At 62.3% G+C, this 53,091-nt stretch carries 38 protein-coding genes and 1 pseudogene; 17 read left to right on the forward strand and 22 right to left on the reverse strand.

Annotation, left to right across the window (positions count from 1 at the left end):
• Together M6D32_RS00005 and M6D32_RS00010 are read right to left on the reverse strand one after the other, a co-directional pair.
• A pseudogene (locus M6D32_RS00005) lies at window positions 1–234 on the reverse strand (allantoinase); the annotation flags it as partial.
• Window positions 235–648 carry a DUF3830 family protein gene (locus tag M6D32_RS00010; RefSeq protein ID WP_298252088.1) on the reverse strand — a complete coding sequence of 138 codons (414 nt, stop codon included), beginning with the start codon at window positions 646–648 and terminating at the stop codon, window positions 235–237.
• 452 nt (window positions 649–1,100) lie between these two features.
• On the opposite strand from M6D32_RS00010, the gene M6D32_RS00015 reads away from it, so the two are divergent.
• Window positions 1,101–1,574, forward strand: a complete 474-nt coding sequence (locus tag M6D32_RS00015; protein ID WP_298252090.1) for a tripartite tricarboxylate transporter TctB family protein — start codon at window positions 1,101–1,103, stop codon at window positions 1,572–1,574.
• A complete protein-coding gene (locus M6D32_RS00020) occupies window positions 1,571–3,127 on the forward strand; it encodes a tripartite tricarboxylate transporter permease (protein ID WP_298252092.1) in 1,557 nt (518 codons plus the stop codon). The genes M6D32_RS00015 and M6D32_RS00020 overlap by 4 nt, the downstream gene beginning before the upstream one ends.
• Here M6D32_RS00020 and M6D32_RS00025 read toward each other — a convergent pair.
• Window positions 3,106–3,291: a hypothetical protein gene (locus M6D32_RS00025; protein WP_298252094.1), complete on the reverse strand. Its 186-nt coding sequence runs from the start codon at window positions 3,289–3,291 to the stop codon at window positions 3,106–3,108. The two genes, M6D32_RS00020 and M6D32_RS00025, sit on opposite strands and share 22 nt — an antisense overlap.
• A 148-nt stretch (window positions 3,292–3,439) precedes the next feature.
• Here M6D32_RS00025 and M6D32_RS00030 point away from each other — a divergent pair, with 148 nt between their 5' ends.
• The 8 genes from M6D32_RS00030 (at window position 3,440) to upp (ending at window position 16,797) form a co-directional block, all read left to right on the forward strand.
• Window positions 3,440–3,661, forward strand: coding sequence for a hypothetical protein (locus tag M6D32_RS00030; protein WP_298252096.1), 222 nt, complete (start codon window positions 3,440–3,442; stop codon window positions 3,659–3,661).
• Between the two features lie 348 nt (window positions 3,662–4,009).
• Window positions 4,010–5,314 carry an MdtA/MuxA family multidrug efflux RND transporter periplasmic adaptor subunit gene (locus tag M6D32_RS00035; protein ID WP_298252098.1) on the forward strand — a complete coding sequence of 435 codons (1,305 nt, stop codon included), beginning with the start codon at window positions 4,010–4,012 and terminating at the stop codon, window positions 5,312–5,314.
• Entirely contained in the window at window positions 5,311–8,412 is a 3,102-nt protein-coding gene (locus tag M6D32_RS00040; RefSeq protein WP_298252100.1) for an MdtB/MuxB family multidrug efflux RND transporter permease subunit, read from the forward strand. The genes M6D32_RS00035 and M6D32_RS00040 overlap by 4 nt, the downstream gene beginning before the upstream one ends.
• Window positions 8,413–8,421: 9 nt before the next feature.
• A complete protein-coding gene (locus M6D32_RS00045; RefSeq protein ID WP_298252102.1) occupies window positions 8,422–11,709 on the forward strand; it encodes an efflux RND transporter permease subunit in 3,288 nt (1,095 codons plus the stop codon).
• 179 nt (window positions 11,710–11,888) lie between these two features.
• Entirely contained in the window at window positions 11,889–13,388 is a 1,500-nt protein-coding gene (locus M6D32_RS00050; RefSeq protein ID WP_298252104.1) for an efflux transporter outer membrane subunit, read from the forward strand.
• Between the two features lie 252 nt (window positions 13,389–13,640).
• The gene (locus tag M6D32_RS00055) at window positions 13,641–14,897 is read left to right on the forward strand and encodes a GTP cyclohydrolase II (protein ID WP_298252106.1); all 1,257 of its coding nucleotides are present in this window, start codon (window positions 13,641–13,643) and stop codon (window positions 14,895–14,897) included.
• Between the two features lie 46 nt (window positions 14,898–14,943).
• Window positions 14,944–16,155, forward strand: coding sequence for a URC4/urg3 family protein (locus M6D32_RS00060; protein ID WP_298252157.1), 1,212 nt, complete (start codon window positions 14,944–14,946; stop codon window positions 16,153–16,155).
• 12 nt (window positions 16,156–16,167) lie between these two features.
• Entirely contained in the window at window positions 16,168–16,797 is a 630-nt protein-coding gene (gene upp / locus M6D32_RS00065) for a uracil phosphoribosyltransferase (RefSeq protein WP_298252108.1), read from the forward strand.
• 69 nt (window positions 16,798–16,866) lie between these two features.
• Here upp and M6D32_RS00070 read toward each other — a convergent pair whose 3' ends face one another.
• The 5 genes from M6D32_RS00070 to M6D32_RS00090 all read right to left on the reverse strand — a co-directional run bounded on the left by M6D32_RS00070 (window position 16,867) and on the right by M6D32_RS00090 (window position 23,586).
• Window positions 16,867–17,697 carry an aspartate dehydrogenase gene (locus M6D32_RS00070; protein WP_298252110.1) on the reverse strand — a complete coding sequence of 277 codons (831 nt, stop codon included), beginning with the start codon at window positions 17,695–17,697 and terminating at the stop codon, window positions 16,867–16,869.
• Between the two features lie 170 nt (window positions 17,698–17,867).
• The gene (locus tag M6D32_RS00075) at window positions 17,868–19,100 is read right to left on the reverse strand and encodes an amidohydrolase family protein (protein ID WP_298252112.1); all 1,233 of its coding nucleotides are present in this window, start codon (window positions 19,098–19,100) and stop codon (window positions 17,868–17,870) included.
• Window positions 19,101–19,108: 8 nt separating this feature from the next.
• On the reverse strand, window positions 19,109–21,532 hold the full coding sequence (locus M6D32_RS00080) for a branched-chain amino acid ABC transporter ATP-binding protein/permease (RefSeq protein WP_298252114.1): 2,424 nt from the start codon (window positions 21,530–21,532) through the stop codon (window positions 19,109–19,111).
• Entirely contained in the window at window positions 21,529–22,398 is an 870-nt protein-coding gene (locus tag M6D32_RS00085) for a branched-chain amino acid ABC transporter permease (RefSeq protein ID WP_298252116.1), read from the reverse strand. The genes M6D32_RS00080 and M6D32_RS00085 overlap by 4 nt, the downstream gene beginning before the upstream one ends.
• A 3-nt stretch (window positions 22,399–22,401) precedes the next feature.
• Window positions 22,402–23,586 (reverse strand): ABC transporter substrate-binding protein, encoded by a 1,185-nt coding sequence (locus tag M6D32_RS00090; RefSeq protein ID WP_298252118.1) that lies wholly within the window; start codon window positions 23,584–23,586, stop codon window positions 22,402–22,404.
• A gap of 880 nt (window positions 23,587–24,466) precedes the next feature.
• Here M6D32_RS00090 and M6D32_RS00095 point away from each other — a divergent pair.
• The gene (locus M6D32_RS00095; protein WP_298252120.1) at window positions 24,467–25,666 is read left to right on the forward strand and encodes an amidohydrolase family protein; all 1,200 of its coding nucleotides are present in this window, start codon (window positions 24,467–24,469) and stop codon (window positions 25,664–25,666) included.
• 286 nt (window positions 25,667–25,952) lie between these two features.
• On the opposite strand, the gene M6D32_RS00100 is transcribed toward M6D32_RS00095, so the two are convergent.
• From M6D32_RS00100 to M6D32_RS00125, 6 genes are all read right to left on the reverse strand, one after another.
• Window positions 25,953–29,006, reverse strand: coding sequence for an efflux RND transporter permease subunit (locus tag M6D32_RS00100; protein WP_298252122.1), 3,054 nt, complete (start codon window positions 29,004–29,006; stop codon window positions 25,953–25,955).
• Window positions 29,003–30,067: an efflux RND transporter periplasmic adaptor subunit gene (locus tag M6D32_RS00105; RefSeq protein WP_366145799.1), complete on the reverse strand. Its 1,065-nt coding sequence runs from the start codon at window positions 30,065–30,067 to the stop codon at window positions 29,003–29,005. Before M6D32_RS00105 ends, M6D32_RS00100 begins: the two co-directional genes overlap by 4 nt.
• A gap of 259 nt (window positions 30,068–30,326) precedes the next feature.
• Window positions 30,327–31,661, reverse strand: coding sequence for a TolC family protein (locus M6D32_RS00110; protein ID WP_298252124.1), 1,335 nt, complete (start codon window positions 31,659–31,661; stop codon window positions 30,327–30,329).
• Between the two features lie 532 nt (window positions 31,662–32,193).
• A complete protein-coding gene (locus M6D32_RS00115) occupies window positions 32,194–33,081 on the reverse strand; it encodes a DUF1259 domain-containing protein (RefSeq protein ID WP_298252160.1) in 888 nt (295 codons plus the stop codon).
• Between the two features lie 158 nt (window positions 33,082–33,239).
• Window positions 33,240–34,052: a hypothetical protein gene (locus M6D32_RS00120; RefSeq protein WP_298252125.1), complete on the reverse strand. Its 813-nt coding sequence runs from the start codon at window positions 34,050–34,052 to the stop codon at window positions 33,240–33,242.
• Window positions 34,049–35,737 (reverse strand): c-type cytochrome, encoded by a 1,689-nt coding sequence (locus M6D32_RS00125; protein ID WP_298252127.1) that lies wholly within the window; start codon window positions 35,735–35,737, stop codon window positions 34,049–34,051. The genes M6D32_RS00120 and M6D32_RS00125 overlap by 4 nt, the downstream gene beginning before the upstream one ends.
• 311 nt (window positions 35,738–36,048) lie before the next feature.
• Between M6D32_RS00125 and M6D32_RS00130 the strand changes: the two genes are divergently transcribed.
• Window positions 36,049–36,870, forward strand: coding sequence for a sulfurtransferase/chromate resistance protein (locus tag M6D32_RS00130; protein ID WP_298252129.1), 822 nt, complete (start codon window positions 36,049–36,051; stop codon window positions 36,868–36,870).
• 38 nt (window positions 36,871–36,908) lie between these two features.
• Here the strand turns inward: M6D32_RS00130 and M6D32_RS00135 are convergent, their stop codons facing one another.
• From M6D32_RS00135 to M6D32_RS00170, 8 genes are all read right to left on the reverse strand, one after another.
• Window positions 36,909–37,364, reverse strand: a complete 456-nt coding sequence (locus M6D32_RS00135; RefSeq protein ID WP_298252132.1) for a MarR family winged helix-turn-helix transcriptional regulator — start codon at window positions 37,362–37,364, stop codon at window positions 36,909–36,911.
• A 16-nt stretch (window positions 37,365–37,380) separates the two neighbouring features.
• Window positions 37,381–38,085: an ABC transporter ATP-binding protein gene (locus tag M6D32_RS00140; RefSeq protein ID WP_298252134.1), complete on the reverse strand. Its 705-nt coding sequence runs from the start codon at window positions 38,083–38,085 to the stop codon at window positions 37,381–37,383.
• On the reverse strand, window positions 38,082–38,870 hold the full coding sequence (locus tag M6D32_RS00145) for an ABC transporter ATP-binding protein (RefSeq protein ID WP_298252136.1): 789 nt from the start codon (window positions 38,868–38,870) through the stop codon (window positions 38,082–38,084). Before M6D32_RS00145 ends, M6D32_RS00140 begins: the two co-directional genes overlap by 4 nt.
• Entirely contained in the window at window positions 38,867–40,750 is a 1,884-nt protein-coding gene (locus M6D32_RS00150) for an ABC transporter permease (protein WP_298252138.1), read from the reverse strand. The genes M6D32_RS00145 and M6D32_RS00150 overlap by 4 nt, the downstream gene beginning before the upstream one ends.
• A 155-nt stretch (window positions 40,751–40,905) precedes the next feature.
• A complete protein-coding gene (locus tag M6D32_RS00155) occupies window positions 40,906–42,114 on the reverse strand; it encodes an ABC transporter substrate-binding protein (protein WP_298252140.1) in 1,209 nt (402 codons plus the stop codon).
• Window positions 42,115–42,142: 28 nt separating this feature from the next.
• Entirely contained in the window at window positions 42,143–42,727 is a 585-nt protein-coding gene (locus M6D32_RS00160) for an amino acid synthesis family protein (protein ID WP_298252142.1), read from the reverse strand.
• A 45-nt stretch (window positions 42,728–42,772) separates the two neighbouring features.
• Window positions 42,773–43,681 carry a UPF0280 family protein gene (locus M6D32_RS00165; protein WP_298252144.1) on the reverse strand — a complete coding sequence of 303 codons (909 nt, stop codon included), beginning with the start codon at window positions 43,679–43,681 and terminating at the stop codon, window positions 42,773–42,775.
• Complete coding sequence (locus M6D32_RS00170) at window positions 43,681–45,126, reverse strand: 6-hydroxynicotinate reductase (RefSeq protein WP_298252146.1); 1,446 nt, start codon at window positions 45,124–45,126, stop codon at window positions 43,681–43,683. The genes M6D32_RS00165 and M6D32_RS00170 overlap by 1 nt, the downstream gene beginning before the upstream one ends.
• Window positions 45,127–45,328: 202 nt before the next feature.
• Here M6D32_RS00170 and M6D32_RS00175 point away from each other — a divergent pair, with 202 nt between their 5' ends.
• The 5 genes from M6D32_RS00175 to M6D32_RS00195 are packed head-to-tail and all read left to right on the forward strand — an operon-like array spanning window position 45,329 to window position 52,814.
• Entirely contained in the window at window positions 45,329–45,802 is a 474-nt protein-coding gene (locus tag M6D32_RS00175) for a (2Fe-2S)-binding protein (RefSeq protein WP_298252148.1), read from the forward strand.
• Window positions 45,802–49,344, forward strand: a complete 3,543-nt coding sequence (locus tag M6D32_RS00180; protein ID WP_298252150.1) for a molybdopterin cofactor-binding domain-containing protein — start codon at window positions 45,802–45,804, stop codon at window positions 49,342–49,344. The genes M6D32_RS00175 and M6D32_RS00180 overlap by 1 nt, the downstream gene beginning before the upstream one ends.
• 42 nt (window positions 49,345–49,386) lie before the next feature.
• The gene (gene pncB, locus M6D32_RS00185; RefSeq protein WP_298252152.1) at window positions 49,387–50,691 is read left to right on the forward strand and encodes a nicotinate phosphoribosyltransferase; all 1,305 of its coding nucleotides are present in this window, start codon (window positions 49,387–49,389) and stop codon (window positions 50,689–50,691) included.
• Between the two features lie 38 nt (window positions 50,692–50,729).
• Window positions 50,730–52,025, forward strand: a complete 1,296-nt coding sequence (locus tag M6D32_RS00190; protein ID WP_298252154.1) for an O-acetylhomoserine aminocarboxypropyltransferase — start codon at window positions 50,730–50,732, stop codon at window positions 52,023–52,025.
• Between the two features lie 6 nt (window positions 52,026–52,031).
• Window positions 52,032–52,814 carry an alpha/beta hydrolase gene (locus tag M6D32_RS00195; protein WP_298252156.1) on the forward strand — a complete coding sequence of 261 codons (783 nt, stop codon included), beginning with the start codon at window positions 52,032–52,034 and terminating at the stop codon, window positions 52,812–52,814.
• The last annotated feature ends 277 nt before the right edge of the window (window positions 52,815–53,091 follow it).

A 53,091-nucleotide genomic window follows, 5' to 3' on the forward strand; every position in this document is an offset into this window, starting at 1 on the left:
ATACTCAAACATCGATTCGATATTGGCGTGACGCTGTCCGGGCCAGGGTTGCGCACGGAGCACGTCCGACAGGAACGCTTCCGAGGCGCGGTCGCCGTGCAGAATGTTATTCTCGCCGCCTTCCTCGAAATTCACCACGAACTGCACGGCGATACGAGCGTCGCCGGGCCAGCGCGGATGGGGCGGATTTCGTCCGTAGCCGCGGAGATCCCTCGGATATCCCGACCCCGCCATTTACATTTCCTCGAAACGGACCTTCTGCGCCCCATGCCACAGCACGGTCTTGCCGAGCGCGGCCAAGTTCTCGAGGCCCGACGTCAACGTGATGAAATGATTGCCCGCGAGCTGGCCCACCTTGCTGGCAAAATGCACCCCGCCATAGGCAAGGAGAATCTCGGTCTCGCTGATCCCGCCGGGATAAAGAATGATCTGGCCGGGCGCCGGATAGCTCGTGTGATTTTCAAAGCCGACGCCAAAATCCAGATCGCCCAGCGGCATCCAGACCCCCTCGCCGCTCCAGCGCACATGGATGAATTGGCTGTCGAACGGCATGGCCCGGCGGAAGGCCGCACAGGTTTTGGGCGCCAACTGCTCTTCAAAGCGGGCGTGAAACGTGAAGTCGCCGGCATGGACAATGAGTTGGCTCATCAAAATACCCGTCATGACATCTCGAGGGGTTGCTAGTGTCCCGGTTCTGACATTCGTATCATGTCGCGGCGGGTTCATTTACGAATGTCAGAACCAAAGGGACACTAGTAAATATATGATTCTAGTGAAGCTTTGACTCTGACGTTCCTTGAAGAGATCGCTGCGAAACTGAAGGAACGTCAGAGTCGCTTCACTAGCCCCATCGATAATCGAATTCGGCGACGTTTGCTACCTCCACAAAGCCCGCCCAGCGATATGCCGCGCCGCGACATCAGGGGCGACCATCGGCCGTGCTGCGATATTTTGTCGTTTTTATCGGTCGATAAACTGGGTTAGCCTGTTCGGCCAATGCCGGTTCCTCCTGCCTTCAAAAGAGAGATGCGGCCATATCGACAGGCATGGCCGCGACAGGTAGGGTCGCGGCCGAAAAAAAGGGTTCGGGAGAGACGCGGTTGTCGGGGAAGTTTGTCTGGAAGCGGGACTATTATGCCGGCGGCCTGATGGTGCTGCTCGGCGTGGGAGCCGCGGTGACGGGCTCTGGCTACAAGTTCGGCAGCCTCGCCAGGATGGGCCCGGGCTTCATGCCCGTCGCACTCGGCATCGTCCTTGCCTTTCTCGGCGTGCTGATCGCCGGCACCGCTCTCGGTTCGTCCGAGCCCGACGACAAGAAGTTCATGCCGGACAATCCGCAATGGTTCGGCTGGTTCTGCCTCCTCGCAGGGCCGGTCCTGTTCATCGTCCTCGGCGAATATGGCGGGATGATTCCGGCAGTGTTTGCCTGCGTGTTCGTTTCCGCCCTTGGCGACAAGACGGGGACGTATAAATCGTCGTTCATTCTGGCCTGTGGCGTCACCGTGTTCGGCGTGTTGCTGTTCCACTACTTCCTGAACATTCCTTTTCCGCTGCTGCGCGGGGTGAATCTGTGATTTCGACCGCGCTTACCGATCTGTGGTCCGGCTTCGGCGTCGCGCTCGAGCCGCACAACCTGATGTATTGCTTCCTCGGGGTGCTGGTCGGCAACCTCGTCGGCGTGCTGCCCGGCATGGGGCCGGTGGCCACGATCTCGATCCTGCTGCCGCTGACCTTCGGCATGCATCCGGTCCCCGCGATCCTGATGCTTTCAGGCGTCTATTACGGTTCCCAGTATGGCGGGGCGATCTGCTCGATCCTGCTCAACCTGCCCTGCCATCCGCCGCACGCGGTAACGTGTCTAGACGGTTTTCCGTTGACCAAGCAGGGCAAGGGAGGAACGGCGCTCGGCATCACCGTCATCGCAGCTTTCGTTGGCGCCTCCTGGGGCATCACGGAAATGATTTTTCTTGCGCCGTTCCTGGTGAAGATGGCGCTCGAGTTCGGTCCTACCGAAGTGTGCTCGCTGATGCTGGTGGGCCTGATCGCGGGCTCGACGCTCGCCAAGGGCTCGCCGCTCAAGGGCATCGCCATGACGGTGTTCGGGCTTCTGCTCGGGATTGTCGGGTCCGACATCGAGACCGGCCAGCCGCGCTTTACGTTCGGCATCACCGAGCTCTTCGATGGCATTGAAATCGTTGCACTGGCGCTCGGCATGTTCGGCATCGCCGAATTCATGAACAGCATCAACAATACCGAAGCCGTCGACATGAAATACGCCAATGTCGGCATTTCCGACATGTTCCCATCGGCGGCCGACCTCAAGAAATCGTTCCCGCCGATGATCCGCGGCACCATTCTCGGCAGCCTCTGCGCCCTGATCCCGGGCACCGGTCCGACCATCGCCTCGTTCGTGTCCTATGCGACCGAAAAGAAGATCTCGAAAACGCCGGAGCGCTTCGGCCACGGCGCCATCGAAGGCGTCGCCTGCCCCGAGGCGTCGACGCACTCCTCGGTGCAGGGTGACTTCATCCCCACCATGAGCCTCGGCATTCCTGGCGATACCGTGATGGCGCTGCTGCTGGGTGCGCTGATCATCCACGGCATCGTGCCGGGCCCGCAGCTCATCAGCCAGCACGCCGATATTTTCTGGGGCCTGATCGCAAGCTTCTGGATCGGCAATATCCTTCTCGTCATTCTCAACGTGCCGATGATCGGCCTGTGGGTGAAGCTGCTCAGCATTCCCTACCGCTACCTCTACCCGAGCGCGATGTTCTTCGTCTGCATCGGCGTCTATGCCGCGGGCAATGACATGTTCCAGGTCGGCGAAACGCTGGTGATCGGCGTTGTCGGCTACATCCTGCTGCGTCTGGATTTCCACCCGGCGCCGATCCTGCTCGGCTTCGTGCTTGGGCCGCGCTTCGAGGAAAATTTCCGCCGCAGCCTTCTCATCTCCCGCGGCGACCTGATGACGTTCATCGAACGCCCGATCAGTGCGTTTTTCCTCTTCATCTGCGTGGTGCTGATCGGCGCCCAGATCTATGTCTGGCTGCGCCCGAAAGCCGCGAAGGACGAAAAGCCGATCGAGGCGCAGATCCCGGCGACGTCCTATTCCGGCTTGGCGGAGTAAGGCGACGCCAGTCCGTCCGTCGAACGGACGACGCATTCGCCGAGTTCGAAAACGCCGATCACGATTTGCAGCAGCAGCACCAGCGGGCCCGAAGGAAGCCGGAGCGGCCAGCGGTTGGTGTTGCGCGGTGTCGACGACCGTGCTTTGGCACGCAGATGTGACAACCGCGTTACCAAACATTTCCGGCCTGGACCGATTCAAGAAAAGTTGCGCGCAAAAGCCAATTGCAGACGCAATGCGGTCGCACCGGCTTCACGCTTCTTCCCTAAGAGAGCGGCGCGAGTGGACCTAGGCCACGATCAATGAGGCAGCATGAACGACGAGAGCGACTTCGATCTCAAACCCGATCAATGGGAAGCATTGAAGGCGCTGCGAGCACCCTTTGCTCGCCCGTCGGCAGCAACCCGCTCCGCACTCGGAGACCTCGTTGCGCTTGGCCTCGTAACCATCAGCGACCGCATTCCCGCCATCACGGAAAAGGGACGCCGGGCGCTGATCCGGGGTTCTTTCCGCCTGCTGGATGGGGCCGCCTGAGGCCGGCATGCCCGACGGCGGCAGCCCGTGTCCTTCCGTCTGTCCCGGTTCTCTCGGGTGGCATGGCCTTGTGGCGCCCCCTGCTCTGATTAAAAATATGTTAAAGGTACATCGTTTGGGCTGACCGCTCGTGCCGTTCTCCGAACCGCGCGGACGGCGAGACGACACCTTGATTGTTGCCCCGCGGTCGCGGTCCGAACCAAAAGTGCAATTCTTTCCGAATGTTAATGCGACAACCACTGGCGGGGACGTTCAAATAAGGTCGCCCGCGGCCCCCTGGAGGCGGTTCCTGCGGCCATTGTGGCAAGCAGCCGCAAGCACCCACACTTCTCATCCGATGGCAGGTTTATGAACCAACCGATCAAGAATCTCCAGGAAGCCCCCACAGTTGGTCCGGCACAGGCCGCCAAGCCGCGGTCCCGCGGCCGGTTTATCCTGACATCCATCCTCATCTTGCTGGTGGTCGGCGGCATCGTCTGGTGGACCGGGCATGGCACGGCACCCAAGACGGACAGCAAAGGCCGCAACTCCGGGCCGATGTCGATCGTCCCGGAAGCCGTCGGCAAGGGCGACATCGGCGTCAACATCAACGCGCTGGGCACCGTGACTTCGCTTGCAACCGTGACGGTTCGCACGCAGATCTCTGGCTACCTGATGAAGATCGATTTTACCGAAGGCAACGAAGTCAAGAAGGGCGATCTGCTCGCGGAAATCGATCCACGACCTTACGAGGCAACGCTGGCGCAGGCCAAGGGGCAACTGGCCCGCGATGAAGCCATGCTCAAGGGCGCCCAAGTCGACCTGACGCGATATCAGGGATTGGCGGCGCAGAACGCCGTCCCGCATCAGACACTCGATACGCAAGTGGCGCTCGTGGCCCAGGATCAAGGCACGGTCGAAGCCGACAAGGCGTCGGTGAAGTCCGCCGAAGTCAACCTCGCCTACACACGGATCGTATCGCCGCTCGACGGCCGCGTCGGTCTGCGTCTCGTCGACCAGGGCAACTACGTGACCCCCGGCGACGCCAACGGCCTTGTCGTCATCACGCAGCTGCAACCGATCAGCGTGCTATTCACGGTCCCTGAAGACAATCTGCAAGCCATCGCCAAACGTACGCAGGCCGGCGCCGTGCTGCCCGTCACCGCCCTCGATCGCACCGGCGTCACTAAGATCGCCGACGGCTCGATGACAAGCTTCGACAGCCAGATCGATCCGACCACCGGCACGATCAAGCTTCGGGCCCTGTTCCCCAACCAGGATCGCCTGCTCTATCCGAACCAGTTCGTGAACATCCGCCTGCTGCTTGATACGCACAAGGACGTCACGACGATCTCGGCCGCGGGCATCGAGCGCGGCGCGCCCGGTACGTTCGTCTATCTCGTCAACGCCGACAGCACCGTATCGGTGCGGCCGGTGAAGCTTGGCGTAACCGACGGCGATCGCGTGGAGATTCTTTCCGGCCTCTCGCCCGGCGAGCGTATCGTCATCGACGGTGCCGACAAGCTTCGGGACGGCGCCAAGATCGTCATCCGCTCGGAGAACAACCCAACCCCGACCAACAACCCGGCCCCGGCCCAGCCCGATAAAGCGAGTGGCGGCAAGCGGCGGCGTTCCGACGGCGGCCAGAAGCAGGACGGCGGACAAAAACAATGAGTCCCTCGCAGCCGTTCATTCTACGGCCGGTCGCAACGACACTCCTGATGATCGCCATCATGCTATCAGGCATGCTGGCGTTTCGCTTCCTGCCGATCGCGGCCCTGCCTGAGGTCGACTATCCGACCATTCAGGTCCAGACCTTCTATCCCGGCGCCAGTCCCGACGTGATGACCTCCTCGGTCACGGCGCCGCTGGAGGTGCAGTTCGGGCAAATGCCGAACCTCAACCAGATGAGCTCGATCAGTTCGGCGGGCTCGTCCGTCATCACGCTGCAGTTCGGATTGACCATCTCCCTGGACGTGGCCGAACAGGAGGTTCAGGCCGCCATCAATGCTGCCGGCAATCTGCTTCCCGCCGACCTTCCCGCGCCGCCGATCTACGCCAAGGTCAACCCGGCCGACGCACCGATCCTCACCCTCGGCCTGACATCGAAGACAATGCAGCTGACGGACGTCGAGGATTTCGTCGACACGCGCCTTGCGCAGAAAATCTCGCAGCTTCCCGGCGTCGGTCTCGTCAGCCTGAGCGGCGGTCAGCGGCCGGCCGTGCGCATTCAAGCCGATATCCGCAAGCTGGCCGCCTACGGCCTCAACATCGACGACCTGCGGACCACGCTTGGCAATGCCAACGTCAATACCCCGAAGGGAAATTTCGACGGCGCGATGCGCGCCTACACCATCAACGCCAACGACCAGATCCGCAACGCAAGCGACTACAAATCGCTGATCATCGCCTACAAGAACGGCTCGCCAGTCCGCCTCAGCGACGTCGGCGACGTCGTCGACGGCGCGCAAAACGACAAGCTCGGCGCGTGGATGAACGAAACGCCGGCGATCATTATGAATATCCAGCGCCAGCCGGGCGCCAACGTCATCGCGGTGGTCGAGGGTATCAAGGCGCTGCTTCCGCAATTGCAGGCGTCGCTCCCGGCTGCCATCGACCTCAACATCCTGACCGACCGCACCACGACTATCCGCGCTTCCGTCCAGGACGTGGAGTTCGAACTGACACTCGCTGTCATCCTCGTGGTGTTGGTGATTTTCGTTTTCCTGCGTAACGCCCGCGCAACCCTGATCCCGAGCCTGTCAGTGCCGTTGTCGCTGGTCGGCACGTTAGGGGCCATGTACCTGTTTGGTTTCAGCCTCAATAACCTGTCGCTGATGGCGCTGACGATTGCCACCGGCTTTGTGGTCGACGACGCCATCGTCGTGATCGAGAACATCTCCCGCTATCTCGAGGAAGGCGACAGTCCCCTACAGGCCGCGCTGAAGGGTTCCGAGCAGATCGGCTTTACCATCATCTCGCTCACGGTATCGCTGATCGCGGTGCTGATCCCGTTGTTGTTCATGGGCGATGTGGTCGGCCGCCTGTTCCGCGAATTCGCCATCACACTCTCTGTCACGATTCTCATCTCGGCGGTGGTCTCGCTGACGCTGGTGCCGATGGCCTGCGCCAAGCTGCTCAAGCCGGAATCGCACGATCAGGAAAACGCCTTCCAGCGCTACAGCCGCGAGGGCTTCGACCGGATCATCGAGATGTATGGCCACGCACTCACCTGGGTGCTCGACCACCAGCCGCTTACCCTGCTCGTCGCGCTCGGCACCTTCGCGTTGACCGGGTGGCTCTACGTCGCAATCCCGAAAGGTTTTTTCCCGCTTCAGGACACCGGCGTGATTCAGGCGATTTCCGAAGCGCCGCAGTCGGTGTCGTACGCGGCGATGGCCGAACGGCAGCAGCAGCTCGCCTCGATCATCCTGAAGGATCCCGATGTCGTCAGTCTTTCGTCCTTTATCGGCGTGGATGGAACCAACACCACGCTCAATAGCGGACGTCTTCTGATCAATCTCAAGCCTTATGACGAGCGCAAATCCGACATCTCGACCATCATGCGGCGGATCCAGAGCAACATCGCTCCGCTGACCGGCATCACATTATATATGCAGCCAGTGCAGGATCTGACGATCGAGGGCACGGTCAGCAAGACGCAATACCAATTCATCTTGCAGGACGCCGACCCGGCGCAGCTGTCGGAATGGACTCCCAAGCTCGTCGACAAGCTGAGGACGCTGCCGGAGCTTGGCGATGTTGCGAGCAACATTTCCGATCGGGGCCTGTCGGTCTATGTCGAGATCGATCGCGACCAGGCGGCGCGCTTCGGCATTACGCCGGCAACGGTCGACAACGCGCTCTACGACTCCTACGGCCAGCGCATCGTTTCGACGATCTTCACCAACTCCAACCAATACCGCGTCATCCTCGAGGCCGACCCGCATCTGCAAACATCCCTGCAATCGCTGTCGGACATCTATCTGCCCTCTTCGGTCAGCTCGACACCGGTGCCGCTTGCGACACTGGCGAAATTCCGGCAGGAAACCGCGCCGCTCCAGGTATCGCATCTCGGACAGTTTCCGGCTGCAACGGTCTCGTTCAACCTGGCCAAGGGCGCTTCGCTCGGCGAGGCGGTGAACGCGATCAAGCAGGCAGAGCGCGATATCGCGATGCCGGCCAGCGTGATCACGAGCTTCCAGGGCGCAGCGCTGGCGTTTCAATCGTCGCTTTCCAATCAGCTTTTCCTGATTCTGGCGGCGATCGTCACCGTCTACATCGTGCTCGGCGTTCTCTATGAGAGCTTCATCCATCCGGTCACGATTCTCTCCACGCTGCCGTCGGCCGGCATCGGCGCGCTGCTGGCTCTGATGATCGCCGGAGACGACCTCACCATCGTTGCCATCATCGGCATCATCCTTCTGATCGGCATCGTGAAGAAGAACGCGATCATGATGATCGACTTCGCACTTGAAGCCGAACGTAACGAAGGAAAGTCGCCGCGCGACGCGATCTATCAGGCCTGCCTTTTGCGCTTCCGTCCGATCTTGATGACGACGATGGCCGCCGTCCTCGGCGCGTTGCCCTTGATGCTCGGTACCGGCGCCGGTTCCGAACTGCGTCATCCGCTCGGTATCTCCATCGTCGGCGGTCTTCTGGTCAGTCAAATGCTGACGCTGTTCACGACGCCGGTGATCTATCTCTGGTTCGACCGCCTGGCGATCCGCTTCTCCGGACGTTCGGGCGAAGCTGCCCAGCCGGCGGAATGAGGGCTCGTCATGGGGCCCTCAACACCGTTCATTCGACGACCGATTGGAACGACGCTGCTTACCTTCGGCCTTGCGGCGGCCGGCGTGGTGGCTTTCTTCAAATTGCCGGTCTCGCCGCTGCCGCAGGTCGATTTCCCCACCATTTCCGTTCGGGCAACGCTGCCGGGCGGCAGCCCGCAGGACGTGGCAACGACGGTCGCAAGCCCGCTGGAGCGTCATCTCGGGCAGATTGCCGACGTCACCGAAATGACCTCGTCGAGCACGGTGGGCTCGGTCCGCATCACCCTTCAGTTTGGCCTCAATCGCGACATCAATGGCGCCGCACGCGACGTGCAGGCTGCGATCAATGCCGCCCGTGCCGACCTGCCGACCAACCTGCGGTCAAACCCGACCTATAAAAAATCCAATCCGGCCGATGCGCCGATCCTGATCCTCGCCCTGACGTCGGATACCCAGACCCGCGGCGACCTCTATGACGCCGCGTCAACCGTACTGGCGCAGAAATTGTCGCAGGTCGACGGCATTGGCGAGGTGGTTGTCGGCGGCAGTTCGCTGCCGGCGGTTCGCGCCGAGCTCATTCCGCAGGCGCTCTACAAATATGGCGTCGGCCTCGAAGATGTGCGGGCCGCGCTTTCCAGCGCCAACGCACATAGTCCGAAAGGCGGCATCGACGTCGGCGACCAGCGCTACCAGGTCTATGCCAACGACCGGGCCACCAAAGCCGACGACTACAAAGGCCTGATCGTCGCCTATCGTAAAGGCGCCCCGGTTCGTCTCTCGGACGTGGGTGAAGTCACCGACTCGGTCGAAAATTTGCGTAATGCCGGACTTGCCAACGGCAAACCTGCGGTCCTGATCATTCTCTACCGGGCGCCGGGCGCCAATATCATCAGCACCGTCGACCTGGTGAAGTCGCTGCTGCCCCAGCTCAGGGCCACGGTTTCTCCGGCCATCGACCTTGGGATTGCCCTCGATCGTTCGATCACGATTCGCACCTCGTTACATGATGTCGAACGCACACTCGTCCTTGCGGTGCTGCTCGTGATCCTCGTGGTATTCGCGTTCTTGCGCAGCCTTCGCGCCACGCTGATCCCGGTCGTGGCAGTCTCGGTGTCCCTGATCGCGACCTTCGCTGCCATGTATTTGCTCGGCTACAGCCTCGACAATCTTTCGCTGATGGCGCTCACGGTGGCAACCGGCTTCGTCGTCGACGATGCCATCGTCGTGCTCGAAAATATCACCCGTCACATCGAAGAAGGCATGAGCCCGATGGAGGCCGCGCTGAAGGGCGCCGGCGAGGTCGGATTTACCGTGCTCTCGATGAGCATCTCGCTCATCGCCGTCTTCATTCCGATCCTCATGATGGGCGGCATCATTGGCCGGCTATTCCGCGAATTCGCGGTGGTGATCTCGATCTCGATCATGATTTCGCTGGTAATCTCGCTGGCGACAACGCCGATGATGTGTGCGGTTCTGCTGCGTCACGAAACCGGCGAGCATGGGCGGCTTTATCGTCTCACCGAACGCGTTTTCGATGCCATGCTGGGCTTTTACCGCAGGACTTTGACCGCGGCGCTGCGCCATCCGCTGAGCATCATGCTGGTTTTCTTCACAACGATCGGACTCACCGGTTATCTTTACTACGTCATTCCCAAGGGCTTCTTCCCGCAGCAGGACACCGGCCGGCTGGTCGGCTCGATCCAGGCCGATCAAAGTATTTCCTTCCAGTTGATGCAGAAGAAACTGACGCGGTTCATCACCATTATCAAAAGCGACGCTGCCGTCGAAACCGCCGTTGGCTTTACCGGCGGCGGCCCGACCAATTCCGGTTTCGTTTTCGTCTCGCTGAAACCGCTCAGTGAGCGCAAGATTTCGGCAGACGGCGTTATTGGCCGGCTGCGGAAGGAAATGGCGGTGATACCGGGCGCCACTCTCTTCCTGCAAGCGGTGCAGGATATTCGCATCGGCGGCCGCGCCAGCAGCGCGCAATATCAGTTTACCCTGCAGGGGCTGACATTCGAGGAGCTCAACGAGTGGACGCCGAAAATCGCGGCCGCACTGCAAGGCGACCACAACCTGACCGACGTCAATAGCGATCAGCAGAACAAGGGGCTTGAATCCAATCTGGTGATCGATCGCGATGCGGCGGCGCAACTCGGTATCACCGTCAGCCAGGTCGACAACACCCTTTACGACGCGTTCGGCCAGCGGCAGGTGTCGACCATCTATGTCGCCCGCAACCAGTACCACGTGATCATGGAAGTCGCGCCACAGTACTGGCAAAATCCGGAAACGCTGAAGGACGTCTGGATCTCTACCTCGGGCGCTTCGGTCGGTGGATCGCAATCGACCAATGCGGTTGCCGGAACCGTTGCCGCCAGCACCAACGCTGCGAACTCCACCACCTCGGCCAACACGCAGGCGGCCCGAAACCTCGCCAACAATTCGATCGGCACCACCGGCAGGGGTGTGGCCTCGACCGGTTCGGCGGTCTCAACCGGCGCCGAGACCATGATTCCGCTGTCGGCAGTCGCGCATTTCGTTCAAGGCGCGACGCCGCTCGCTGTGAACCATCAGGGCCTTCTGGTCGCCAACACCATTTCCTTCAACCTGCCGCCGGGCGGCTCGCTCAGTTCGGCCGTCACCTCGATCGATGCGGCCATGAACCGGATCGGCGTGCCCGCTACCATCCGCGGTACCTTCCAGGGTACGGCAAAGGCCTTTCAGGATTCGCTGAAAAACCAGCCATATCTGGTCATGGCCGCGCTGGTCACGATCTACATCGTCCTTGGCGTGCTCTATGAGAGCTATGTCCATCCGCTGACCATTCTTTCGACGCTGCCGTCGGCGGGCGTCGGTGCCCTGCTCGCCTTGATGGCCTTCAAGACCGAATTCAGCATCATGGCCTTCATTGGCGTCATCCTGTTGATCGGAATTGTGAAGAAGAATGCGATCATGATGATCGATTTTGCGCTCGAGACTGAGCGCAGCCGCGGCTTGAGTTCGGTTGACGCGATTTATGAAGCATGCCTGCTGCGCTTCCGGCCGATCATGATGACGACGATGGCCGCGCTGCTGGGCGCCCTGCCGCTGGCCATTGGTTTCGGCGAGGGTGGCGAGTTGCGGCGGCCGCTCGGCATCGCAATTGTCGGGGGACTGATCCTGAGTCAGGCCCTGACGCTCTATTCAACGCCGGTAATCTACCTTTATATGGACCGATTCCGGCTTTGGAGCCAACGTCTCAGGGGTGGGGACGCACCGCTCGCGCCCGAGACCAGGCTGCAACCCGGCGAGTAGGTGTTGGCATTCCGATGATCGGCAACGTATCACGACGGCCCTCGCTAGCGCCCACTTTCCGAAGTTCGTGCACCACCTCAGCGCGCACCTTTCGCGAACTTCGGAAAGTTATGGGCACTAGCAAACCTAGGACTCTAGTGCCGCTTTTCCATTTGAAGTTCCTGGACGGAATTTGCCGCTTGTGGTGCAGGAACTTCAAATGGACGGCACCAGGCCGCAACAAGGCGGCGCTTGCTATTTCCGCCTTGCTGGTGGGCCCTGCCCTGTCCGGCTGTATCCTTGGAAGCGAACGGCCCGATCTCAACCTCGATGTGCCGGCGGCCTATCGCGATGGCGGCCATACGGCACCCGACGCCCATGTTCCGGCGGTCGACTGGTGGCGCGGCTTCAAGTCCAGCGAGCTGACCTCGTTGATGGACGCGGCGCAGCTCTACAATCTCGATATTGCGGTAGCCATTGCGCAGATCGCTCAGGCCGACGCACAGGTCGGAATCAACGGTGCGCCGCTGTTGCCGTCGTTGACGGGAACTGGAAGCGCTGAACAGATTCGCAGTGCGAGCGGCGCCAGCCAGGGCGCGAACGGCTTCTCGCAATCGGCAACCTTCCCGCAATATAGCCTCGGGCTCACGGCGAGCTACATGCTCGATTTCTGGGGCAAGAACCGCGCCACCCTCCATGCTGCCGAAGAAAGCGCGACTGCATCGCGCTACAACCGCGATGTCGTCACACTCACCGCCATCGTCACGGTCGCCAATACCTATTTCCAGGTTCTCGCCGCGCAGGACGAACTGCGCGTCGCGCGGCGTAACCTCGCCGCCGCCGAACGTATTCTCACGCTGATCAGGCAGCAATTCGCGGGTGGCACGGCGTCGCAGCTCGACTTGTCGCAGCAGGAAACGCAGGTCGCGACCGAACGCGCCGCGATCCCGCCGCTCGAGATCACGCTGCGTCAGAATATCGCCGCGCTCGCCGTGCTGGTCGGCCGCGCGCCGGCGAATTTCACGGTGAAGGGCGGGACGATGACGCAGATCGCGGTCCCGCGGGTGACGCCGGGCCTGCCGTCGGAGTTGCTCAACCAGCGGCCCGACATCCGTCAGGCCGAAGCGCAGCTGGCGTCGTCGAACTTCAGCGTGGAGTCGGCGCGGGCCGCCTTCTTTCCGCAAATCCAGCTGACCGCGCAAACCGGCGTACAGAGCGCGGCGCTGGCCTCGCTGTTTGGGCCTGGCGCCTGGTTTTACACGCTATCGGCCGGGCTGACGCAGCCACTGTTCGATGGCTTCCTGCTGGAGAGCCAGTTGAAACAGGCCAAGGGCGTGCAACTGCAAGACTTGCAGGCCTACCGCAAGGTCGTGCTGTCGGCCTTCTCCGACGTCGAGAAGGCGCTGGTCGCCCTGCAGCAATCGACCTTGCAGGAGCGCCTCGAGGTTGAGGCAGTTGCCTCGGCCCGCAAGGCGTTCGAAGTGTCCGAGACCCAGCTGCGCGCCGGCACGGTCAACCTCATCACTGTGCTGCAAACCCAGCAAACCCTGCTCACCAATGAAAACGCGCTGGCGCAGGCCCGGCTGAACAAGCTTTTGGCCGCCAGCAGCCTGTTCCAGGCGCTTGGCGGCGGCTGGACGCCGGCCGGGCAGTTGTCTTCGCTGCAACCGCAGGATGGCGTGGCGCCGGCGGCGCATTGAATCGATGTCGAGCTGCCGCATCGCAACAGGCGCGGCAGCGGGTTTTGCTAGCTAAAATCTTCATAAATTATAGGTATTTAGTCGCCGTTGTAATCACCGGCCGGTTCGCTATATTTCATGCTTCGGCTAACGCCGTATTGTAGCTTTCATGGTCGGTGACGAGGCCCGTCTGTTCAGGCGGGCCGTCGCCATTTGAGGCTATAGTTTGGAGCCGAGAAGCTTAGGCGAATCATGTCTGAAGGATAGACGGCGATGGCCCCTTCCAACCGAGTTGACCATATCCGGATCACCTCGCATCCGGCGCCGGGAGGCAAGCTCAATTTCCCGATCCAGTGGGGTGCGGCCAGCGCGCGTGAACGCGGTCCGATCATCGGCACGGTATCCCGCCCGCACGACCGCAACGTCATCGGCTCCCACGGCGGCTCCTATTCGGTCTATCGCGCGCTCGCGGTCTCCTCCGGCGCGCTCGACCCGATCCGGCGCCCCGATCTCACCAACACGCACCCGGCCGCGACCATCGGTCCCTTCCCGCAATGGAGCGACCCGCAGCGCATCGTCTCGCTCGATCCCTGGGGTCATCTGGTGGCGGAAAACTTCGCCGCGGAAATCGCCGAAGGCATCGATGTCAGGCCGAGCATCGCGATCACCCGTGCCCGCCTCGATCTCCCGGAGCTCAAGGCCGCAATCGACGCCGGGCGGCTGAAGCACGACGGCGAATTCGTTCACAAGAACGGCAGCGTTTCCGTGGTCAAGATCGCGATCGACCCTGTTTGGTATCTACCGGGTCTGGCGCAGCGGTTTGCGACCACCGAAAACAATTTGCGCCGGCAACTGTTCGAACAGACCGCAGGCATGTTTCCGGAGCTGGTGACACGGCCGGACTTGCAGGTGTTCCTGCCGCCGATCGGCGGCATGACCGCCTATCTGTTCGGCGACGTCACCAAATTGCCGGACCACCGTACCAAGATCACTTGCCGCGTGCACGACGAGTGCAATGGCTCGGACGTGTTCGGCTCGGACATCTGCACCTGCCGCCCCTATCTGTTGCACGGCATCGAGGAGTGTGCGCGTGCCGGCCAGGAAGGCGGGCTTGGCATCATCGTTTACAATCGCAAGGAAGGCCGCGCGCTCGGCGAGGTCACGAAATTCCTGGTCTACAACGCGCGCAAGCGTCAGGAGGGCGGCGACGCGGCCGCGCAATATTTCGAGCGCACCGAGTGCGTGGCCGGCGTGCAGGATGCACGCTTTCAGCAATTGATGCCGGACGTCATCCATTGGCTCGGCCTCAAGCGCATCGACCGTTTCGTTTCCATGAGCGACATGAAACACGATGCGCTGACCGGCCAGGGCATCGAGATCGTCGAACGCGTTCCGATCCCGGACGAACTGGTCCCGCCGGATGCGCATGTCGAGATCGCGGCGAAAAAGGCCGCCGGCTATTACAGCGCCGAGCCGGCGCCGCCGGACGAACTCCTCAACTCGGTCGGCCGCCCGCTTGAAAAATACTGAAGCAAGGACGGCCGTATCGCCGGCAGGCTCCGATGCGTCGGCTGCGCTGACGCTGCTGAGCGCCGCGGCGGTGCGCGAGCGTGCGCATCGGATGCTGGCGCTGGCACTGGACGACAAGCTTCCAAACTTCCGTATCCATCCGGACAAAATGGATGGCGTCATTGATCTCGTGCTACAAACCACGCGCGAGACCTATCCTGCGTTGGACGTGCCGTTTCATTCGCGCTGGCGGCATTTTGTCTTGAACGGCGAGGATCGCTGGGTTGCTGCCGCGAACCAGGTTCGATGGCCCAATTCGGCAGGCCGTGCTCGCTCGGAATTTGACCTCGCGATGGTGAGTGTCTTCCTCGACGCCGGCGCGGGTCCCACCTGGCGCTATCGCGATCCCAAAAGCCGCCTCGCCATCGGCCGGTCGGAAGGCCTTGGACTGGCGAGCCAGGCCATGTTCGAAGCCGGAACCTTCTCGGCCAGTGCGCGCGATCCGCTGCGCGCCGACGGCGCTGCTCTCGCCAAGCTTTCGGTGACCGATGTCGCAGGCGGCTTGCAGGCTTCCGACATCAATCCGCTTGTCGGACTTGAAGGCCGCGTCGAACTCCTGCGCAATTTGGGTAAGCTCGTCGCGTCAAGACCAGACATTTTTGGTCGCCACGACACGCCACGACCCGGCGGACTGTTCGATCATCTGGCGGCACGCGCCGAAAACGGCCGCCTTCCCGCTCCCGTCATCCTCTCCGAACTGTTGCAGCAACTTGGACCGATCTGGCCGTCGCGGCTGTCACTTGGCGGCATCACGCTTGGCGATTGCTGGAAACATCCGGTACTGACCACGGACGACGCGACGAATGGCTTGGTACCGTTGCACAAACTCTCGCAATGGCTCGCCTACTCCCTGATCGAGCCTCTGCAAACGGCCGGCGTCGAGGTCACCGATATCGACGGCTTGACCGGACTCGCGGAATACCGCAACGGCGGGCTCTTTATCGATTCCGGCGTGCTGGCGTTTCGTGATTCCGATGATGCGCCGCGCGAGCATGAGGTCGCCTCGCCGCTGGTCGTCGAATGGCGCGCCTTGACGGTAGCGCTGCTCGATCGCCTCGCCGACGGTATGAGAAAGCAGCTCGGGCTTGATGCCGTATCGCTGCCGCTCGCCAAGATCCTGCAGGGCGGTTCGTGGGCCGCGGGTCGAAAGCTGGCACGCGAGCGCAGAAGCGACGCATCGCCGCCGGTCAAGGTCATCAGCGACGGCACTGTATTTTAGAGAGGACACAATATGGAAGGCGTTACCATCGTCAGCCATCCGCTGGTGCAGCACAAGCTGACGCTGCTGCGCGAAAAGGAGGCCTCGACCAAATCATTCCGCGAGCTTCTCAAGGAAATCGGGATGCTCCTGTGCTACGAGGTCACCCGCGATCTGCCGCTCGCCAATGTCGATATCGAAACGCCGCTCGCCCATATGAAGTCGCCGCAGATCGCCGGCAAGAAGCTGGTCTTTGCGCCGGTGCTCCGTGCCGGAATGACATTCGCCGAAGGCATGCTCGATCTGGTGCCGAGCGCGCGGGTCGCCCATATCGGGCTCTACCGCGAGCCGGAGACATTTGTCGCCGTCGAGTATTACTTCAAGGCGCCGGTCGACCTGCCCGAGCGCCAGGTCATCGTGATCTCGCCGGTGCTCGCAACCGCCAACACGGCTGTGGCTGCCGTCGACCGCCTGAAGGAACGCGGCGCCAACGATATTCGCCTGGTGTGTTTGATTGCAGCGCCGGAAGGCATTGAGCGGATGCGCGGCATTCATCCCGATGTGCCGATCTGGCTCGCCGCCATCGACGAGGGGCTGGATGAACAGGGCTTCATCCTGCCCGGCCTGGGTGACGCCGGCGACCGCGCCTACGGCACCAAATAGCGGTCTCTTGTTTTGACGCGTTTTCTTCACACGAACCGGTGGCCACTTCGCTTGAAAACGCTATGGCTCTCAGGTACCCACGCGCAGTGCCGCACGCTGCTTTCGAAGTAGCGCGATGACAGATTGCGCGGTGATGCGTCCCGTCTTCGGATTTTCGGAGGGAATGCCCTCGATCGACATCGAGAAACGCGCCGCGTCGGAATCGACCTCGATCCGGTGCGTGTTGCGCGTCAGTGCCGGGTCGGCCCAGATCTCGAGCCGGGTCCGGTCCGGGCCGATGCCCGCAAGCGACAGCGCCACCGCGACGTTCAGGTTGGCCGGAAAACCTTTCGCAGCCTCCCGCGCCGTGCCTTCGAAGATTTTCAGCGGCTCCCTGATCGATTCAATGTCGATATTGTTCTCGACCAGAAACGGCGCACCGACGAGACCCCGAACCGGCTTGCGGGTCACCATTCGCACCGAATGAATGTCGCCGACGGCGGCCGCCGTCACCGCATCAAGGCCGATCAACGCCCCCGTCGGTACCACGAGCTGCCCGCCGTTTTTCCTGGCCACATCGATCAGGTCTTCATTTTCCAGCAGGGCACCGGCACTGAGCACGATCGCGGTCTTTCCCTTCGCCACGAAGGGCGCCACGATCGATCGCAGAAGCTTTGCGGGCGCGCATTCGATCGCGATGTCCGCGACGTCAGATAGCTGCTCGATCGGCAAGACCGCCGGCTTCGTCGTCAAGCCGCCGAGCCAGTTGTGGTGCTTGTCGGGATTCTGCGCCGACACCGCTGTCAACGCGAGACCGTCGATCCCCTGATCGAGCGCCTCGGCGACTTTTTTCCCGATCGCTCCCAATCCCGCAATCGCGACCCGGAGCTTGCCGTGAGAGCTTTTCGACGAAGTTGCCATTGGCTGGCTTCTCCTTTTTTGTGGGCGCTCGCCCAGAAGCGGCCTTGCCTCGCAAATCGGCGCCGTCGGAGCCACCCCGTTTCCGGCAACAGCCATAGCCGGTTGGGCCGCCGCCCTCAAGTCGATCACCGAACCGCCTCAAAGCAGTCGAATAAATTTCGCTCCCGCTTTTAGTGAACGTGGCGATGAAGCTCGACGCGCCGCCGTGTGAATGACTTGCGTCCTCGTTTGAAACCCCATAGCGGCTGCGCCAGAGTTGCGACCGCATCCGTCGGATTGTTCGCATCAATACAGACGAGATCGGCCGGCGCACTGACCTTGAAGCCGTAATTATCCAGCCGTAGCAGCCGCGCCGCTGAGCTTGTGACCATGTCGAGGCAGCCGGCGAGGTCTGCCGGACGGGAGACGTGGCAGACATTGGCATAAAGGTTTGCCATCCGGATCAGCGATCCGTCGCCATAGGGCGTGAATGGATTGAGTACGTTGTTGGTCGAAATCGAACAGGTGACGCCCGCTTTTCGCAGCGGCTCGGCCGGCACGACGCCACGCGGCACTGCGTGATCGTGGCTGCGTCCCATCAGATGCAGGTCGGTCGAAGGCAGGATCGTCACGGCAACGCCGGCATTGGCCAATCGCGCCGCGATTTCGTTGAAGCGCGCCGGCGGCAGCAGTGACATCTGCGTGACGTGGCCAACCGCCACGCGTCCACCGCGGCCGAACTCCTCGGTCTTGCGGCAAACATATTCGACCTGCATGTTCTGCGTGGTCTCGGCGAGATCGAGATGCATGTCGATCTCGGCGTCGAATTCGCGCGCGATTTCAAAGATGCGATCAATCTGCTTGCGCGGATCGGTGTCGAAATACGGCACCGCCCCGATGGTGCGCGCGCCGCGCCGCAAGCCCTCGATCAGCAATTCTTCCGTGCCGGGATAGTTGGTCATGCCTTCTTGCGGAAACACGCATATTTCCACGTCGATCGCCCAGGCATAGTCACGCACGAGTTGCTCGACCGCCTCAAGCCCGACCAACCCGATACCGGGATCGAGTTCGACGTGGGTGCGCATCCGCATCGTGCCGTGCGAGATGCAGCGCTCCAGCGTTTTCTTTCCGCGCGCATAGGTATCTTCGACGGTAAAGCTGCGCTTTGCCGCGGCGGTTTCGCGAACGGCCTCGGAAACGGTGCCTTCTTCAATGTGGCAACGATCGAGGATGCAGGTCTTGTCGAGATGAATATGCGTTTCGATCAGACCGGGAACGACGAGACAGCCTTCGGCCCTCAGCTCGGGCCCCTCGGCCGCCAATGCAGGCGCGACAGCCGCGATCGTCTCGCCTTGCACAGCGATATCGACGTTAACGAGTTCGCCATCTCGCAGGATGCGCGCATCCCGGACAATCAGATCCATTCATCACCTCAAGAAGCAGAACCAAGGTAGGCGTCGTCGAGCATGGCGCCGCGCAACTCTGACGGACTTCCCTGCGCGACCACGCGGCCGCCACCGAGCACGTAGCCGCGGTCGGCGATCGCGAGCGCATAATCGGCCATCTGGTCGACGACCAGCAACGTCATGCCCTCGTCCCGCAGCCGCGCGAATTGCTCGAACAGTTCCGACACGACAGCCGGCGCCAGACCGAGCGACGGTTCGTCGAGCATCAGGACCTCGGGCTTTGCCAGAAGCCCGCGCGCCACCGCCAGCATCTGCTGTTCTCCGCCCGAAAGCAGACCGGCGGCCGTATGCAGGCGCGGACGCAGCCGGGGAAAACGCTCGAGCATGCTCTCGATTTCGCTTACCGAAAAATCGCTGCGGCGCGTGGCGCCGAGACGAAGATTTTCGGCAACCGTCAACTGCGGAAAGACCTGCCGTCCCTCCGGCACCAGGATCAGGCCGGAGCTCGCAACCTGCGGCGCCGGGAGTGAACCGATATCTTTGCCGTCCAGCGTGATGCTCCCGTTGACGGGACGGATCAGGCCGCTCAGCGCTTTCATCAGGGTCGACTTGCCAGCGCCGTTCGGACCAAACAGCGCAATCACCTCGCCGCGCCCGATTTTGAGGCTGACATTGTCGAGCACGGCCAACGCGCCGTAGCCCGCACTCAGTCCATCGACTTCGAGCAAGGGTGCGCCGGCGGTGCGTGTGACGGCCGGTCCGGCCGTCATTGCCGCACCGAGATAGGCAGCTTTGACGGACGGATCATTGCGTACGACCGCGGGCGTACCGATGGCGATGCGACGGCCGGCATCGAGCACCACGATCTCGTCGGAAATCGACATCACCAGCGACATGTCATGCTCGACGAGGACGACGGCGAGGCCGGCGCGCGCGAGCCGCTGAAGCAAGCCGCCGAGCTTGGCTGTATCTGCTTCGTTGAGACCGGCGGCCGGTTCATCCAGCAACAACACCGCAGGCGCCGTAGCCAGCGCTCTCGCGATCTCGACCAGTCGGCGATCGACATGCGGCAGCGCGCCCGCCAACCGTGTATTCGATCCGATATAGCCGACCAACGCCAGCAGCGCGCGCGCCAGATCCGAATCCGCGCGCCCGCGCCACGCGCCGCGCAGCAGCCCGAGGCGGACGTTGTCGAGCACGCTTAGATTCACAAAAGGCTGCGCGGTCTGAAAGGTTCGGGCCAGACTCGCTCGCGCCATGTCATGAGCGGAAAATCCGGTGATGTCCTGCTTGCCGATCCGCACAGTCCCCGCATCCGGACGCTGGAATCCGCTCATCAGATTGAGCAGCGTGGTCTTGCCGGCTCCATTGGGGCCAATCACGCTGGTGATGCGGCCGGGCGAAGCAATCATGTCGACGCCCGCGACCGCAACGACGCCGCCAAACGCCACCCGCACGCCTTCCGCGGCAAGGCTGCCGCGCGCGCCGGTGATATGCGCCAGCGCCCGATCGAGATCAGGCTTTGCCTCGGTGAGAGATTTTCGGGGTCGCAAGAGCTGCGCGAGCGCGCCTGCAATCCCGCCCGGCGCAGCCCACAGCACGATCAGAAGTGCCGCTCCGAATATCAGAAGGCGATATTCGGCGAGGCTCGCCAGCGCCTCGGGCAGGAAAACAACGATCGCCGATCCAATCAGCGGCCCAAGAGTCCAGCCGGCGCCACCGATAACCACCACCAGCAAGAGCAGGATCGATTGCGAGAACGGGAAAGAACTCGGCGCGATGAATCCGGTCAGCGCCGCTTGCAAACCTCCCGCCAGTCCGGCAGCGGCCGCTGCCAGAACGAAGGCCGCCGTCCGCACCGCCACGGGACTGGTTCCGACGCTCCGCGCCGCGGCCGGCGCCGAGGCGAAAGCCTGCATCGCAAGACCGCTGGGGCTGCGCGCCAGATAGTAGAACAGGACCAGCCCCGCCAGGCAAAAAACGCATGTCAGCAAAGCCGTGCCACCGGTGCCAAACGGCGCCGGAATTCCGGCAAGTCCGCTGGAGCCTCCGGTCAGATCGGGCCATTCGATCGAGACGGATTCGACGATGAAGCCGAAGGCAATCGTCACCATAGCAAGGTAAGGCCCGGTGACGCGAAGGGCCGGAATCGAAAGCGCCGCCGATATCGCGGCTACCACGAGCACCGCGAGCGGCAGCGCTTCCCAGAAATTCAATCCCGCCTTGGTGGTGAGAATGCCGACCCCATAGGCGCCGAGCGCGACAAAGCCGCCCTGCCCCAGCGATACTTCGCCGGCGAGGCCAAGCAGCACGTTCAACCCGATACCCGCGAGCGCCGTGGTCGCGAGCATCCCCAGGAGATACGCATAGTAACCGGGCGTCAGCAGACAGACCGCGGCGACGGCGATGCAAGCGAACACCGCAACAATGACGGCTGCGGCGGTCCTCATACGCGCACCTTGGTTCGTCCACCAAACAGGCCCGACGGTGCCAGTACCAGCGCCGCGATGACGACTGAAAAGGTCACGATCTGTGTGCTGCTCGAACCTAGCCAGGTGGTAGCGCAGGCTTCGACCAGCCCGTAACCCAGGCCAGCAATCACCACGCCCCAGGGATTGGTCAGGCCGCCAAGAATGGCAACGGCAAACGCCTTGATGCCGAACAACGTCCCCATGTCGTAGGCGACGTTGTAAAGCGGTGCGATCAGGATGCCGCCGATTCCGGCGAGCAGCGCTGCGGCTGCATAGGTGAATGCGATGAGCATGGTCACGTCGATGCTCATCAGCCGCGCCGCATCCGGATTTTCGACCGCGGCGCGCAGCTTCAGGCCGAGTCCCGTGCGGTGCATGCCGAGGTGAACGGCAAGCGCCAGCGCGAGCCCGACAATGGGAACGACGACCTGCAGCGGAAAAATGCCGACCGTGCCGATGACCCAGGGATCGTCGGCCAGCGACGACGGCAGCGCGCGGGGCTCCTTGCCGAATACCACCATCACGACGTTGTCGAGCACAATGCCGAGCGCGACGGTCGCGATCAGCCATGCATTGCTGCCACGCGCAACAAAGGGCCGGACTGCAATGCGCTCGACGATCAGGCCCCAGATCGCGCACCCCACCAGCGCAAGCGGCACCGCGATCAGCATCGGCCAATGCAGTCCCATTGCAAGTGCGTAGCAAATCACGGCCCCCAGCATCACCGAAGAGCCCTGCGCGAAGTTCACGGTGCCGGAGACCGCAAAAGTCAGCGTGAAGCCCAGCGCGATGAGGCCGTAAATACTCCCGAGGCTCAGCCCCGAGACAAGTGCAGTTGCGAGCATAGGTTAGCCGGTGACAGGCTCGATCTTATCCCCGTTATAACGCACCATGACGTAATCGTTCTCGTTCAGGGCATCGTGGTTTTCGTCCGTGAAGGGCTTTGCATAGTTCTTGATCAGGCCCTGATAGTTGTCGATCGCCAGAAAGCCCTCGCGCATTTTAGGCCCCTCGGTCGAGCCCGCTTTTGCGATCGCAAGCGCGGTCAACTGCATGGCGTCGTAGGCATTGGCCACACCGACCGGCGGCGTGACGTCGCCGGGTCCCTTGACGTCGGAATACTTTGCCATCATCGCGGCGAGCACGCGCTTGCCGACCTCGTTCTGCGGTCCGAAGAAGCTGTAGGTCTGGATGAAATGCACTTTTCCGGCCCAGGAGCCGGCAAGCTCGGGAAAACGTCCGCCCGAAATGCCCCAATGCGAGACCACCGGCACCACCCAGGCCGACTTCTGCAACGACTTCATCACCTGTGCCCCCGGCGCGGCATTGGCGACCAGCAATATGCTGTCGGCCCCGGCTTCCCGCAGCCGCTGCAATTGCGGCGTCATATCGGGATCCTTGTCGTCGAATTTTTCCGCGCCTGCGAGCTTGACGCCCGCAGTCTCTGCGGCCGCCGTCAGCCCCTTAAGATTGGATTCGCCCCAGCCATTATTGACCAGCATCAGGCCGGGCTTCTTGGCGCCAAATTTGGTCGTGGCGTATTTGATCAACGCACGGTCGACGAGAGCGTCCACGGCGGAGACGCGGAAGACGTAGTTCGGGTTGGCGCCGTTGCGCGTAATGTTGGTCGCCGCCGCCCACACGCCCATCAAGGGCACCTTTGCCGAATTCACCAACGGCACGATCGCCAGGGATACTGGACTGTCGATGCCGCCGAAAAGGATCACCGCCCCTTCCTTGTCGATCAGTTCGCGGGCCGCGGTCTGCCCCTTGGCGGGGTTCGACTCGTCATCGCGGCGAACGAGCTCCAGCATCCGGCCACCGAGCAGGCCGCCCTTGGCGTTGATTTCATCGATGGCGATCGCAAGTCCGCGGGTAATCCCCTCGCCGGATTTCGCCGAAGGCCCGGAAAGCGCCGCGACCAGGCCGATCTTGATCGGCTCAGCGGCCAGGGCCGAACGGCCAATGAGGCTTCCCGCGGCGATGCCGGCAGGCAAAACAAGGGCTTGACGGCGTGTCAGACTGGTCGGCATGAGCAACTCCCCTTGAAAATTCGTTTCGCTTTTTGCCCTCGGCTGCGGTTGTGGGCCGCGCGCATGCCGCAAGCCGGGCGTTTTCTTGCATCCGAAATCAAGCAAACGGTATGCCACAACCCTGAAAACCACAACCTGCCGGGACGGCAATTGCGCCGTCACATGCCCCAGAGGTTGCTCCATCAGGGCGAAGACGGTTGCGACCCGCGCGTCGATATCTCTACTGCGATGCGAGATAAGCCCACGCCATCTCACGCAGTCAAAGCTGTCGGGAATTTCGAGGCCGCCTTCGCGCAATCCAGCCGACTCGCTTACTTCCGCGGCCGGCCCCGCTTGGCAAACACAGGCCCGTGTGCGTCGGCGGAGCATCGCAGCAAACTGGCGCGCTTGAGCGCTTCGTTCCGCTCAGGACCCGGTGGCAGCAGGCGTGCGCGCTCCAGCGCATCCGCTGCAAGAATCTCCTGATTGATCTGGTCTCGCGCCCGTTGCGATTCTTTCATCATCGCTAGCCACGCATCCATGCTACGCAAAAGCCAGCAAAATGCCGGCCTCATACAGACTCACGGACGAGCAACGTTATTCCCCATTGGCCGATGCTGTTATGACATTGCCCGCCGTCAAAGCCGGCCGTCCAGAACGAGCAGCCGAACGCGTCCTTCTGGCTGGTCTGGGGATAGTACTACGAACTCACAAAACCACGCCGACCAATGTTCTCCATGGTCTTCTCCTCCAAGAGCTATGTTTGTATTATTTTCAACAGGCGGTGGGTTGACGTCATTACCTGCCAGCCCCGATACCACGTCAAGGGGACGGAAGGGTCGAACTCAGGCGAAGCTGCTATGGGCCTGACGACAGAGCGCCCCACAAAAAGGAAAACACAATGGCTCACGACGCGCCACAGGCAACCGGCCCAACCAAACTCGTCATCCGCAACATCGGCCTCATGCTCTCGGGTGCGCTGGAAAAACCCATTCTGGACGCCGACACGATCGTGGCCGAGAACGGCAAGATCACCGGCATCGGCCGCTTCAAGGATCTCGACATCGCGGGCGCCACTACAACCGTCGACGCCAATGGCACCACGGTCGCGCCCGGCCTGATCGACAGCCACGTTCATCCTGTTGCCGGCGACTGGACACCGCGGCAAAACCAGATCGGCTGGATCGACAGTTTTCTCAATGGCGGCGTCACCACCATGATCTCGGCGGGCGAAGTGCACATGCCCGGCCGGCCGCGCGACGTCGTCGGGCTGAAGGCAATGGCGATCTTCGCACAACGCGCGTTCTGGACCCTGCGGCCGGGCGGCGTGAAGGTTCATGCCGGCGCGCCTGTGATCGAATGCGAAATGGTCGAGGACGACTTCAAGGAGTTGGCGGCGGCCGGCGTCAAGCTGCTCGGCGAGGTCGGGCTTGGCGGCGTCAAGGACGGGCCGACCGCACGCAAGATGGTCGGCTGGGCACGCAAATACGGCATCCAGAGCACGATCCACACCGGCGGCCCATCGATCCCGGGTTCGGGCCTGATCGACAAGGACGTCGTGCTCGAGGCCGACACCGACGTGATCGGACACATCAATGGCGGCCATACCGCGCTTCCCGATGACCAGATCCGCTGCATCTGCGAGGGCTGCAAGCGCGGGCTGGAGCTCGTCCACAACGGCAACGAACGCTCGGCGCTATTCACACTGCGCACCGCGCGCGAGATGAACGAACTCGGTCGCGTCATCCTCGGCACCGATTCTCCGGCGGGCTCCGGCGTGCAACCGCTCGGCATCTTGCGCATGGTCTCGTTGCTGTCCTCGCTGGGCGAGGTGCCGGCCGAGATCGCCTTCTGCTTTGCCACCGGCAACACCGCGCGGATGCGCGCGCTCGATTGCGGCCTGATCGAGGTCGGCCGCGCTGCGGATTTCGTCATCATGGACAAGGCGCAGCATTCGCCCGGCAAGACCCTTCTCGACAGTGTCCGGCTCGGCGACCTGCCGGGCATTGGCATGACCATCATCGACGGCATTGTCCGGACCCAGCGCAGCCGCAACACGCCGCCTGCAACGAAAGTGCCGGAGATTGTCAGCGGGCATTGATTGCGCCGGATGATGCGTCTTGGGCCTCATGGTTCGAGACGGCGCTTTCTTATGTTTGCACCGTTCGCGACGGCCTCGCTAAGCTCGCCTGCTCGGGTGCCGGCGCCTCCTCACCATGAGGGTTTGCATAGTCGCACCGTCTCACGCTTCTCACCGCTTGCTGGAACCTCATCCCGAGGAGCGGCCGTGAGGCCGGTGCTAGAGTGGACTTTCCATCGGCAATGTCCGGTCTCCAGATGAGCCACGCCGGACTGCCGCGGCACCGGGCTGAGCGCGTTAACAACAACTATCGCCGAGTCGTCAGGCCAATTATCACCGGCAGCGCGAGCAGAACGAGAGGTAGTTGAACAATCACGCCGGCAATTATCGCCGTCGCGAGCGGCTGAAGCATTTGGTCTCCAGACCCGCTAATGGCCGCACCAAGTGGCAATAGGGCAAGGATCATCGCAAGAGTGCTCATCACGATCGGCCGCATTCGATTGAGCGCCGCTTCGCGCAGGGCTTCGAGCGGCCGCATCTCTCTCGCAAGCGCCTCGTATTCGGAGACCAGAAAAATTGCCATCTCCGTGGCGATACCAACGATCATAACCATGCCCATCATCGCGGTGATGTTCAGTTCGACATCCGTCAACCATAGACCGACAAAGACTGCGCTGGTGGAGATGAGTGAGCTGACAATAATGATGATCGGAATCAGGAACTGCTCGTAGAGGAAAAGGAGCAGGATGATCTCTCCGATCAAGGCAGCAGCAAAGACCCTTATCATGCCGTGTACGGCCAATTGCTGCTGCTTGTAAGCGCCGCCAGCTTGATAGTAGACCCCTGCGGGAAGAAAACCCGGCTGATCGAGAATCGCCTTGACCGCGGCAGCGGTAGAACCAAGGTCGTATCCACCGCCGATTTGCGCGGTTACCGCGACCACCTGCGCAAGATTGTTCCGCGTGATCTCCGGCTGGCCGGCGATAAACTTCACGCGTGCGACGGTGTCGAGCGGGAAGATTTGCCCATTTGGTGCTCGGATGGTCAGGTTGGTGAGCTGACCTTTGGAGAGGCGTTCTTGCGATGGATCGAGCCTCAACCTGACCCCAACCGGTTGCTCGGCGCCGAGATAAGTCGTGACTACGGCGCCGAACAGATAATGATAAAGCTGGGTCTCGATTTCAGCGGGAGTGACGCCGGCCATCGCCGCAGCCGCTGGATCGACGTGAATGTCGAGTGCGTCGCCGGCGGGCACGACTCCGTTGTTAATCGAGGCCGGTTCGATACCAGGCACTTTGGCGATTGCTTGTGCAACCTTGTCAGCGATCGCTGGCAGCACGGTTGGATCGTTGGCGCTCAGCTCAACCACGATGGGCTGCGGCCGGCCGACCATGTCGCCGATCATGTCGTTGAGCAATTGGTGAGTATCAAACCTGATTCCGGGTACGAGCTCGGTGATCTTGCTGGTGATGTCATCCATCACTGTCCAGCTTGGCGGCCGCTTGGAAGAATCGGTCAGCCGGACGAAAAAATCCCCCTGATAGCTCTCCTTGAGGTCTCCACCGAGGCCGGCTCCGGTGCGGCGGGAAAAGGTATAGACGTGCGGGTCCTTTTTGAGGATGGACTCGACCTGCTCCAGTTCGCGATTCGTTTCCGTCAGCGAGGTGCCGGGAGCCGTCTGATAGTCGAGTACAAATCCGCCCTCGTCCATTTTCGGCAGAAAGCCCGTTCCGACCCGGCCATAGGCAAGATATCCCGCTCCCGCCAGGACGGCCACAACAAGCACGATCAGCCAGGGGCGCGCGAAAAGTCCGTCCAATAATCGCCCGTGCATTCGCCGCAGCCACGTCTCGCGGCCATGCTGCGGGTCCTCCCATGCGGCAAAATCAATAATGGCGCGCGCCAAGAGCGGCACGGTAAAGGTCGTCAGTAGATATGAGATGATCAAGGCCATCGCCATCGTCAGCGCCAGGAACTTGAAAAACGCGCCTGTCAGTCCGGAAAGGAACGCCAGCGGCAGGAAAATGACGATCGTGGCAAGGCTCGACCCAAGGAGTGGCGCAAAGAACTCCCGTGCCGCGAGCAGCACCGTCGTCTGCGGCTGGGCCAGACCGGGCGCGCCGGCTCGCCGTGCGATCTGCTCGATCATCACGATAACATCATCGATCAAGAGGCCAATCGCAGCGGCAATGCCACCGAGCGTCATGATGTTGAAGCTCATTCCGGTGACGGCAAGCAGCAGAATCGTGATGAGCAGCGACAATGGCACCACCATCATTGCCACCAGCGTAACCCTCCAGTTGCGCAGAAAGCCGAACACCACCGCCGCCGCGAACACCAGGCCAATGCCAATCGCTTCCGCGACCGCGCCGATGGACGAGCGGACGAGTTCCGTCTGGTCGTACCATTTATAGAAATGGATAGATTGCGGCTGAGTCTTCATGAATTCGTCGAGCCGCTGTTGCACTTCCTTTTCAAGCGTCAGCGAATCAGCGCTGTCCTGCTGGTAGACGTCGACGGTAACCGCCGGCTGGCCATTCTCGTCGACCATCAGCCATTGCGGCACCGATCCCATGGAAACGCTGGCAATATCGCCGAGGCGAACGATGCCGCCATTGGCGTTGCGCAATTTGAGGTTGGCGACTGCGGCAACCGAGTCGAATGCATTGTTGCTGACAGCCAAATAGAGGAGATTGTTGTCTTCAAGACGGCCAACGGCCTTGAGGGTGTTACCTGCGGATATTGCGTTGGTCACGTCGGCGAGCGTCAGGTGAAGTGCTTCAAGCCGGGGCGGGTCGATTGCGACCTGTACCTCCGGAGTTTGCCCACCCAGGATGCCAACCCGCCTGACACCCGCAATTCCGGTCAGCAGCGGCACGATCTGGTATTTTGCGAGGCGACGTAATTCGGCCGGCGACACCTCGTTTGAGATCAGTGCGTAAGAGACGAACGGCATGATCGCGTTCGGGCTCATCTGCAGCGCGATATACCTCGTGCCGGAAGGTAAGTTCGGCAGGGCCTGGGCAACGGCCGCATCGATACCTAGCAGCGCCTGCCGCATATCCGAGCCCCACGGGAAGTCGACGAAGATTTCCGCAGATCCGCGAGAGGAGATGGAGGTGATACCGGTGGCGCCCGGCACCGCCCGCGTGACTTCTTCTATCGGTTCGGTGACCTCGATCAGCATCTGCTTGGCCGGCATGCTGCTGCTGTCGATGGTGATGCGAATGCGCGGAAAGCTCACGGTCGGAAACAGACCGACCGGCAGCGTGATCGCCGCGTAGACTCCGGCGGCAGCGAGGGCAAAGGCGATAAAAACGAGCGAGCGGCGGTGACGCTCGATCCAGCCGACGAAGTTCATGTGCCGTCCGCATTCGGGTTTGCTGGTCGAAGCTTCATGCCGTTTCGGAGCTGATAATTGCCGTCCAACACAAGTGGCGCGATCGGATCGAGCGGTCCCTCGATTATGTCGTTCGTCCCGTCGCTGACAAGAACGTCGACCTTGACTTGGCGTGCACGGCCATCGACCGCCTGGACCACGTAGGGCGCGCCTTTGTCGTCGACGAGAACGGCTGCGTGCGGAACGATATAACCGGCCGCCTCGCCGACGACAATCTGAGCGACCGCCATTTCGCCTGCGAAGAAGCCCTCGGGCGGAAGGGCGACGTCCACCGCGACCAGGCCGGTTTGCGGGTTGACCGCAGATCCGCGCAGGACGACCTGCCCGGCAGCGCCGCGCTTTTCACCGAGCGGCATAACGTTTACAGCTTCGCCGATGTGGATTTCGGCGGCCTGGTTTGGAACGACGCCAGCGTGCAGGACGAGTTCATTCAGGCGGACGAGATCGATCAGCGCCGCACCCTGGGCGACAATCGCTCCCGGGCTCGTCGAGATTGCGGTTACGACCGCCGCGAACGGCGCCCGAAGAGTCTGCGGGCTGCCGGCTCCCTCCGCCTGCATCGCTGTCAGCGATGCCTGAGCGTCTGCGGCGGATTTCTCGGCTGAAGCGAGCTCTTGGTGAGTAGCGAGATGCTGGTCGAGCAGGGTGCGGGTCCGCTGCGCAATCTCGTTGGCAGTCCGCACTGCCGTCATCGCCTGGCTGTAGGCTGCCGCCATCGTTGGGCTCGGCCCCAAGCGAACGAGAGGCGTGTCGGACGCTACTTTTTCGTCCCGCTTGACATACACCGTGTCCACCACGGCAGACAGGGGCGCCATTACGGTTTGGTGTGCCGCCGGGCTGGCCCCGACCACTCCGTAGGCACTGATGATGCGCGGCAGACTGCCCTTCTTCAATTTGATTAAATGGGCCAATACGCTCGGCTCATGATCGGTTTTGGCGCGCCCGCTCGGGTTCGGGACCGCAACAAACAAGACGAAAGCGCAGAGCGCGCACATCACGGAACCCGACCTGCGCGTCCTCATGACGGCGTCCTCTGCCCGACCCCGATGTGCAACGTCACCCTGGCGTCGGCGGTGAGGCCAGATCTCGGCGCTGTGCGACAGCGCCTCGATCCAAACCGTGTCGAGGAGACGAAGATCATTGTCCAATTTCCCATCGAGGTTCACAGTTTTACACGACGGTCGCTCTGATGATTACGTATCATTCTTTGAGAACAATTCGCAGAAATAACGGCCGGTTCTCGGCTCCTCTTGCTGGCCATGCCAGCGGTAGCCGGGCCGACTATTCGAGGCGCCGGTCAAGGCGAGCGGAAGATGGATAGTTCTCCTCGGGAAATCCGCCGAATGGGCCGGCCCGCGGCACCTCCGGCTCGATTTCGATCTGCGGCATACCCGCACCAACGAGCGTTGCCAGGCCGACCTGGCCTTCAAGCATTGCTTGTTGCAATCCGATCTTCTCCCGCTCGCGGGTGAGGTGCGCAACCTCGATGTCGACGTATGCGCGCTCGTCAAGCGTGCGCTGCGTGAACGCGGCCGTCGCCTTCTCCGCAATCATGCGCGCCTCCTTTAGCCGCGGCTCGAGCTGGGCGAGTTGGCGCGATAGGAGGGCCTGCTCCGAAAGCAGGGCGCCAATCTCACCGGTCGCTGCCGAAATCCGCGCATTGAATTCCCGATAAAGTTGCTCTCGTGTTGCCTGTTCGAGCGCCACGCCTCCTTGATTGCGATCAAAAATCGGAATGTCCATAGTGACGTGGGGGCCAAAAATAAGACTGCTAATGGTATTGCCTGTACCGACGCTGGCGACACCAACGGACAGGTTTGGGAACTGCGACAGAATGGCCTCCCGCACCTTCGCATCCTCTGAGCGGTAGCCATATTGCAATGCTACAAGGTCGGGGCGTCGGTCGGGCAGGCTTACCAATTGGCCGCGAAGTCTGGTCGAATCGATGTGAGGCACATCAAGCGGCGCCACCAGAGCAAGCTTGGTGGTGGGAGCAAGGCCAAGTAGCGCATTGAGCTGGTGCCTCCGGCTCAGCTGCAGCCGTTCCAGGCTATCAGATACATTCTCGATGTCGCTAAGCGCAACGAGATCGGGCGAGAGCGTCGCCAGGGTCGCATTGCCCTGGTTGATTGCCGTGTTCGTAAGGTCGAACCGCTCCCGCAGGAACCTGCGACTCTGCTCAAGGAGCTTGTTGGTCCGCTCGCCCGAGACGATATCGACGAACAGGAGCCGCGCCTTGCCGATCGTCTGCCATTCTTGCCAGAGGAGGGTCGCATAGATCTGGGAGGCAGCGTTTTGTGCGGCCTCACGCTTTGTGTCCAGCAACAAGATCGATTTTACATTCTGGATGGCGCCGGGCCCCGCAATGACGAACGGGTATGTAACATCGGCTTGCGGGTTCGGCAGGATGCCAGCCTGAATCACCTGTGCGGCGCCAACACCAAGCTTTGCGCGCGCAGCCCAAAGGTCAGGATTGTAGAGGACGACCAACCGATCTAGCGCCGCGAGCGTGACCTTCCCGCCGAAGCCCTCAAGTTCGGAGGCCGGGGCGACTAGTCTCGATTCTTTGTCGAGTGCCAAATGCTCGTAAGAGGCGCAGCCAGCTAATGCGGCCAAGCCGTAGAAGAGAAAGCACCGAGCGATACATTTGGCCAGAATAGTCATAGGAAGAAGCAGAACCGATGGCGGTAGGAATTTCGCGGGATGCGACGTTCCAACCGCACTATAAGGCAGATTTGGCGGGGGGAGTGCTGCCGCACGCGAGTCCCAGGGTGATTTTCCACTTGTCAATGAGAGACCCTGGTCATGGCTTCTACGGGCTCGCGCTTATTCTCAACCCGCACGACACGAACGGAATGGCCGGGGCGTTCTTCCGGCACCGTTGACGTCGGCGGAAAAGCAACATTGCAGTCGCCTGCGGATTGGCTACGCCCCCATCGCTGCCGTCGAAGGCCGATAGGCGGACGCCGGCCGCACACAAAGGCAGGCCGCAAGCGGTAGCGATTGTTTTCCGGTGTTGCTGCCGCACGCATTTCCGAATCTCCGCGCCACACGATCGCGATCTTATAACCCATAATGTGCTTCTCCGAACTGGCGCGCGGGATGGGCCGCGCGCCAGTTGATTGGACATCAGTGTGCGATCGCGCGTTCAGCTCCTGGAGCTTGCGGTCTTGTCGAGCGCAGCCCGCAAGCCCTTTGCCAGCTTGATGGCGTCGTCATTGGCCCAGAAGTGCATGAAGAACAGGCGCGGCTGCTCGTCGAGCATGTGACTGTGCAAGGCCGTCACTTCGATACCGTGTTCACGCATTTCACGAAGGACGGGATTTACCTCCTGCTGCGTCACGACAAAGTCGCCGGTAATCGCGGCCTTACCGTTGCCGGTCGGCTGGAAGTTGATGCCGATCGCTACGCCCATGGCTCCGGCAGGGGTGAGCGCCATGCCGTTTTCAGTGACGGGATCGCGACGCGGCACGCTGAAATGATAGACGCCACCACCGACGTGGCCTTTGACGCCGATGATTTGATCCAACTGGGCTGTATCAAGATCGACCGGGGGCGGCGGGTTGGCCGCCGCTGGCGCATTCATTGGCGTTTTGCTCTGGGCGAGCGCTTCGTGGATCGCATTCGCAAGTTTGACCGGATCGCCATGCCCCGAGATATGCATGTAGAGCGTGGCCGGGGATGCACTGACCAAGTGATTGTGGATCGCGGTAATCTCAAGACCGCTCGATATCATCTTCAGCATCACCGGGTTGATCTCGGAATCCAGCAACACCAGGTCGCCCATCACCATCACCCCTCCGTGCATCGGCTTGAGCGCCACCCAACCGCCGAGGGCAAGCGCGGGCTTGATGGTCACGCCATCGAGAGTGACGTTGAGGTCGCTGCGTGGAAAGCCGTAGCGATGTACATCGCCCGACACCGTCCCTTTTCGACCGAAAGCATCGTCGACCTTCTGCCAATCCACGTCCTGCGCCCGAGCGGTGAAGGTGGACAAAGCCGCTAGGATCGGGACAGTCCAAAACAACTTGCGCATCATTTCTGCTCTCCTTGTGGGTTCGAATAACCCCCGCTTGCGGTATGCCCGTCTATCCTGCCGCGACGTTGCTGCGCGCGGATGGTCACGACTTGGCGGGACGGCGCCATAGTTGGCACCTCGCCTGCCGTTGGCGACAACGCCAATCGTTACCTCAATCAGCGTGACGGGCGCCAATTGCCGAAAGTAGCGCCGGGCTTCATCGGCGACGTGTTGCCCTCCTCCTTGAAGGCAACGGTAATGCCGGCGCGGATCTCGTTGACAGCGTGACCGTTCACAACCCCGTAGCGATATGCACCGTCCAGCGCGAGGTCTTTATCGACCTGCCAGATCGCGCCGAGAAGGAGCGATCGGCTTTCGCTCTCTGTCCACACCTTGTCGTAGTACGTCTCCAGCACCGGACGCACTTTCCAATCGTGCGGTCCTTCGAGGATAACGTCGAGAAAGGCCTCGGCCTGATGGTCACGGGTGAGATTGGTTTCGACGTTGAAGTGCGCCGTGCCCCAATCCCAACGTTGCGAAACGATACCTACCCAGCTAAATCCCACGCCGGGATCGGCATTGATGCCAGGCAAGAGCGGGCCGAATTCGGTGGCGATGCTGATGCCGGATTGTCCCTGTAAGACGCCGGGCTTGACCACATATTTTAGAAATGCGCCCGCGTCCTGGATGCTGGGCTCGCCACCTCCCATGATCGGCGACAACATCTCGGTCTGGAATATCGCTTCCCACCGGTCAGCGAAGCCGTAGTTGTAGACCACGAAGGGCGCGACGGCGGCCGATTGCGATCCCGTCCGTTGGTAGCCGTACGGCTGGAGCTCGATCTCGGCTTCGTTAAGGTCAGCGACGCTGGCATCCGTACCGTCAAACGGACGATAGGCCGCCGCCGGCCGTAGGCCGATGGCAATCGCAAGCACGATAGCCGAGGCGGTCGTGGCCCGCAGAGGGCCAATTCGCGCGGCCCGTCTCATTTCGACATCCGCCAGGGCGAACGATCCGTCCAGGACTCAAGTGCCGTCTTCGCCCATTCGATGGACTTGTCGGCGTGGCACACGTTGCAGGCGTTCGGAATCTTCATCGATTCGGTTTCGCTGGGTGTGACGAAGTGGAAGGTATGGCTTCGGACATTTTGATCCGCAATCGTCTGCTCGATCTTCGGCATGTGGCATGCAATGCATTCACTGCCCGCACTGCCCGCCTTGTGATGGGTATGCGCCTCGATGCTCGCCGCATGCGGCCCTGCCTGCTGATTGGGCCCGTGGCAATCGAGGCATAAGGCGTTACCGGGCTTGCGCACCATGGCGACGTTGTCGGTGCCATGCGGGTCATGACAGCTGAAGCAGGTGACGCCGCGCGCATACATCAGGCTTTGCACGAAATCGTTGCCCTGCATGCGATTCTTGTGAGCCGTGCCGTCCGGAAAATGGGTGAAGGTGGTTTCGCCCAGCTTGTGCTCCTCAAGCTTCCAGTAGTCTTTCAGATTCCTGGTCACGTCGTAGCCCACCGGCCAATCGTAATATTTGCCTTCGATCGGATTGCTCAAAGGCTGGCCCTGCGAATGGCACTGGATGCAGGTGTCACCGGCGTGAACGTAATCGAAACGCGCTGGATCGAGAATGTTGTCGCGCGTCGGCTTTTTGGCGTGGGACCCACCCGGACCGTGGCATCTCTCGCAGCCGACATTCCATTCGGTCACGGTCTTGGTCTTGATGTCATAGTTCACGGAATGGCAGCCGTCGCAGAGCGGCCCGGTTGGACGCTGGAAGTTATCCGGCGGATAAAGAGGTGCCCACCAATCGCCGCCGTTGCGGACGAAATATTTGCTCCAGCTCTTATGGAAAACATCCCATTGGACCGGTAGCGGGAAGTAGTCGTCGCCGACTTTCTTGAAATAGCGTTGCTTCCAGCGGCTGCCATAGACGAGAGCGACGTCATCCACCGTGAAGTTGTAGACCGGATTGGGTTTTGAGATATCCGGGATGATGGCGTCCGGATGCTGGCGCGGATCGCGCACGACGTTGGCCATGCGCGTCTTGCTCCAGCGTGCGTAGATCTCTTCGTGGCATCCCTTGCAGGCGACCGATCCGACATAATGTCCATGATCCGGCGGAGCGGCGGCAGGCTCAGCGGCGGCCGGAATCAATGACACCACCTCCGGCAGGTGACGGATGTAACTCACGAGCTGCCAGATCTGGCGGTCCGGGAGATCCCAGGCGGGCATGCCGGTGTTACGAATGCCGTTTCGGATATGATAGAAAAGCTCGCCGTCCGAGGTGGCCTGAATGGCGAACGAGCGAAGCGCGGGCGGACGCGGATACTGGTTGCCCCCGATCGTGGTTTTGCCTCCGCCATCATAAGCGTGGCAGGTCTCGCACTTCGCGCGATAGAGATCCTTGCCCGCCGCGATGCTCGCGAGATCGTTCTTCAGCGGATTGACGCTTTTCCTCGCCGCTTCGGGCACGCTCTGGTGCAAGAGCCAGGTCGCGATCAGCGTTTCGGCGGCCGGCGGCTCCCGAAGCGCGCTCGACAGGCCGGGGACAAAGACGGCATAGAGCACACCACCGACGGCTATGATCGCTGCGATGATGCCCAAAGCCCAGAGGCGAGCCCTGCTTCGTCGGGATGTGTTGGGAGATTCCGGGTTGGTAGTCGACATGCTGCGCCCTTGGTGAACTGGACGCGATTCTTGGGCATGTCGCCTCGAGGGGGGATCGCTACCCCCTGGAATCTAGGTAAAATCAGTCGTGCTGAGTTGTCAAGGAAACGCGGGGCGCCCTATCCTCAAGCTCTCCCGACAGATTTCCTGTCACGCGGGAACAAATCCCGCTGTCGGCGATTTCGTTCGATCAAATCCGCTGCCCGCCGAGACCGTTGACAGGGCAGACGGTTGCCCGGTTATACAGGTCACGGGGCCGGCGATCTCCCCGTGAGGCGAAAAGCCCAAGAATCGCGTCCTGAGCGCGCACCATGTCGTCTTTTACGTCAATCTCCCCCGACAAGCTGTCCAGACTTGTTGGAACGGCCAAAGCACCGGTGCTCGTCGATGTCCGCACCGATGAAGAATTCGCGGCCGACCCCCGACTGATTCCAGGATCCGCCCGACGGCCGCATCGGCAGATCGACGATTGGGGCGGAAGCCTTTCCGGCCGCTCTGTTGTGGTTATCTGCTCCAAGGGACGACAACTCAGCGAGGGCACCGCGGCAATGCTGCGGCATCGAGGCATCGCGGCCGAGACATTGGAGGGCGGTAAAGCGGCGTGGAACGAAGCCTCGCTTCCAACCATTGCGGCCGATCGGATTCCCAAGCGGGACTCACACGGACGTAGCGCCTGGGTCACCCGGTCCCGACCGAAGATCGACCGGATCGCCTGCCCGTGGCTGATCAGGCGCTTTGTCGATCCCGGCGCCGTGTTCCTGTTCGTTGCATCTGCCGAAGTTCTGACGGTTGCCGAAGATTTTGCCGCCACGCCCTTTGATGTCGAGCACGTCTTCTGGAGCCACCGGGGCGAGTTGTGCACGTTTGACGTGATACTGAAGGAATTCGGGCTCTCAACGCCCGCACTCGAGCGCCTGGCTGTCATGGTGCGCGCGGCCGATACGGATCGGCTCGACCTGTCGCCCGAAGCGCCGGGCCTCCTCGCCGCCTCTCTTGGTCTGTCGCGGATGTATGACGACGATCTCGATCAGCTAAACGCCGGTATTCTTGTGTACGATGCCTTCTACCGCTGGTGTCGCGACGCGACGCGGGAAACTCACAATTGGCCGACCAATAAAACAACCAGAACGTGACGGCTTGATGCGCTACGGAAGGTAGCTTGCGATCGCGTTCACCGCAGCTTTTCGAGCAGCGCCACGAACAACTCGCGCTCGCGCGGATCGAGCGGCGCGAGCGTCTCCTTCGAGATCGCGAACGCGTTGGCCGCGGCCTTTTCCGCCAGTTGCTGGCCGGCGCGCGTCAGGCTGACGCGCAGGCGGCGGCCGTCATCGGGATCGGCCGACGTCTCGGTGAGGCCGCGCGCGGTGAGACGGTCGATGACGCCCTTGATCGTGGCGACATCCATTGCGGTCAAGCGCCCGAGCCGGTTCTGCGAGCATGGCCCGGTTTCCGCGAGCTTTGACAACGCCGCCCATTGCGTCGGCGTCACGTCGGCGCCGATATCGCGGGAAAAGATCACGGCGTGGCGCTGCGAGACCTGGCGCAGAATGAAGCCGATCTGCTCGTCGAGCACATAAATGGGCCGCGGCGGCTTGACGTTGCGCTTCAGCGAAGCTCCCCTGCCCATCTTTCGTCCTCGTCCCTTACAGCGCCAGATGCGCGTCGCGGATGTCCGGACGCGCGTCGAGCTCGGCCGTGGTGCCGGAAAAGCAGATGCGGCCGCGTTCGATGATGTAGGCGCGATCAGATATGAGCCGCGCGAAATGCAGATTCTGCTCCGAGACCAGAAGGCTGACGCCTTCCTTCTTCATGGTCAGAATAGCCTCGACCATCTGCTCCACGATCTTCGGCGAGAGGCCCTCCGACGGCTCGTCGAGCAGCACCAGAGAAGGATTGCCCATCAGCGTTCTCGCAATGGTGAGCATCTGCTGCTCGCCGCCGCTCATGCGACCGCCGGGGCGTCCGCGCATTTCCGCCAGATTGGGAAACAGTTCGAACAGCCGCTCGCGCGTCCATTGCGGCGCATTAGCGCGCGGAGCCTGCCATCCGACTTCGAGATTCTCCTCAACCGTCAGATCCGTGAAGATGCGCCGCTCCTCCGGCACATAACCAAGACCGCCGCGCACGATCGCATGCGTCGGCTGGCTCGATATGTCGCGGTCCTCGAACTGGATGCGGCCGGACCGTTGCGCCACGAGCCCGACGATCGAGCGGAAGGTGGTGGATTTGCCGGCACCGTTGCGGCCGAGCAGCGCGACCGCCTCACCATCGGCGACGTCAAGCCCGACATCGAACAGGATGTGCGCCGGGCCGTAATGGCTGTTGAGGCTTTCGACCGAGAGTTTCACGGGGAAACTCCGCCGCGATGACGGGCGTCGTAAACGAGGCCCTCGCCGAGATAGATCGCGCGCACTTCGGCATTGCGCCGGACCTCCTCCGGCGAGCCCTCCGCAATCAGGCTGCCGCGATTGAGAACGAGAATACGATCGGCGTGCTCGAATACGACGTCCATGTCGTGCTCGGTGAAGAGAACGCCGATCGACTTCTCCCTCGCGATCTGCGCGGTGAGCCGCATCAGTTCGACGCGCTCGCGCGGCGCCATGCCGGCGGTCGGCTCGTCCATGAGAAGAAGCCTGGGTTGGTTGGCGAGCGCGATGGCGAGCTCAAGCCGCTTGAGATCGCCATAGGCGAGTTCGCCGCAGGCGCGCATCGAAAAGCCACCCATGCCGACGAGATCGAGCAGCCGCTCTGCCTCGTCTCGCGCATAGCGCGGCATCGAGGCGACGAGATTGAACAGCTTTCGATCGTGCGAGGACAGCGCCACCTGGACGTTCTCGCGTACGGTCATGGTCGGGAATGTCGCGGTGATCTGGAAGGTGCGCCCGACGCCGAGCCGCCAGACCTCGCGCGGTTTCAGGCCGGTGGTGTCCTGCCCGAGCACACGCACCGTCCCCGCATCGGGCGCGGTCTGGCCGTTGAGCATGTTGAAGCAGGTGCTCTTTCCCGCGCCGTTCGGCCCGATCAGCGCGAGAATCTCGCCGGGCGAAAGCGTGAACGATACACCGCGCACCGCGCGCACGCCGCCATAGGATTTGCTCAGGTCCTCGACCGACAATAGTGCTTGCGTGCTCATTCGGCGGTCTCGATTTTCGAGCCGAGCAAGGCGTCCCTGAGCGAGGACGGGCGGCGATGCCAGATCGATTCCACCGTCCCGACAATGCCCTTGGGGAAAGCCACGACGATCAGAACGATGAACGCGCCCAGCACGAGCTTCGACCATTCGGTCTGGCTGACCAGCCAGATCGACAGCGCTTTGTAGACGATGGCGCCGACGATCGCGCCGGAAACCGTCTCGACGCCGCCGAGCAGCACCATGACCAGCGCATCGACCGAAAGCGGAATGCCCAGGACATCCGGAAACACGCTGCCTTTCAGGTAGGCGAACAGCGCGCCGCCGATGCCGGCGACGGTGCCGGCGATGACGAAGGCGCTCCACTGGATGCGCTTGCCGTTGACGCCGATGGCCTCCGTGCGCAGCGGTGAATCGCGGGTCGCCCGCAGCGCGAAGCCAAAGGGCGAAAATGTCGCCATGCGCAAGCCGGACACCACAAGCACCGCGATCGCGAGCGACAGCCAGTAGAAATGCGAAGCGCTCGCCGCCCAGTGTTCCGGCCAGACGCCGAGAATGCCGTTGTCGCCGCCGGTCAATTCGACCCACTGAAAGACGATCGACCACACGATCTGCGCAAAGGCGAGCGTCAGCATCGCGAAATAGACGCCGGACAATTGGACAGCGAAGAAACCGAACACGACGGCGCCGAGCAGGCCGAACAAAGGACCAGCCAGAAGCGCTATTGCCATCGGCAATCCCGCGAGCTTGACGGCGAAGGCGACGCCATAGGCGCCGAGCCCGAAATATGCCGCGTGTCCGAACGAAGCGAGCCCGCCGGCCGACATCAGGAAATGCAGGCTTGCCGCAAAGATCACGAAGATCGCGATCTCCGCGCCAACGTTGAGCGCGTAATTGCCGGCAAAGAACGGCAGCGAAGCCGCGAATAGAAACACAATGGCCGCTGCGATGCGTTCATTCGACGTCAGTGGACGCCAGGGGTTGACGGTGAGGCCCGGCGTACGCCGGGCCGGCGCTTCGGCCTTGCCGAGCAGGCCCCAAGGACGCACAATCAAAACCGACGCCATCACCAGGAACACCAGGATGATGGAAATCTTCGGAAAGATCAGAATGCCGAACGCGTTCAATTCGGAGACCAGTACCGCGGCGATAAAGGCACCGGTGATGCTGCCGAGCCCGCCAATCACCACGACGACAAAGACATCGACGATGACGCGCAGGTCCATGTCGTGATTGACGGCATCGCGCGGGATCTGCAATGCGCCGGCAAGCGCCGCGAGAAAGACGCCGAGCGCAAACACGCTGGTGAAAAGCCATTTCTGATTGACGCCGAGCGCCGCCACCATGTCGCGGTCCTGCGTCGCCGCACGCACCAGCACGCCCCAGCGGGTGCGCTGGAACACGAGCCACAACAGGCCCAGCACCACAGGCCCGAGCACGATCAGGAATAGGTCGTAGCTCGGAATCCGCTGGCCAAAGAAATCGATTGCGCCCTTCAAGCCCGGCGCGCGCGGGCCGACCAGATCGTTCGGGCCCCACATCAGTACCACAAGGTCTTCGACCATCAGCGTCAGCCCGAAGGTCGCGAGCAACTGAAACAGCTCCGGCACATGGTAGATACGCCGGAGCAGCAGCATCTCGACGATCACGCCGACCGCGGCCACGATCAGCGACGCCGCCAGAATGGCGCCCCAAAATCCAAGTGCGCCGGAAAAGCGCGCGGTCAATGTGAACGCCACATAGGCGCCGAGCATGTAGAACGCGCCATGGGCGAAGTTGACGATCCGCGTCACGCCAAAGATGATCGACAGGCCCGAGGCGACCAGGAACAGCGAAGCCGCGCTGGCGAGTCCGGTCAGGAACTGAACGACGTAAAAGGCCATGGACGCTTTCGGTCAGTTCTGAGTGCGTTGGCCTCATCCTTCGAGACGGCGCGTATACGCGCCTCCTCAGGATGAGGGTCTCACCTCCTCATGGTGAGGAGCGCGGCAAGAAGTGCCGCGCGTCTCGAACCATGAGGCCACGATGTTAGTCGCGTTTAATCCTTCGGCCGCATCTTTTCGACTTCGGCGTCGCTCGGCTGATAGTCCGAGCCCTTGCGGTAGACGGAATCGACCATGATGCCCTTGCCGTCCTTCAGCGCGGTCTTGCCGACGAAAGCGCCGAGCGTCGACTGGTGATCGATCTTGCGGAAGGTGATCTCGCCGAATGGCGAGGGCAGCGACAGGCCCTCGGCCGCAGCGATCATCTTGTCCGGATCGGTCGAGTTGGCTTTGGCGAGGATCGCGGCCGCCGCCTTGATCGTCTCGTAGCCCACGATCGAACCGAGCCGCGGATAGTCGTTGTACTTGGCCTGATAGGCTTTCAGGAACGCCGCGTGCTCCGGCGTCTTGATCGAATACCAGGGATAGCCGGTGACGATCCACCCCTCCGGCGTTTCGTCCTTGAGCGGATCGAGATATTCCGGCTCGCCGGTGAGGAAGCTCACCACCTCGCGCCCCTTGAACAGGCCGCGGGTGTTGCCCTCGCGCACGAGCTTGACGAGATCGCCGCCGAATTCGACGTTGAGGATCGCATCGGGATTGGCCTGCGCGACCGCCTGCACCACCGGGCCCGCATCGATCTTGCCCAGCGGCGGCCACTGCGCCTCGACCCACTGGATGTCGGGCCGCTTCTCCGACATCAGCTTCTTGAACACCGCGACCGCCGACTGGCCATATTCATAATTCGGCGCGATCGTCGCCCAGCGTTTCGCCGGCAGTTTTGCTGCCGCATCCACCAGCATCGCAGCCTGCATGTAGTTCGACGGACGCAGGCGGAACGTATAGCGGTTGCCCTTCTGCCAGGTGATGGCGTCGGTCAGAGGCTCGGAGGCAAGGAAGAACACCTTCTTCTGCTTGGCGAAGTCGCTGACCGCAAGCCCGATGTTCGACAGGAACGTGCCGACCAGCATCGAGACGTTTTCGCTCGAGACGAGCTCGTTGGCCGCGGTCTGTGCTTCCGCCGGCTTGCCGCCGTCGTCCTTGGAGATGACGACGAGCTTCTTGCCGTTGACGCCGCCGGCGGCGTTGACTTCCTCGACTGCGAGCTGCCAGCCCTTGCGATAGGGTTCGGTGAAAGCCGGCAGCAACGAGTAGCTGTTGATCTCACCAATCTTGATCTCGCCGCCGCTCTGCGCAAACGCGCTTGGCGCGAAACCCATCAAGGTCAAGGCCAGCGTTGCGCCCAATAAAACTCTTCCTTGCATGCCTCTACTCCAGCGTTGATCCAATCAATTATCGTAGTCCGTCTTCGCCCTTGATCTCGCCGACCGTCAGGCCGCCGACGCGCGGCAACGGCCGGCCGCCGTTGGTGACGGCGAGCGCGACCATGATCTCGTTTGCGCGGGGGGCGTCGTTGATCTGCACTTCCATGCCGTCGAAATGGCTTCTGACAAAGGCCGCGTCCTTGTGGCCGAGCGGAATATCGAGCGTGGTGCCGGGGCCGCTGCGCTTTTTCGAGGATGGGATCAGCGCCGCGCCCTTGCCCAGCGCCTTGCGCACCGGTGTCCCCATCCTGGGATGCAAGATCGCGGCCGCATGCTCCAGCTCGCCATTTTCGCCGACGGCCGCTGCCTTGCCGTAGCTGTGCACTTTTGTGCCGTCGATGCCTAGAGCCGCGACTGCCTTTTTGGCGAGCAACTCGCCGAGTTCTTCACCGATCGCAATCAGCGGAGAAAGATCTTCCACATATCGTCCGGCAAATGGATTTTCTATCACGACAATCGCCGCTGCACGCCGGACCGGGGGATTCACCCCCTTCCCCATTTCCATCAACGTCTCTTCGACGACGGTCACGATCTTGCGGATGACGACGCTCATGGCTGTGCACCCTGTTGGCTTGAGGCGATGATGGCCGAATGCGGGTCACGCATGGATCATACTTTCGTTGAGCTGACCAACTGGCCGATGAAGAACATTTGCATCTGGGCTTGGCAAGCCGACGACGCGGATGTCGCCTTTCAGATGCAGCGCTGCTGCCTCGATCAGCCCGCGACTGAGCAAGTGGCGGGCCACGGTTGCACCGGATTCCAATGCCGCGTCGATTTCCAATTCTTTCAATAACCCGACCTGCCGCGTCACGAGGCGTGAGCCAAGATCGCTGTCCGGCTGCAATTCGTTGGCCGGGCAGCGACCGACCGACGGATGATCCGGCAGATCGACCGCATTGGCAATGATGGTAGCTGCTGCGTCAGCCTGCGCGGCGGCCTTCGCCAGCACCGTCACCGCATCGGCGATGCCAAGCGAGAAGCTGCGCCCATGCCATCCGCTCGTCGCGACGCCCCGTGTGGGGTCCTCAGCACGGATGACAGCCGTGCGCATCAAACCAAGCGCATCCGGGCGATCGATCAGTCCGACGGTGAATTGCTCGCCACCGTCCAGATGCAACGCGATATCGCCGCCATTGTTGACGTAGGCGCGGCTTAACGGCGCGGCCTGCACCATCGCGCCCAGAACTTCCTCGGCCACGCTGCCCGCGACGGCTGCCATCGGCGTGATGAAATGATCGCGCGCGAACGGCACGACCGCCGCATGCATGCGGCGCGCGATCACGCCGTTCAATTGGCATCGCGTGGGATCGGCCGATGACCGCAACAACGGCAATTCATCGCAAAGTTCATCCAGCAGGCCGGTGAAGCGGTCGATCGCTGCGGCATAGGCCACGCGCAGATTCTCCCGGCTGCCTTGCGCCTCAACGATCAGGTCGATCGGGCCATCCTGCAAGTGCAGCCGCTTGCCGTCTTTCAACCATCCGACCTGCGGCAGCCGCGTCATCACCGCGCTCCCGTTTTCGGCGAAGGCGGCGTCACCTGACGAAGCTCGCCTGACTTCAACGATGCCAAGGGGCGAACGTGATCCATATGGCCGCCGAGCGCGGCGTAGTCTGAGAGGCGCATCGTGAACTCGATCGGCGCGACCAGCGCTGGCGTCGGCACGTAGCCGAACGCGCCGGCCGGCAGCCGCGTCACATCGACCATGAAGGTGATGCCGCCGCCCGGCCAGACATAGACCGACGCGCCGCCGCTGGTGACGCGCGTCAGCGCATCCTTCACCGAACGCGTCAGCCTTACCGGATTGTCGGTGACGCCGGCGCGCAGCGAACCGCCGGCTCCGCCCATGAACAGCACCGTGCACAGCGCCGGCTCGCAATTCTCCTGAATGCGCTCGACCGAGAACTGCAGGTCCGCCGGCATCGTCTTCTCGACCGGCCTTAAGGAGCCATCGAGTTCGAAATAAGCGGCGTGCTCGCCCGTGGTCGAGACCATCAGCATGGTCGTGCCGGGCTTTGCGACCTTGGGATCGAATGGGCCCAGGATCGACAGCGGATCGGAAATCTGCGTGCCGCCCCACCCCGTTCCGGGTTCGGCGACCTGGAAATAGCGGCCGGGCGTCGAGCGCCGCCCCTTCATCTTGATGCCGGTATCGGCGATATCCAGCACCTTGCCGGCCTGATGTTCACTGAGCACGCCCGTGATGTGATCGTCGACCACGACGACTTCGTCGACCTTGCCTTGCCATTGCTGGGCGAACATGCCGATCGTCGCGGAGCCGCAGCCGACCCGCATCCGCTCTTCCGCGATGCCGTTGACGATGGGCGGGTGGCCGGCCTGCACCACGATGGTCGCACCGCCGTCGATGGTCATCTCCACCGGCTTGCAATTGCTCAGATCCATCAGCGTGTCGCAGGTGACGCGGCCTTCCTTCTTGGAGCCGCCGGTCAGATGATGCACGCCGCCGAGCGACAGCATTTGCGAGCCGTATTCGCCTGTCGTGACGTGCCCTACCGCCTCGCCCTGCACGCGAACGGTTGCGGTTTCGGGCCCAAGAAAACGATCGGTGTCGATCTTCACCTTGACGCCGCAATAGCTGAAGATGCCTTCGGTCACGACCGTGACCATGTCGACGCCGTCGATCTCCGAGGAGACGATAAAAGGCGCGGGCTTGTAGTCGGGATATGTCGTTCCGGCGCCGATTGCGGTGACGAACACGTCAGGCTCGTGGACGATCTTACCGTCCCAATCGCCGCCGGCCTGGAACCGCACCAGCCGTCCGCCATGCGACACCGTCCGCTCCAAGAGAACATGCGGATCGACGCGCACGAGTTGTCCGTCGTGATTGGCGTAGCGGTCGCACGCGCCAGCCGCGCCCGGCTTGATGTAACACATCACCGGGCAGGCATCGCAGCGGATCTTGTCGGCGGCCACAGGTTCAGTCGACATGAGGCTTTGCTTGCAAGCAGTGGCGACAAACTTCCCCGCGGCACAACCCGCCAGGGCAGTTTGTTCGTACACGAACGATGTTGCGCGCGACATGGGAGACTGTCAAGCGCGTTTCAAGGGGCAGGCTTGCACGTTTGTATACAAACGTTATTCTCGAAGCGTCTTCAATCGAAGCGCGAAGAGCTGCAGGAAAACGCTACGCATGACGATCCGCCTGAACGTCAACGGCCGGATTCACGAGGTGGGCGCGTCTCCCGATACCGCCCTGCTCTACGTGCTACGCAACGATCTCGAACTGAACGGCCCGAAATATGGCTGTGGCCTCGGCGAATGCGGCACCTGCACGGTGCTGATCGACGGCGTAGCCGCGCGCTCCTGCGCGATCCCGATCGAAGGCTGCATCGGCCGCGAGATCGTTACGCTCGAGGGACTCGGCTCGCGTGAAGCCCCTGATCCGGTGCAGGAGGCCTTCATCGCTGAACAAGCCGCGCAATGCGGCTATTGCCTCAACGGCATGATCATGACGACAAAGGCGCTTTTGGCGCGCAATCCGCATCCGAGCGAACGGGACGCGATGGAAGCGCTGCGCTACAACCTTTGCCGCTGCGGCGCGCATGTGGAAATCATCCGTGCGGTGATGCGCGCGGCCGGCGCCACAGTCGAGGCGCGAGACTGATGGGTACGTCCGATCTTCTTGGCGGCAAGCGACAGTCGGGAACGCTGGTCGTGGTGCGTCCGGCCACCGCTGGCGCGGGTAGCCCGTTCGAGACCTTTATCAAGGTCACGGCCGACGGTTCGGTCACCGCTTTCAACGGCCACGTCGATCTCGGCACCGGGATTCGTACCGCCCTCGGACAGATCGTCGCGGAAGAACTGGATGTGTCGTTTGCGCGCGTGGTTGTCGTGCTCGGCGACACCTCGCGCGCGCCCGATCAGGGCGCGACGATCGCGAGCGAAACCATTCAGATTACTGCGGTGCCGCTGCGCAAGGCTGCGGCACAAGCACGTCAATTCTTGATCGCGCGCGCGGCCGAACACCTCGAACTGCCGCAGGAGGAATTGGCGATCGAGGACGGCCTCGTCCGCGGCCATAATCGCAGCGTCAGCTATGGCGAACTGATTGGCGACGACACGATCTGCCTCGAGCTTGTCGACGACGTCAAGGTCAAGTCCGCCGGCGACTATCGCATCGTCGGCCAATCGGTGCCGCGCGTCGATCTGCCGGCGAAGGCGACCGGCGAACTCGTCTATGTGCATGACATGCGCGTGCCCGGCATGCTGCACGGCCGCGTGGTGCGTCCACCCTATGCCGGCGTCGATGGCGGCGATTTTGTCGGCACGAGTCTTATCGAAGTCGACGAGTCCTCGGTCCGCGACATTCCCGGCCTCGTCGCGGTAGTGCGGATCGCGGACTTCGTCGGCGTCGTCGCCGAGCGCGAAGAAAATGCGATTCAGGCAGCGAGCCAGCTCAAGCTCACCTGGAAGAAGGTGCCGACGTTGCCCGATCTCGAGGAGATCGAGAAAGCGCTACGCGCCAATCCGTCGACACCGCGCACCCTGATCGACAAGGGTGACGTCGAGGCCGCGCTGAAAGAGGCGGCGAAGCCGATCGATCGCACCTACCTCTGGCCATACCAGATGCATGCCTCGATCGGGCCTTCCTGCGCGGTCGCGGAGTTTCGCGACGATCAGGCCTGCGTCTGGTCCGGCACGCAGAACCCGCACATCCTGCGCGGCGATCTGGCGCTGTTGTTGCAGCGGCCGGAGTCCGAGATCGAAGTGATCCGGATGGAAGCGGCCGGCTGCTACGGCCGCAACTGTGCCGATGACGTCTCAGCCGATGCGGTGCTGCTGTCGCGTGCGGTCGGCCGTCCCGTCCGCGTCCAGCTCACGCGCGAGCAGGAACATGTCTGGGAACCGAAGGGCGCCGCGCAGCTGATCGACGTCAGGGGCGGATTGAATGCCGACGGCGGTGTTGCCGGCTACGATTTTGCAACCCGCTATCCTTCCAACGCCGCACCGACCTTGGCGCTGCTTCTCACTGGCGCGATTTCGCCAACGCCTGCGGTCTCCGAGATGGGCGATCGCACCGCGATCCCGCCTTACGATTACGATCATTTGCGCGTGGTGGCGCATGACATGCCGCCGATCATGCGCGCCGCCTGGCTTCGCGGCGTGTCGGCGCTGCCGAACACCTTCGCGCATGAGTCCTATATCGCCGAGCTCGCAGCAGAGGCCGAGGTCGATCCGATCGAATACCGGCTGCGTTATCTCAGGGATCCGCGCGCAGTCGATCTCGTCAACGCCGTTGCCGAGCGCGCGGGCTGGAAGCCGCGCCCGGTATGGCAGGAAAAAGAAGACGAGGGCGATGTCGTGCACGGGCGCGGCTTTGCCTACGCGCTTTATGTGCACAGCAGGTTTCCGGGCTTTGGCGCAGCGTGGTCGGCCTGGATCGCCGACGTCGCCGTCAACAAGGCGACCGGCGACGTCAGCGTCACGCGCGTGGTCGCGGGGCAAGATTCCGGGTTGATGATCAACCCGGATGGCGTGCGCCATCAGATTCAAGGCAACGTCATTCAGTCGACCAGCCGCGCGCTGATGGAAGAAGTTCCGTTCAGCGGAAGCTCGATCGCCAGCCGCGAATGGGGCGCCTACCCCATCATCAAATTTCCCGAACTGCCTGATATCGACGTGTTGATGCTGCCGCGGCTCGATCAGCCGCCGCTTGGGGTCGGCGAATCCGCCTCCGTCCCCAGCGCGGCCGCGATTGCCAACGCAATCTTTGATGCTACCGGCGTGCGCTTCCGCGAGCCGCCGTTCACGCCCGAACGCATTCTCGCTGGGCTGCGCGGCGAACAGGCTCCGCATCCAGCCGCCCTCGCCCCGCCGCCAAGCCAAGCCGATTTGGGCCGCTGGAAAAATCCGTTTGCCAAACGCCGCGGCATCCTCGCAACCACTGCGGCGCTTGTCGTCGGCGGCATCGGCATCGCCGCGGCGGTCCTGCCCTGTCGCTCGATCGCGCCGATCGCGCGACCGGATGCGTCGGTGTTTTCCGCCGCCACCATCGAACGCGGCCGGCAACTGGCCGCGCTCGGCGATTGCGCCACCTGCCACACGACGATCAATGGTGCGCTGAACGCCGGCGGGCGGCCGATAGAAACGCCGTTTGGCGTGATCTACAGCACCAACATCACGCCCGATGTCAAAACCGGTATCGGCAACTGGTCGTATCCCGCCTTCGAGCGCGCGATGCGCGAAGGCGTTCACCGCGACGGCCGCCATCTTTACCCGGCGTTTCCCTACACCCATTTTGCCTTGGCCAGCGACGCCGATTTGCAGGCGCTCTACGCCTACCTGATGGCGCAGGCGCCGGTGGTATCAGACAATCGCGTCCACGCGCTCGCCTTGCCCTTCAACTGGCGACCCTTGCTCGCTGGCTGGAACGCGCTTTTCCACCATGCGGAGACATTCACGCCTGATCCGAACCAGTCGGCCGCGTGGAATCGCGGCGCCTATCTGGTCGAAGGCCTCGGTCATTGCGGCGCCTGCCATTCGCCGCGCAACGCGCTCGGCGCCGAGAAAGCGAGCGCTTATCTCGCCGGCGGCTTTGCCGAAGGCTGGGAAGCGCCGCCGCTGACGTCGCTCTCGCACGCGCCGATTCCCTGGACCGAAGACGAGCTGTTTGCCTATTTGCGAACCGGCTTCTCGCGCTTTCATGGCGTGGCCGCCGGTCCGATGACACCCGTGGTGCAGGATCTAAAAGCACTGCCGGACGAAGACATCCGCGCCATGGCGGTTTATCTCGCCTCCTTCAATGAAACGAAGGCCAATCCCGAAGCCCTGGCCGCGATGCTCGAAAGCGTGACCGCCACGCGCATCGTCGCGGCCTCGCCGTTCGGCCAGCGGCTTTACGAGGGCGCCTGCGCCGTCTGCCATGCGGTCGGCGGCCCGCCTTTGTTCGGCAGCCGGCCGTCGCTGGCGCTGAACAGCAACGTGCATGCGGCGACCCCCGACAACCTGATCCAGGTGATCCTGCACGGCATTACCAAACCCGTCTCGAGCGACCTCGGCTACATGCCCCCTTTCAAGGACCACCTGTCCGAGGACCAGCTCGCCGAGCTGGTCGGGTATCTCCGCCAGCAATTCGCGCCGGAAAAGCCGGCCTGGAGGGGGGTCAAGGACGCCATCATGCGTATCCGGCAAGGCAACGCGGGCTGAAACCCACTGGTTGTAGGGCGGCCGGCAAGCTAGACTTGCCCCATGACAGTGACCGACATAGCGACGCGGACCTACAACCACGGCTGGCGGCTCGATCCGATCGTGCGCAGCCTGCTGGACACCGATTTCTACAAGCTGCTGATGGTGCAGATGATCCGGGAGTTCTATCCGGACCAGCAGGTCACTTTCTCGGTGATCAACCGCTCCAGGCATGTCCGGCTCGCCGAGGTGATCGACGAAAGCGAGCTGCGCGCGCAGCTCGATCATGCCCGCTCGATCCGCTTCAGCAAGAAGGAATTGATCTGGCTCGCCGGTAATACGTTCTACGGCAAGACCCAGATGTTCGCGCCGGATTTCATCAACTATCTCTCGAACTTCCGGCTGCCCGAATACGAACTCAAGAAGGTCGATGGCCAGTACGAGCTGAATTTCTACGGGCCGTGGACTCACACCACGATGTGGGAAATACCAGCGCTCGCCATTCTCAATGAATTGCGCTCGCGCCAGGTGATGAAGGAGCAACGCCGCTTTGCGCTCGACGTGCTCTATGCCCGCGCCAAAGCCAAGCTCTGGACCAAGGTCGAACGTTTGCGAAAGCTGGAAGACTTGCGGCTCTCCGATTTCGGCACGCGCCGGCGTCACGGCTTCCTGTGGCAGCGCTGGTGTGTCGAGGCGGTCAAGGAAGGGCTGGGGCCGGCCTTCACCGGCACCTCCAATGTGCTGCTGGCGATGGACAGCGACCTGGAGGCGATCGGCACCAATGCCCATGAACTGCCGATGGTCGCAGCCGCGCTTGCGAAAGACGACAATGAACTACGCTGGGCGCCTTACCGCATTCTCGACCAGTGGCGTCACACCTATGGCGGCAACCTGCTGATCGCGCTGCCCGATGCGTTCGGCACCAAGGCTTTCCTGCGCGACGCGCCGGAATGGGTCGCCGACTGGACCGGCTTTCGTCCCGACAGTGCGCCGCCGATCGCCGCCGGTGAGGAAATCATCACCTGGTGGAAGCAGAAGGGACAAAACCCGAAGGAAAAGCTTCTGGTGTTTTCTGACGCCATGGACGTTGAATCGATCGAGGAAATTCACAGACATTTCGCCGGCCGCGTCCGTATCAGCTTCGGCTGGGGCACAAACCTGACAAATGACTTCATTGGATGCACGCCGAACGGCTCGGTCGAGCTCGATCCGATCTCGATCGTCTGCAAGGTGACCTCCGTCGACGGCCGGCCCGCGGTCAAACTCTCCGACAATCCGGAAAAGGCGACGGGCATACCGAGCGAGGTCGAGCGTTACGTGCGCGTGTTCGGCAATGCCGGGCGGGTTCGCGCGCCCGTGCATGTCTGAGCCATCGCACCCTTTCCTTCCATTCGGCGAGTCGTTGCATGCCCACCCCCAAGCCGCCTGCCTTTGAAACCTTGAGCCTGCATGCCGGCCAGCGGGTCGATCCCGCGACCGGCGCGCGCGCTGTGCCGATCTATCAGACCACCTCCTACGTCTTTCAGGATGCCGATCATGCCGCCGCACTGTTCAACCTGGAACGTGCGGGCCACATCTATACCCGCATCTCGAATCCGACGACCGCTGTACTCGAAGAGCGGATCGCTGCGCTCGAGGCGGGCGTCGGCGCAATCGCGACCGCGAGCGGCATGGCGGCGCTGCATCTGGCGATCGTGACGCTGCTGAACGCCGGCGATCATATCGTCGCTTCATCGTCGCTCTATGGCGGCAGCATCAACCTGTTGGCGCATACATTGCCGCGCTTCGGCATCACCACCACGTTCGTGAAGCCGCGCGCGCACGATGAATTCCGTGCCGCAATCAGGCCAAACACGAAGCTTGTGATCGGCGAGACCATCGGCAATCCCGGGCTTGAGGTGCTGGACATTCCGCTCGTAGCCCAGATCGCACATGACGCGAAGATTCCGCTCCTGATCGACAACACCTTTGCGACGCCGTTTCTCAGCCGCCCGATCGAACTCGGCGCCGATATCGTGATGAATTCGGCGACCAAATGGCTCGGCGGCCACGGCATCGCCATCGGCGGGGTTGTCGTCGACGGCGGAAGATTCGACTGGCGCGCCTCCGGCAAGTTTCCGGTACTGACCGAACCCTATGCCGGCTATCACGGTATCGTCTTCGACGAGCAGTTCGGCCAAGCCGCCTTCATCATGCGCGCCCGCACGGAAGGACTGCGTGATTTCGGCGCGTGTCTCTCGCCGACCAACGCCTTCCAGCTTCTGCAAGGGGTCGAGACGCTTGGCGTCCGCATGGAACGGCACATGAGCAACACGCTTGCCGTGCTGGAATTTCTCACCGCCAACAAGGGTGTCGCTTGGGTGCTTCATCCCGCACTGGAAAGCCATCCGGATCATGCGCTGGCCAAGAAGCTGCTGCCGCGCGGTGCAGGCTCGATCGTCTCTTTCGGCATCAAGGGCGGCCGCGCCTCCGGCAAGAAGTTCATCGAGTCCCTCAAGCTGATCAGCCATCTCGCCAATGTGGGCGACGCCAAGACGCTCGTCATCCATCCCGCCTCCACCACGCATCAACAGATGGACGCCGACCAGTTGAAGGCCGCCGGCATCGGCGAGGAATTGGTGCGGCTCTCCGTCGGCATCGAGACGGCATCTGACATCATCGACGATCTTGGCCAGGCGCTGCGCGCGTCACAAAAGGCGTAAAATGCCATGCAGCTTTCAGTGAACGGCGTGGACACCTTCGTGGCGACTGGCGGCAAGCCGTTCGACAAATCATTGCCGGCGGTCGTACTGCTGCACGGCGCGGGCTTCGATCACTCGACTTGGGCCCTGCACAGCCGCTGGTTCGCGCACCATGGTTTTTCGGTGCTGGCGCCCGACCTGCCCGGCCACGGGCACTCTTCCGGCACACCCATGCCGACCATCGCCGACATGGCGGACTGGACGGCCGCGTTGCTGGATGCGGCCGGCGCAACGAAAGCAAGACTGGTCGGCCATTCCATGGGGTCGCTGATTGCGCTCGAAACCGCGGCGCGACACCCGGAAAAGGTCACAGGCCTGAGCCTGATTGGGACCGCGGCAACGATGACGGTCGGACCGGATTTGCTGAAGGCCGCCGAAGCGAACGATATTGCGGCGATCGACATGGTTTCAATCTGGGGGCTGGGCTTTTCGGCCGAACTCGGCGGCAGCCTGGCGCCGGGGCTCTGGATGCACCAGGGAGCGCAACGGACCCTGCAAAAATGCGCGCCGGGCGTGCTTCATAATGATCTTGCCGCCTGCAACGCCTACCAGAACGCGCTTGCCGCCGCTGCCGAGATCAAGGTGCCCGCGACCGTCATCCTCGGCGAGCGTGACATGATGACCCCGGCGAAAGCGGGCAAGACGCTCGCCGCCGCGATCCCGAACGCCCGCACCATTGTGCTGCCAGGCGCCGGCCACATGATGATGGTGGAGCAGCCCGACGAGTTGCTGGCGGCGCTGCAGGATTAGTCGTCTCCCACTCATGCTAATGAGGTGCGGTTCTTTCTACCTTCTCCCCTTGTGGGAGACGGATTGCGTTGATTTTATTGACGTTTTAGAGCCGGTGTCCAGCGGGTATCAAAAACAGAAATTCTGTTGAGGACACCGCTAGATGTGGGCTTTCAGGAGGTTGTCCATTCGGCCCTGACCGGGAACTCTGAAGTCGCCAAACCACCAGCGATTCGCGGAGAACCGAATGGACACCCACAAGAATGCCCCCCTGACGCCCAAAGGTCGAGAGGCCATG

Origin of the sequence: Bradyrhizobium sp. (assembly GCF_027307225.1) — a bacterium.
Classification (GTDB): Bacteria; Pseudomonadota; Alphaproteobacteria; order Rhizobiales; family Xanthobacteraceae; genus Bradyrhizobium.

Bases quoted from the DNA above. Each gene is read 5' to 3' on its own strand.
- M6D32_RS00010 (WP_298252088.1), bottom strand. From the start codon at position 648: ATGAGCCAACTCATTGTCCATGCCGGCGACTTCACGTTTCACGCCCGC.
- M6D32_RS00030 (WP_298252096.1), top strand. From the start codon at position 3,440: ATGAACGACGAGAGCGACTTCGATCTCAAACCCGATCAATGGGAAGCA.
- M6D32_RS00035 (WP_298252098.1), top strand. From the start codon at position 4,010: ATGAACCAACCGATCAAGAATCTCCAGGAAGCCCCCACAGTTGGTCCG.
- M6D32_RS00040 (WP_298252100.1), top strand. From the start codon at position 5,311: ATGAGTCCCTCGCAGCCGTTCATTCTACGGCCGGTCGCAACGACACTC.
- M6D32_RS00045 (WP_298252102.1), top strand. From the start codon at position 8,422: ATGGGGCCCTCAACACCGTTCATTCGACGACCGATTGGAACGACGCTG.
- M6D32_RS00055 (WP_298252106.1), top strand. From the start codon at position 13,641: ATGGCCCCTTCCAACCGAGTTGACCATATCCGGATCACCTCGCATCCG.
- upp (WP_298252108.1), top strand. From the start codon at position 16,168: ATGGAAGGCGTTACCATCGTCAGCCATCCGCTGGTGCAGCACAAGCTG.
- M6D32_RS00070 (WP_298252110.1), bottom strand. From the start codon at position 17,697: ATGGCAACTTCGTCGAAAAGCTCTCACGGCAAGCTCCGGGTCGCGATT.
- M6D32_RS00075 (WP_298252112.1), bottom strand. From the start codon at position 19,100: ATGGATCTGATTGTCCGGGATGCGCGCATCCTGCGAGATGGCGAACTC.
- M6D32_RS00080 (WP_298252114.1), bottom strand. From the start codon at position 21,532: ATGAGGACCGCCGCAGCCGTCATTGTTGCGGTGTTCGCTTGCATCGCC.
- M6D32_RS00085 (WP_298252116.1), bottom strand. From the start codon at position 22,398: ATGCTCGCAACTGCACTTGTCTCGGGGCTGAGCCTCGGGAGTATTTAC.
- M6D32_RS00090 (WP_298252118.1), bottom strand. From the start codon at position 23,586: ATGCCGACCAGTCTGACACGCCGTCAAGCCCTTGTTTTGCCTGCCGGC.
- M6D32_RS00095 (WP_298252120.1), top strand. From the start codon at position 24,467: ATGGCTCACGACGCGCCACAGGCAACCGGCCCAACCAAACTCGTCATC.
- M6D32_RS00100 (WP_298252122.1), bottom strand. From the start codon at position 29,006: ATGAACTTCGTCGGCTGGATCGAGCGTCACCGCCGCTCGCTCGTTTTT.
- M6D32_RS00105 (WP_366145799.1), bottom strand. From the start codon at position 30,067: ATGAGGACGCGCAGGTCGGGTTCCGTGATGTGCGCGCTCTGCGCTTTC.
- M6D32_RS00115 (WP_298252160.1), bottom strand. From the start codon at position 33,081: ATGCGCAAGTTGTTTTGGACTGTCCCGATCCTAGCGGCTTTGTCCACC.
- M6D32_RS00120 (WP_298252125.1), bottom strand. From the start codon at position 34,052: ATGAGACGGGCCGCGCGAATTGGCCCTCTGCGGGCCACGACCGCCTCG.
- M6D32_RS00125 (WP_298252127.1), bottom strand. From the start codon at position 35,737: ATGTCGACTACCAACCCGGAATCTCCCAACACATCCCGACGAAGCAGG.
- M6D32_RS00130 (WP_298252129.1), top strand. From the start codon at position 36,049: ATGTCGTCTTTTACGTCAATCTCCCCCGACAAGCTGTCCAGACTTGTT.
- M6D32_RS00135 (WP_298252132.1), bottom strand. From the start codon at position 37,364: ATGGGCAGGGGAGCTTCGCTGAAGCGCAACGTCAAGCCGCCGCGGCCC.
- M6D32_RS00145 (WP_298252136.1), bottom strand. From the start codon at position 38,870: ATGAGCACGCAAGCACTATTGTCGGTCGAGGACCTGAGCAAATCCTAT.
- M6D32_RS00150 (WP_298252138.1), bottom strand. From the start codon at position 40,750: ATGGCCTTTTACGTCGTTCAGTTCCTGACCGGACTCGCCAGCGCGGCT.
- M6D32_RS00155 (WP_298252140.1), bottom strand. From the start codon at position 42,114: ATGCAAGGAAGAGTTTTATTGGGCGCAACGCTGGCCTTGACCTTGATG.
- M6D32_RS00160 (WP_298252142.1), bottom strand. From the start codon at position 42,727: ATGAGCGTCGTCATCCGCAAGATCGTGACCGTCGTCGAAGAGACGTTG.
- M6D32_RS00165 (WP_298252144.1), bottom strand. From the start codon at position 43,681: ATGACGCGGCTGCCGCAGGTCGGATGGTTGAAAGACGGCAAGCGGCTG.
- M6D32_RS00170 (WP_298252146.1), bottom strand. From the start codon at position 45,126: ATGTCGACTGAACCTGTGGCCGCCGACAAGATCCGCTGCGATGCCTGC.
- M6D32_RS00175 (WP_298252148.1), top strand. From the start codon at position 45,329: ATGACGATCCGCCTGAACGTCAACGGCCGGATTCACGAGGTGGGCGCG.
- M6D32_RS00180 (WP_298252150.1), top strand. From the start codon at position 45,802: ATGGGTACGTCCGATCTTCTTGGCGGCAAGCGACAGTCGGGAACGCTG.
- pncB (WP_298252152.1), top strand. From the start codon at position 49,387: ATGACAGTGACCGACATAGCGACGCGGACCTACAACCACGGCTGGCGG.
- M6D32_RS00190 (WP_298252154.1), top strand. From the start codon at position 50,730: ATGCCCACCCCCAAGCCGCCTGCCTTTGAAACCTTGAGCCTGCATGCC.
- M6D32_RS00195 (WP_298252156.1), top strand. From the start codon at position 52,032: ATGCAGCTTTCAGTGAACGGCGTGGACACCTTCGTGGCGACTGGCGGC.